60 protein-coding genes (2 of these 60 cut by a window edge) are annotated in these 55929 nt (G+C 62.6%); 21 read left to right on the top strand and 39 right to left on the bottom strand.

All coding sequences use genetic code 11. The features are described 5' to 3' along the window. From HU748_RS08030 to HU748_RS07915, 24 genes are all read right to left on the bottom strand, one after another. Window positions 1–758: the 5' portion of a DNA circularization N-terminal domain-containing protein gene (locus tag HU748_RS08030; protein WP_186719999.1), read on the bottom strand. It extends 631 nt beyond the left edge of the window; 758 of the gene's 1389 nt are visible here — the first part of the coding sequence; it begins with the start codon at window positions 756–758; the stop codon falls past the left edge of the window. Continuing rightward, entirely contained in the window at window positions 755–3220 is a 2466-nt protein-coding gene (locus HU748_RS26375) for a phage tail tape measure protein (protein ID WP_346655458.1), read from the bottom strand. Before HU748_RS26375 ends, HU748_RS08030 begins: the two co-directional genes overlap by 4 nt. Window positions 3221–3349: 129 nt before the next feature. Further along, on the bottom strand, window positions 3350–3649 hold the full coding sequence (locus tag HU748_RS08020) for a phage tail assembly protein (RefSeq protein ID WP_186719998.1): 300 nt from the start codon (window positions 3647–3649) through the stop codon (window positions 3350–3352). Further along, window positions 3649–3996 (bottom strand): phage tail tube protein, encoded by a 348-nt coding sequence (locus HU748_RS08015; protein ID WP_186719997.1) that lies wholly within the window; start codon window positions 3994–3996, stop codon window positions 3649–3651. The genes HU748_RS08020 and HU748_RS08015 overlap by 1 nt, the downstream gene beginning before the upstream one ends. A gap of 57 nt (window positions 3997–4053) precedes the next feature. Beyond that, complete coding sequence (locus tag HU748_RS08010; protein ID WP_186719996.1) at window positions 4054–5550, bottom strand: phage tail sheath subtilisin-like domain-containing protein; 1497 nt, start codon at window positions 5548–5550, stop codon at window positions 4054–4056. Beyond that, a complete protein-coding gene (locus HU748_RS08005; RefSeq protein ID WP_152954965.1) occupies window positions 5547–5732 on the bottom strand; it encodes a DUF2635 domain-containing protein in 186 nt (61 codons plus the stop codon). Before HU748_RS08005 ends, HU748_RS08010 begins: the two co-directional genes overlap by 4 nt. Then, window positions 5729–6328, bottom strand: a complete 600-nt coding sequence (locus HU748_RS08000; RefSeq protein ID WP_186719988.1) for a hypothetical protein — start codon at window positions 6326–6328, stop codon at window positions 5729–5731. The genes HU748_RS08005 and HU748_RS08000 overlap by 4 nt, the downstream gene beginning before the upstream one ends. 8 nt (window positions 6329–6336) lie before the next feature. Further along, complete coding sequence (locus HU748_RS07995) at window positions 6337–6771, bottom strand: hypothetical protein (protein WP_186719986.1); 435 nt, start codon at window positions 6769–6771, stop codon at window positions 6337–6339. Beyond that, on the bottom strand, window positions 6749–7084 hold the full coding sequence (locus HU748_RS26595; RefSeq protein ID WP_272979731.1) for a head-tail adaptor protein: 336 nt from the start codon (window positions 7082–7084) through the stop codon (window positions 6749–6751). Before HU748_RS26595 ends, HU748_RS07995 begins: the two co-directional genes overlap by 23 nt. A gap of 56 nt (window positions 7085–7140) precedes the next feature. Then, window positions 7141–7692: a hypothetical protein gene (locus HU748_RS07985; RefSeq protein ID WP_186719982.1), complete on the bottom strand. Its 552-nt coding sequence runs from the start codon at window positions 7690–7692 to the stop codon at window positions 7141–7143. Window positions 7693–7694: 2 nt separating this feature from the next. Beyond that, window positions 7695–7964, bottom strand: coding sequence for a hypothetical protein (locus HU748_RS07980; RefSeq protein ID WP_186719980.1), 270 nt, complete (start codon window positions 7962–7964; stop codon window positions 7695–7697). Between the two features lie 45 nt (window positions 7965–8009). After that, window positions 8010–9332, bottom strand: a complete 1323-nt coding sequence (locus HU748_RS07975; protein WP_186719978.1) for a phage major capsid protein — start codon at window positions 9330–9332, stop codon at window positions 8010–8012. Window positions 9333–9395: 63 nt separating this feature from the next. Further along, window positions 9396–10343, bottom strand: coding sequence for a S49 family peptidase (locus HU748_RS07970; RefSeq protein WP_202885226.1), 948 nt, complete (start codon window positions 10341–10343; stop codon window positions 9396–9398). After that, complete coding sequence (locus HU748_RS07965; protein ID WP_186719976.1) at window positions 10340–11608, bottom strand: phage portal protein; 1269 nt, start codon at window positions 11606–11608, stop codon at window positions 10340–10342. Before HU748_RS07965 ends, HU748_RS07970 begins: the two co-directional genes overlap by 4 nt. A 2-nt stretch (window positions 11609–11610) precedes the next feature. Then, complete coding sequence (locus HU748_RS07960; protein ID WP_186719974.1) at window positions 11611–11787, bottom strand: hypothetical protein; 177 nt, start codon at window positions 11785–11787, stop codon at window positions 11611–11613. After that, on the bottom strand, window positions 11784–13616 hold the full coding sequence (locus HU748_RS07955) for a terminase TerL endonuclease subunit (RefSeq protein WP_186719972.1): 1833 nt from the start codon (window positions 13614–13616) through the stop codon (window positions 11784–11786). Before HU748_RS07955 ends, HU748_RS07960 begins: the two co-directional genes overlap by 4 nt. Next, entirely contained in the window at window positions 13579–14112 is a 534-nt protein-coding gene (locus tag HU748_RS07950) for a phage terminase small subunit P27 family (protein ID WP_186719970.1), read from the bottom strand. The genes HU748_RS07955 and HU748_RS07950 overlap by 38 nt, the downstream gene beginning before the upstream one ends. A gap of 140 nt (window positions 14113–14252) precedes the next feature. Further along, window positions 14253–14516, bottom strand: coding sequence for an HNH endonuclease (locus HU748_RS07945; RefSeq protein ID WP_238343310.1), 264 nt, complete (start codon window positions 14514–14516; stop codon window positions 14253–14255). A 91-nt stretch (window positions 14517–14607) separates the two neighbouring features. Then, window positions 14608–14949 carry a phage holin family protein gene (locus HU748_RS07940; RefSeq protein ID WP_186719966.1) on the bottom strand — a complete coding sequence of 114 codons (342 nt, stop codon included), beginning with the start codon at window positions 14947–14949 and terminating at the stop codon, window positions 14608–14610. A gap of 205 nt (window positions 14950–15154) precedes the next feature. Beyond that, window positions 15155–15616 carry a hypothetical protein gene (locus tag HU748_RS07935; protein WP_238343309.1) on the bottom strand — a complete coding sequence of 154 codons (462 nt, stop codon included), beginning with the start codon at window positions 15614–15616 and terminating at the stop codon, window positions 15155–15157. Window positions 15617–15944: 328 nt separating this feature from the next. Then, on the bottom strand, window positions 15945–18707 hold the full coding sequence (locus HU748_RS07930; protein WP_186719964.1) for a DUF5906 domain-containing protein: 2763 nt from the start codon (window positions 18705–18707) through the stop codon (window positions 15945–15947). Further along, complete coding sequence (locus HU748_RS07925) at window positions 18704–18907, bottom strand: TraR/DksA C4-type zinc finger protein (protein WP_186719962.1); 204 nt, start codon at window positions 18905–18907, stop codon at window positions 18704–18706. The genes HU748_RS07930 and HU748_RS07925 overlap by 4 nt, the downstream gene beginning before the upstream one ends. Beyond that, window positions 18900–19388 (bottom strand): phage regulatory CII family protein, encoded by a 489-nt coding sequence (locus HU748_RS07920; RefSeq protein WP_186719960.1) that lies wholly within the window; start codon window positions 19386–19388, stop codon window positions 18900–18902. Before HU748_RS07920 ends, HU748_RS07925 begins: the two co-directional genes overlap by 8 nt. 218 nt (window positions 19389–19606) lie before the next feature. Continuing rightward, on the bottom strand, window positions 19607–19825 hold the full coding sequence (locus tag HU748_RS07915; protein ID WP_186719958.1) for a helix-turn-helix domain-containing protein: 219 nt from the start codon (window positions 19823–19825) through the stop codon (window positions 19607–19609). A 116-nt stretch (window positions 19826–19941) separates the two neighbouring features. Between HU748_RS07915 and HU748_RS07910 the strand changes: the two genes are divergently transcribed. The 9 genes from HU748_RS07910 to HU748_RS07870 all read left to right on the top strand — a co-directional run bounded on the left by HU748_RS07910 (window position 19942) and on the right by HU748_RS07870 (window position 25626). Continuing rightward, complete coding sequence (locus HU748_RS07910; RefSeq protein WP_186720083.1) at window positions 19942–20754, top strand: helix-turn-helix transcriptional regulator; 813 nt, start codon at window positions 19942–19944, stop codon at window positions 20752–20754. 301 nt (window positions 20755–21055) lie between these two features. Continuing rightward, on the top strand, window positions 21056–21565 hold the full coding sequence (locus HU748_RS07905) for a hypothetical protein (RefSeq protein ID WP_186719956.1): 510 nt from the start codon (window positions 21056–21058) through the stop codon (window positions 21563–21565). After that, on the top strand, window positions 21562–21801 hold the full coding sequence (locus HU748_RS07900) for a pyocin activator PrtN family protein (protein WP_186719954.1): 240 nt from the start codon (window positions 21562–21564) through the stop codon (window positions 21799–21801). Before HU748_RS07905 ends, HU748_RS07900 begins: the two co-directional genes overlap by 4 nt. Before the next feature lie 91 nt (window positions 21802–21892). Next, on the top strand, window positions 21893–22393 hold the full coding sequence (locus tag HU748_RS07895) for a hypothetical protein (RefSeq protein ID WP_186719952.1): 501 nt from the start codon (window positions 21893–21895) through the stop codon (window positions 22391–22393). Then, window positions 22390–24102, top strand: a complete 1713-nt coding sequence (locus HU748_RS07890) for a DNA cytosine methyltransferase (RefSeq protein ID WP_186719950.1) — start codon at window positions 22390–22392, stop codon at window positions 24100–24102. The genes HU748_RS07895 and HU748_RS07890 overlap by 4 nt, the downstream gene beginning before the upstream one ends. Continuing rightward, window positions 24099–24395: a hypothetical protein gene (locus tag HU748_RS26240; protein ID WP_189657610.1), complete on the top strand. Its 297-nt coding sequence runs from the start codon at window positions 24099–24101 to the stop codon at window positions 24393–24395. The genes HU748_RS07890 and HU748_RS26240 overlap by 4 nt, the downstream gene beginning before the upstream one ends. Next, a complete protein-coding gene (locus HU748_RS07880) occupies window positions 24388–24591 on the top strand; it encodes a hypothetical protein (protein WP_186719948.1) in 204 nt (67 codons plus the stop codon). Before HU748_RS26240 ends, HU748_RS07880 begins: the two co-directional genes overlap by 8 nt. A 178-nt stretch (window positions 24592–24769) precedes the next feature. Then, window positions 24770–25354 (top strand): hypothetical protein, encoded by a 585-nt coding sequence (locus tag HU748_RS07875; protein ID WP_186719946.1) that lies wholly within the window; start codon window positions 24770–24772, stop codon window positions 25352–25354. Beyond that, entirely contained in the window at window positions 25351–25626 is a 276-nt protein-coding gene (locus HU748_RS07870) for a pyocin activator PrtN family protein (protein ID WP_186719944.1), read from the top strand. The genes HU748_RS07875 and HU748_RS07870 overlap by 4 nt, the downstream gene beginning before the upstream one ends. Here the strand turns inward: HU748_RS07870 and HU748_RS07865 are convergent. Next, entirely contained in the window at window positions 25623–26747 is a 1125-nt protein-coding gene (locus HU748_RS07865; protein WP_186719942.1) for a tyrosine-type recombinase/integrase, read from the bottom strand. The two genes, HU748_RS07870 and HU748_RS07865, sit on opposite strands and share 4 nt — an antisense overlap. 134 nt (window positions 26748–26881) lie before the next feature. On the opposite strand from HU748_RS07865, the gene dusA reads away from it, so the two are divergent. From dusA to HU748_RS07850, 3 genes are all read left to right on the top strand, one after another. Beyond that, window positions 26882–27859, top strand: a complete 978-nt coding sequence (dusA, locus tag HU748_RS07860) for a tRNA dihydrouridine(20/20a) synthase DusA (RefSeq protein WP_238343308.1) — start codon at window positions 26882–26884, stop codon at window positions 27857–27859. Window positions 27860–28054: 195 nt separating this feature from the next. Then, window positions 28055–28981 carry a transaldolase gene (tal, locus tag HU748_RS07855; RefSeq protein WP_186666276.1) on the top strand — a complete coding sequence of 309 codons (927 nt, stop codon included), beginning with the start codon at window positions 28055–28057 and terminating at the stop codon, window positions 28979–28981. 202 nt (window positions 28982–29183) lie between these two features. Next, window positions 29184–31076 (top strand): alkaline phosphatase D family protein, encoded by a 1893-nt coding sequence (locus HU748_RS07850; protein ID WP_186719938.1) that lies wholly within the window; start codon window positions 29184–29186, stop codon window positions 31074–31076. A gap of 27 nt (window positions 31077–31103) precedes the next feature. On the opposite strand, the gene rssC is transcribed toward HU748_RS07850, so the two are convergent. The 6 genes from rssC to HU748_RS07820 form a co-directional block, all read right to left on the bottom strand. Continuing rightward, window positions 31104–31586: an anti-sigma factor antagonist RssC gene (gene rssC, locus HU748_RS07845; protein ID WP_054894422.1), complete on the bottom strand. Its 483-nt coding sequence runs from the start codon at window positions 31584–31586 to the stop codon at window positions 31104–31106. Next, complete coding sequence (rssB, locus tag HU748_RS07840) at window positions 31583–32767, bottom strand: two-component system response regulator RssB (protein WP_186666280.1); 1185 nt, start codon at window positions 32765–32767, stop codon at window positions 31583–31585. The genes rssC and rssB overlap by 4 nt, the downstream gene beginning before the upstream one ends. 332 nt (window positions 32768–33099) lie before the next feature. Then, the gene (locus tag HU748_RS07835; protein ID WP_186719936.1) at window positions 33100–33516 is read right to left on the bottom strand and encodes an aldo/keto reductase; all 417 of its coding nucleotides are present in this window, start codon (window positions 33514–33516) and stop codon (window positions 33100–33102) included. 9 nt (window positions 33517–33525) lie between these two features. Beyond that, the gene (locus HU748_RS26590) at window positions 33526–33789 is read right to left on the bottom strand and encodes a LysR substrate-binding domain-containing protein (RefSeq protein ID WP_186719934.1); all 264 of its coding nucleotides are present in this window, start codon (window positions 33787–33789) and stop codon (window positions 33526–33528) included. A gap of 20 nt (window positions 33790–33809) precedes the next feature. Then, window positions 33810–33998 carry a LysR family transcriptional regulator gene (locus HU748_RS26585; RefSeq protein WP_186719932.1) on the bottom strand — a complete coding sequence of 63 codons (189 nt, stop codon included), beginning with the start codon at window positions 33996–33998 and terminating at the stop codon, window positions 33810–33812. 167 nt (window positions 33999–34165) lie between these two features. After that, entirely contained in the window at window positions 34166–34873 is a 708-nt protein-coding gene (locus tag HU748_RS07820; RefSeq protein WP_186666285.1) for a VacJ family lipoprotein, read from the bottom strand. 199 nt (window positions 34874–35072) lie between these two features. On the opposite strand from HU748_RS07820, the gene HU748_RS07815 reads away from it, so the two are divergent. Both HU748_RS07815 and HU748_RS07810 read left to right on the top strand, forming a co-directional pair. After that, window positions 35073–35636, top strand: coding sequence for a phosphonoacetaldehyde phosphonohydrolase-related protein (locus tag HU748_RS07815; RefSeq protein WP_186666286.1), 564 nt, complete (start codon window positions 35073–35075; stop codon window positions 35634–35636). Window positions 35637–35759: 123 nt separating this feature from the next. After that, window positions 35760–36023, top strand: a complete 264-nt coding sequence (locus tag HU748_RS07810; protein ID WP_063545619.1) for a DUF4404 family protein — start codon at window positions 35760–35762, stop codon at window positions 36021–36023. Between the two features lie 82 nt (window positions 36024–36105). Here the strand turns inward: HU748_RS07810 and queF are convergent, their stop codons facing one another. Beyond that, window positions 36106–36936 (bottom strand): NADPH-dependent 7-cyano-7-deazaguanine reductase QueF, encoded by an 831-nt coding sequence (gene queF, locus HU748_RS07805; protein ID WP_186666287.1) that lies wholly within the window; start codon window positions 36934–36936, stop codon window positions 36106–36108. Between the two features lie 67 nt (window positions 36937–37003). After that, window positions 37004–37498 carry a cupredoxin family protein gene (locus tag HU748_RS07800; RefSeq protein WP_186666288.1) on the bottom strand — a complete coding sequence of 165 codons (495 nt, stop codon included), beginning with the start codon at window positions 37496–37498 and terminating at the stop codon, window positions 37004–37006. Between the two features lie 207 nt (window positions 37499–37705). Here HU748_RS07800 and cinR point away from each other — a divergent pair, with 207 nt between their 5' ends. Further along, window positions 37706–38386 (top strand): two-component system response regulator CinR, encoded by a 681-nt coding sequence (gene cinR, locus HU748_RS07795; protein ID WP_186666289.1) that lies wholly within the window; start codon window positions 37706–37708, stop codon window positions 38384–38386. Then, on the top strand, window positions 38383–39720 hold the full coding sequence (locus HU748_RS07790) for a heavy metal sensor histidine kinase (RefSeq protein WP_186720081.1): 1338 nt from the start codon (window positions 38383–38385) through the stop codon (window positions 39718–39720). The genes cinR and HU748_RS07790 overlap by 4 nt, the downstream gene beginning before the upstream one ends. A 23-nt stretch (window positions 39721–39743) precedes the next feature. Here the strand turns inward: HU748_RS07790 and HU748_RS07785 are convergent, their stop codons facing one another. Genes HU748_RS07785 through HU748_RS07775 form a run of 3 tightly spaced genes read right to left on the bottom strand, consistent with a single transcriptional unit; the run spans window position 39744 to window position 42986 of the window. Continuing rightward, window positions 39744–40988 carry a lipoprotein-releasing ABC transporter permease subunit gene (locus HU748_RS07785; RefSeq protein ID WP_186708366.1) on the bottom strand — a complete coding sequence of 415 codons (1245 nt, stop codon included), beginning with the start codon at window positions 40986–40988 and terminating at the stop codon, window positions 39744–39746. Between the two features lie 56 nt (window positions 40989–41044). Further along, window positions 41045–41728, bottom strand: coding sequence for a lipoprotein-releasing ABC transporter ATP-binding protein LolD (lolD, locus tag HU748_RS07780; protein ID WP_186666292.1), 684 nt, complete (start codon window positions 41726–41728; stop codon window positions 41045–41047). A 7-nt stretch (window positions 41729–41735) separates the two neighbouring features. After that, window positions 41736–42986, bottom strand: a complete 1251-nt coding sequence (locus HU748_RS07775; protein WP_065861986.1) for a lipoprotein-releasing ABC transporter permease subunit — start codon at window positions 42984–42986, stop codon at window positions 41736–41738. Between the two features lie 93 nt (window positions 42987–43079). Here HU748_RS07775 and HU748_RS07770 point away from each other — a divergent pair, with 93 nt between their 5' ends. Both HU748_RS07770 and HU748_RS07765 read left to right on the top strand, forming a co-directional pair. Next, entirely contained in the window at window positions 43080–43664 is a 585-nt protein-coding gene (locus HU748_RS07770; RefSeq protein ID WP_186666294.1) for a PilZ domain-containing protein, read from the top strand. Window positions 43665–43695: 31 nt separating this feature from the next. Next, on the top strand, window positions 43696–44412 hold the full coding sequence (locus HU748_RS07765) for a glycerophosphodiester phosphodiesterase (RefSeq protein WP_186719930.1): 717 nt from the start codon (window positions 43696–43698) through the stop codon (window positions 44410–44412). Window positions 44413–44460: 48 nt separating this feature from the next. Here HU748_RS07765 and sthA read toward each other — a convergent pair whose 3' ends face one another. From sthA to HU748_RS07750, 3 genes are all read right to left on the bottom strand, one after another. Next, complete coding sequence (gene sthA / locus HU748_RS07760; RefSeq protein WP_186666298.1) at window positions 44461–45855, bottom strand: Si-specific NAD(P)(+) transhydrogenase; 1395 nt, start codon at window positions 45853–45855, stop codon at window positions 44461–44463. Between the two features lie 202 nt (window positions 45856–46057). Continuing rightward, a complete protein-coding gene (locus HU748_RS07755; protein WP_186719928.1) occupies window positions 46058–47056 on the bottom strand; it encodes an FAD:protein FMN transferase in 999 nt (332 codons plus the stop codon). A gap of 133 nt (window positions 47057–47189) precedes the next feature. Beyond that, window positions 47190–48653, bottom strand: coding sequence for a glyceraldehyde-3-phosphate dehydrogenase (locus HU748_RS07750; protein WP_186666302.1), 1464 nt, complete (start codon window positions 48651–48653; stop codon window positions 47190–47192). Between the two features lie 167 nt (window positions 48654–48820). Here HU748_RS07750 and mfd point away from each other — a divergent pair, with 167 nt between their 5' ends. The 3 genes in view from mfd to HU748_RS07735 are tightly spaced (at most 12 nt apart) and all read left to right on the top strand, a layout consistent with a single transcriptional unit that may run on beyond the window. Beyond that, window positions 48821–52270 (top strand): transcription-repair coupling factor, encoded by a 3450-nt coding sequence (mfd, locus tag HU748_RS07745; protein ID WP_186708372.1) that lies wholly within the window; start codon window positions 48821–48823, stop codon window positions 52268–52270. Between the two features lie 9 nt (window positions 52271–52279). After that, on the top strand, window positions 52280–52855 hold the full coding sequence (locus tag HU748_RS07740) for a CsiV family protein (protein ID WP_186719920.1): 576 nt from the start codon (window positions 52280–52282) through the stop codon (window positions 52853–52855). 12 nt (window positions 52856–52867) lie between these two features. Then, window positions 52868–55929, top strand: the 5' portion of a protein-coding gene (locus HU748_RS07735) for a DEAD/DEAH box helicase (RefSeq protein ID WP_346655460.1). The gene runs 238 nt beyond the window's last position; the window shows 3062 of its 3300 coding nt (coding positions 1–3062); it begins with the start codon at window positions 52868–52870; its stop codon lies off the right edge, out of view.

Genomic DNA, 55929 nt, shown 5'->3' with positions numbered 1-55929 from the left:
GCCACGGTGCTGGCGAACTCCGGGTCGGCTTCAATGCTGGCAGCGCTGGACGATGCCGCGCTGCTCGACGGCCCCCAGCGATAACCGGTCGAACGGCTACCGCCGACGCTGGAAAACTGCCCCCGGATCATCGCCGAAAAGTTGCCCGGGGCATTGATGAGCATGTCGGCCAGCGCTTCTACCGAACTGACCAAACCCGTCAACTGGCGCAGCTCCTGGGCAATGGCCATCTGCACCCCGGCGATACCGTTCTGCAGCATCACCACCGCCAGGCGCGCCCGGTTCACCACCGCCATGGCTTCCTTGTAACGCCGGATCGCCGACTGCAGCAGGGTTTCCGACGACTCTTCCAGTTGCCGCGCCGTGTTCGGCACGCCGGCGGGAAAACCCTTTTCGCCGTCTTCGACGAACACCAGGTCGAAGCGCGCCATGCCTCCTTCGCGGCGCTCATGGCCTACCGAACAACCGGTCGCCGTGACCATCAGTCGGCCATACCAGGGGTGAATCAGCTCCCCGGCGCCGGGCTTGTCCAGCGCATTCAGCAGGTCATCACGCTTGATCAGGAAGTCTTCGCCGATCACGAAGGCCGCCATCTTGATTTCACGGGTTACACGGCCCAGGTCCTCCACCAGCGGTTTGTCCCGCTGGGGGTATTCATGCACCTGGGTGCGCCGACCGACTGGCATGCTGTCGCTGTCGACGTGAAACGGCACCCCTCGAAAGGAGGCCGGGTGTAGCTCATCCCGCCACGTGGTCATCCTGCCCCCCTACCCAATGAGCGATAGCCGACCTGCGGGGTGACCTGCAGGCCGGGCTGATTGGATTCGCCCTGTTCGACGCGCATGCCCTGCGGGGCATTGTCGAAGCGGACCACCATCGACCCTTCCAGCTGGGTCTTGTTGGCCGCTGCCGACTGCTGCACCAGCGAACCCCGCGACGCCGGCAAACCACCCGGCGCCGGGGCAGCCACGGACGTCAGGCCAGGGCGCTGCACAACGGCCGTTTCAGCCTGTTTCAAGGCCTCAGCCTGGGTCAGCCCCTTGGCATAGCTTTCCTTGGCTTGTTCGCCCAGCTGCGAGGCCGTGAGCGCCGGCGCCGATGACACCAGGCGCAGCGGCGGCCGCGCCGGCGCTTGCCCAGGCACACGCAACAGACTGGCTGCGCTGGTGGCCTCGGGCATCAGCTGCACCGGCTCAGCCATCGGCCGCACCAGGGCGCCCGGCACCGGCTGGGCCGCTACGTTGCGCGCCTGCTGCTGCGCCGTCCAGGCGTTGACCTTGTTGGTCGCGGCCTCGATCACCCCGCCTTCGGAACTGAACCCCAGGAATTTCATCATGGGTTCAACAATCGGCCGCAGCTTCTCCCACAGCCCTTTGAAATAGGCCGTGATCGGCTCCCAATGCTTGACCAGCAAGCCCAGCGGCGACCAATCAAACAGGGTCTTGAGGAAGTCGAGGAACGGCACCGACAGCGCCTTGATCGCCTCCCACACGCCTTGGAAAAACCCGCTGATCGGCCCCCAATGGTTGATGATCAAACCGAGCGGGGAATAGTCGAACAGGGTCCGCATGAAGCCCATGAACGGCACCGACAGCGCCTTGATCAGGCCCCACAGGCTGGCAAAGAACCGGCTCAGCGGCTGCCAATTGGCGACGATCTGGCCGAGCGGCGTCCAGGCAAAGGCGGTTTTCATCCACCCCCACACGGCCATCGCCGGGCCTTTGATCTCATCCCACAACGCCACGAAATAGCGGCTCAGCGGCTCCCAGTTGGTCACGATCAAGCCAATCGGCGACCAGGCGAAGGCCGTTTTCATCCAGCCCCACAGGGCCATCGCTGGCCCCTTGATCTTGTCCCACACCGCCTGGAAATACGGCGCCACGGTCGACCAGTTGGCGATCAGCACGCCGGCGGCGATGGCGATGCCGCGCACGATGATCCCGATCGGGCTCATGCTGGCCACCCCGTTCATCATCGCCAGGGCAGCCGTGGCGCCGGCCGTGGCCAGGCGCAGCACGGTGAAGCCCACCGCCGCCCCCAGCACGCCCTTGATCAACCAGGGGTGCGCTGCTGCCAGGGCGCCGACACTGCTGATAATCGGCCCCACGGTAGCCATGAAGTCGTTCAGCGGCGGCAACAACATACTGCCGACCGTGATACCCAGGCGGGTCACGCGGTTCTGCAACAGCTGCATGGCGTTCTGTGTGGTGGCTGCCCGGGCGGCATACTCGCTGTTCATCGAACCGGCGTACTGCGTTTCATCGCCGATCGACTTAAAGTTTTTCTGCAGGGTGGCCAGGCTCGTCAGCAGCGGCGCAATCGCCCCCACCGATTCCTTGCCGAACAAGTTGGTCAGCACCGCCGCCTGCTTGCTCTTCTCGACCTTGGCCAGCGTCTGCAGCACGCGGTTAATCGTGCCTTCGCTGTCGCTCTGCATGCCCTTGGCCAACTCGTTGGCGTCCAGGCGCAGCGCCTTGTACGCCTCCTTTTGCGACTTGGTGGCCGCTGTGCCGGCGGTCAGGGTCAGCATGAAGTTCTTGATGCCGGTGGCCGCCACGTCCTGGGCGATACCCACGCCGGCCAGGGTCGAACCCATGGCGGCCAGCTGGGCCGCGCTGACACCGGCCACCTCACCCAGCGGGCCGATGGCCGTCAGAATGTTGGAAATCTGCCCGGTGCTCGCGGCGCCGGTGTTGCCCAGGTAGTTGATCTGATCAGCGAGGGTCACCACCTCGGCCTGATTCATTTTGAAGGCCGTGCGCCACTTGGCCATCATCGAACCGGACTCTTCGGCCGTCTGGTCGAAGGCCACGCCCATTTTCACCGCGTCCTCGGCAAAGCGGTTCAGCTCTTCCCGAGCAATACCCGATTGGCCGCCTGCCGCGACAATCTGCGCGATGCCCTCAGCCGCCATCGGCAGCCGTTCGGACAGGCCCAGCACGTCGTCGCTCATCGCCTTGAACTGCGCCGGCGTGTCGAAGTTGACCACCTTTTTCACGTCGGCCATGGCACTCTCGAAGCCCATAGCCGCCTTCACACCCATGACAAACGGCGCCGCAATGGCACCGCCCTGCAGGGCCTCGCCAAAGGTGATCTTGCCCAGGCCCGAGCTGTTCAACTGCTTGCGCAGCATCGCCGCGTTCTTGCGCACGCCACTGAGCACCGGCGACAGCTTGTCGACGCCGGTGATCAGGGCCTTTAGCTGGAATTTATCCGCCACTGCCACCCCCAGTCAGCGCGTTGATGCGCCACGCGTTTTCCTCGCTCTCGAACAGCGTGTCGAGGGTCCAGCCCAGCACCTCGCCCGGGGTGGCTTTCCACCACCAAGCGAGGTCATAGGCCAGCTCGGTTAGGCTGCCGACTGATCCGAATCGCGGGGCATGAAAAAACCCACGATGAGCCAGGCCACGTTGTTCAAGTCGGGCAACGCCAACTGGTTCACCGAACTGGCAGGGATGGCTGCGCACACGGCGATGTACTTGGCCGCCACTTCTACGTCGAGGATCGGATAACCGCTCTCGCCGATGTTGTAGGGCAGCGCCTTGATGGCCCGGCATTCCTGCACGGTGGGGCGACGCAGGGTCAGTTCTTTGACCTCTTCGTTATGGGCCTGGATCGGTTCGGCGAGGGTATGGGTTACGGTGCTCATTACTGCCAGTCTCCTTGGATGCCTTCGAATTTGAGCGAGACCTTGGCGTCGTCACCGGTCACTTTGGCTTCATCGACCAGATACGCGCCGCTCAGCACGTACACGGAGCCATCGGCCAGTTCGGCCGTTACGGTCATGGCAATACCGGCGGCCAGCTTGGCCCGGGGGAAGTTGGCGGTTTTCACCGCGTCAACGACGACGTAGGGGATCAGGTCTTCTTCTTTGAAGTAGCCCCGCGTGACGGTCTCCCGCTTCACGTCCGACAGCGGGCATTCCACACCGCCGGTGATGACCAACTGATCGCCGTCGACCTTGATGTAGCAGGTGCCTGCGACTTTCTGACCCATAAAGGGATCTCCCATAAAAAAGCCCGCACAAGGCGGGCCGGGGTTGAACGATGCGGATTAAGTCGCTTCGGGGTACTGCAGGCGGAACTGGTACAGCAGCGCGAACACGCGCAGCTGATTCACCAGGTCCGGCGGGAACAGCACGCTGAGCCGGTTGGGGTTGTTGGCGTCGCGCTCGACGATCAGGTACTGATTGAACATCTCGGCATTCTCGACAATGCCGTCACGCTCAAGCGCGCCGTAGGCCGCGATCAGTTCACCGCGAATCACCTTCGGCGTGACGATCGCCTGGCCGGGGCCAAAGCGGGTGCCGTCGTTGGCCAGCTTGTGGCGGCCGTACTTGCTGGTGATGATGCTGCGCAGGTAACGGATCACATACGCCGACTGGTGCAGCGTCTCGCTGTCCAGGTACGAATCATCGGCCTGCCCGTAGGCGTTGCGCTGATACGTGGTAATGGCGCGCTCGATGCGGTAGCTGCCACCGTTGTAGGCGGCGGTGGCCACTCCACTGGTCAGCAGCGACTGCCGTTCGGTCAGGGTGAAACGATCACTCGCGGCGGCCGGATCGATGCCCACCAGCACGCCGGTTTGCGTCGGCCGCGCCGGGTCTGCACTGATGAACACGGCGGTGCGCGCCGCCCAGGCGGCCGTCACCTCCCACGCTGGCTGCGGCACGCCCCGTTCGAAGCCATGGACGGTGACATGCGGGTCATTGCGCAGGCGCCCAGCTGCGACCAGCTCACCGAGGGTGCCGCGCTTGGCGCTGTAGACATGGCCGTACAGCTGCTTAGCCCAGGACCAGCGACCGGCGCTGTCGTCCATGGTCTCTTTCCAGGCGTCCAGGGTGTCGGCGTCGGTCCACGGCTGGGCGATGAATTCGAACTCTTCGTCGCCCAGCGCAGCCAGCGCGGCAGCGGCGTCAGGGCTGCCGACACCGCCGGTCATGCCCGTGGTGACGATGGTCAAACCCGCCGGGGTAACCTCGCTGTTCACGCGGCCCAGGCGATTGAGCTGCAGCTGAATATCGTTGCCCAGCTCGCCCTTGAACTTGGCTTTCAGGCTGACCACACCGGCGGCCACCGTCGCGGTCACCGGCAGGTCGATCGCCTCATTGATGGCCGCCGACAGCGCGGTGGCCACCGCATCGGCCGAAGCACCCGCCACGGCCAGGGCGCGCACGCGCTGACCCGCGATGTACAGATTGACCAGGCCGGCCGACTCGACCGACCCCGTTACGGTAACGGTGCCAGCTGCGGCCACGCCGGTGGCAACCTTGAGCGGCAGGCACCACACCTCGCCGGCGACGTCGATGGCGCGCCAACGGGCGTGCATGCTGGCCAGCATCGAACCGGCGCCGCCAATGTCCTTGGCCTCGCTGGTCCGCGACACCAAGGTCAGGCGGCCAATCTCGGCGCCGTCGGCGTCATCGTTGACCTGGCCAATGAGCAGCCGGCGCAAGCTCGATGCGCCGCTGTTGGCCATGGAATTGTCGACTTCGGCATAGAACAGCGGTACGCGAATGTCGCTGGGGATGTTGCTGAAACTTACGCTCATTCCGCCGTGCTCCCCTTGGGTTTGCTACTAGCTTTCTGCTCGACGGCATCACCGTCGCTGATGCGGCGTTCCCAGTACGCATTACGCGGCACCGGGGCGCCACCGGCGGGCAGCAGCTCGCGGGGGTTGTGCGGCATCGGGCACTCGCGCCCGGGTGCCGGCTTGAGGTTGATGGTCTTCATGGGGTCAGGTTCTCCCGGGTGGTGAACTCGACTCGCCCGTCTGGGCCTGGGGCCGTGACGTTGGAGTCTTTCAGGGGGTTGATGAAGTCGAAACGGGTGTCGATTCCGTCCAGCGCCGGCAATCCGGCCAACTGCCATTCCTGCCAGGTCTGCGGCTTGCCCTGGCCGGTCTGCTCCCAGCGACCCAGCTGCAGGTCGGCATAGAAGCGGTAGCGGTAAACCACCCGCTCGCGGTCGAGCAGCAACAGCTGGCCACCGTCGTACAGCAGCGGACCCGACTCGGCGTCAGGCACGAAGCCCACCAGGGCGCGCCACAGCTGGGCGCGCACGTCGTGCAGCACGTCGACCACCGACTGCCCGCGCTCATCCACCGTTGGCAGCACCACGCACACGTCGATCGCGTCGCGCACGTCCTGGGTGATGACGTTCTGCGCGGCGGGCTCGTCGGCCGAGTCGCCCACCGCGATCACGTAGGCCGCCGGCACTTCCAACTTCGCGCTTTCGGCGGTCGGGTCCCAATCCAAGCCGCCGGCCACGCGTTCTTCGAAGCCAGGCGCATAGGCGCGCAGCTGCTCGATCACAGGCGTGATTTTCATGTGGGATCTCAGTTGAGCAGCGCGGCGGCGAAGGCCTGCTGCAGGATGCGTTGCACGTCGGCGCGGCTGTCGGTCAGCGCGTCGGTCATGTAGTTGTCGCGGGGCTTGATGCGCCATCCACCGCCCTGCTTGCGGCGCACGCCGTAATGCAGGTACGCCGGGTAGAACGCCCGCATGCTCGCGGTCTTGTTCGGGGCAATCCGCACCAGAAAGCCCGAGCGCGACAGCTTGAAGCCGATCGAATCGGTGGTGGCACCCGACCGGTTGATCGGGTAGCCCTCCTGGCCGCCACCCAGCGCCAGGTTCATCTGCGCCCGGCCGGTGATCAGCTGGCCCACCTTGCGCATGCCGGCGCGGATCTTTCGCTTGTTGAAGGCCTCTTGGTCGAACTTGTCGAAGCCGTCAACGTGCAGGTAGCCGTCAATCGAAACGGAGTTGGCCACGGCCACCTCCCGCCTGAGCAGGCTGGGCTCCCAGCTCTTCCACCTCCACCACCGACCAGATCTGCTCGCCCGCAAGCTCCGTGGGGCGCTTCACCCGATAAACCCGCCCACGGCCAACGAACTCACAGTCCGAAGCCAAGCCGTCAATGAAGCGACAGTACAAGCGGTGCGTAACACCGGTGTTGGTTTGCTGCGCTGCGGCATAGGTTGCAGTGCCCAAGGGCTCAACCTTGACCCAGCGCCAACACACATGCGCCAGGTCAGACTCAAGCCCGGGTCCAACCGGTTTATCGGACCTTCTTCGCACCTCCATGCGATGCTTCAGCTCACCCGAGGCGGGTGCCCGTGTGCTCACTCGCAATGCCATGGCTAGAACCTCGGCGGGACGGTGATATCCGCCAACAGGTGGTCGACAAAGCTCGCCGGCACTTCGGCCAAGGATTGCCCCACAACCAAAAGCCCCCGATGGGTGAATGCCGTTTCCGCCGCCATCAGTAGCCAGCTGAGCACACCGGGATAGGCTTCCAGGTCCGCCCCGGCCCGGTAACGGATACGCAACCGGCCAGCAGGCCTGCCGCCCGGGAAAAGCAGATAGCTCTCCTTTCCACCCTGGCTAAGCTCTACCGGGCCATCGTAAGGGCTCACCTGACCTGCCTCTCCCAGCACCACCACGGACTCGACGGCAACCACCTGGCCAACGTCCAGCGAATGGCCCGACGGATACATCGCCGGCCATTCCTCCTCGTAGATCGCTTCACGAATGGCCGCCCCCGTTTTCGATTCGCCCTGTGCGGTGACGCCAGGGATGATGATCAGGTCGATCAGCTCGGGCTGCAGGTCTTCTGGCTCAGCCCGGCACTGAAATGCCACCTGTTCCAACGTCAGCACGGGCGCCCCCGTGTAGGCGATACGGCGCGCCATGATCAGGGTTTCTCTTCGTCGTCATCCGGATCAGTGGTGGTCGAATCCGAATTCGGTGATGGCTCCGTCGAAGGGCCGGGCTGGACTGGCTCTTTCGCCGCCGGAGCGGGCTTGCTCTTACCACCACTGGACTTGCCAGCTTTCTTGGGGTCGTGCAGCTCAGCACGGCCGCCTTCGATCAGCGACTGCGCAACATTTTCCTCGAAGCCCGCTACTTCGCCCTTGCTGTAACCGCGCCAGGAACCGGTGAACACAACAATTATCTTTGCCATAACTTCCATCCAGTCGAGCGGCCCCGGCCAATCCGGGGCCAGGGATTACATGCCTGCGCCCCACTTCACGCCGACCGCCACAATGATGCTTTCGACGTGACGCGGGCCGAAGTCGTGTTTCGCGATGACACGCAGCAAGGTCTGGTCACGCTGGAAGGCGCTGACCATGTTGCCCTCGGCATCCTTGTAGGAAGCTTCGTTGCTGAAGCTCAGGGTCAGGTCCATGTCTTCGCCGATCATGCAGTCGGCGAAGTTCACAAAGTAGATCTCGGTCTCATTGCCGTCGGCGCCGAGGTTGACCGGAATCTGGTTGCTCAAACCGACTGGGTAGCCTTTCAGGAGACCCTGATCGATTTCTGGATAAGCCTTGTTGCCGTTGCCGTCACGCAGCGCCTGCAGCCAACGCAACACACGCGGCGCCATCAGCCAGCCGCACGACTTCATCATCACGTTCGCGGTTTCGAGGCGCAGCATCATGCCGCCCAGGAACAGGTCGATCTTTTCCAGCGTCAGGCCATCGACCGCGGGCGCTGGCAAGACGTTGAACGGCAGCGCCCAGTAGCGCATCCCCTTGGGCAGCGAGCCAGAGCCATCAGCGCGGATAAAGTGCAGATCCTCCGACAGGCCCATGCTCACGGTCAGGTCACTGAGCACCAGGCCATCGACCCGAGGGTTAACCCCGCTCATGGCCAACAGGTCATTGGAAATCGGCACGATAGCGGCGGCCTTTTTCGCCGACAGCTTGGTGTCGGCGAACGCCATGCCGGTGATCGGGATATCGGTATCGCTGCCGATGTACGTCACCACGGTGTTGCCGGTGATACGCGGCTGGGTCAGGTTGCCGTTGTTCAGCGGCAAGCTGGTGACGCCCATCTTGCGGACAATGGACACCGGCCGAAGCGACTCGATGACCTCGGTAGCGAAGTTCTGCGGCACCAGCACACCGCCGGCACCCGGGGTTACGACGCTCAACGCCATGTGGACATCAGCGGGGAAACCGCCGTCCTTCGCCATCTGGGCGGCTGTCTGCTGGTTGCCGTGGGCAGACGCCAACAAACGAGCCATCTGCGCCATGCCGGTACCAGGCTTGGCCTTTTCGCTGAATGGGCCGGAAATGTTGCTGCCCGGCGGGCCAGTGACGCCTTGAGCCGACTCGGTGACCGGTACCGCGCTGGCTGCAGCCAGCTGTTCAGCCGACTCGGCCCGCTTGATCTTGGCCGTCAGGTCATTGATCTGCGTTTCCAGGCTGGTGAATTGCTGCAACTGCTCGGCGGTCAAGCTACCGCCACCTGCCTCGATTTGGGCAAGGGCCTGTACCTGGGCGACCAGGCCGGCGCGCTCGTTACGCATTTGAAGTACAAGGGACATGCTGCCTCCTGGGCATAAAAAAACCCGCACTAGGCGGGTCGAGATACAGTTGATACGGCGGGATCAGGCGAGCGACTGCATCGCTAACGCTGCTGCTCGCACGCTGATTCGGCTCGTCTGGCGTGTTGCACGGTTCTGCGCAACGGCACGCGACAGCTCGTCAACGGTGTGTTGCGGGTTCTGCAGGCGATCCGCCAGCCCCGCATTGATGGCGGTCTGTCCGCGATACAGAGCGGCCTCGGTGCCAATCACTTTGGCGACCGGCAGGCCACGGTAGTCGGCAACAGCACTGACAAACATCTGGTAGCTCTCCTGCACTAGCTCGTTGAGGAACTTCATCGATTGCTCGGTGATGGGTTCATGCGGGGAAAGATCGTTTTTGTGTGCCCCGGCGTACACCGTAGTCACCTTCACGCCCATCCCCTCCTCCATCTTTGAGCGATCCATATGGCTAGCAATCACCCCGATCGAGCCGACACCGCTGGTGCGACTCACCACGATCTCGCTGCACGCCGAGCCGATCAGGTAGCCGCCGCTGTACGCCATGAAGTTCACCAAGCCGGTGATAGGCTTCTGCGCGGTCATCGCCCGGATATCCTCGGCCAGCTCGAAGGCGCCCACGGCAGAGCCACCAGGACTGTCGATATCCAGCACGATGTGTTCGACCAATGGGTCAGCTACTGCGCGCTGCAGCTGGGAGCGCAGCCCTTCGTAACTGGTCATGGTTTCGCACGCGTTGAGGTGACTGCCGCGACTGACCAGCACACCGCTGACCGGGATGACCTCAATCCCGGTCTGGGCAATGGCATTGCGCCGCTGCTCGTCTGCGTAGGCCACCCGGTCGATCGGATCATCATCCTTCCAGAGCTGGGCCGAGCTGCCTCCAAGGTTGATGATGTTGAGGCTCATGGTCTGATTGGCCCAACGCACGCCCAGGTCGAGCATGTCTGGCGTGACCAGCAGGGGTTGATTGAACAGCAGGCTGGAGGCCCGCAGATAGCGCTTACTCATTGGGCGAGGATCCTCCCGATCTCGGCGTGCTGCAGCTCCAGATGGGCGCGCACGGTGGGGTTGTTCAGGTCGGGCTGCTTGCCAGCGTCAACCATATTGAGGGGCTGCAGGTAGATATCACCGCCCTGCACGGGCGGCATGTTCTCCAGCCGCCGGATGTCGTTCACGCTCAGCCAACCCCACTGGCGACCGATAGCGTAAGCCTCATAGCGGCTTTTCTGGTCACCGCGCAGCAGCCCGGACAGGTTGAACTCAATGAAGTATTCCCGGCGATCCTTCGGCAGCAGGAAGTCGCGCATCATCGCTTGTTCATGGCGCTTCACCCAGGGCAGTAAGGCGAACACCACGAACTGGATCATCAACTGCTCCAGAGTGTTGTAGTTCGACTTCTCCAGGTCGTTCACCATGGGCAGGGGAATCTTGTAGATACGCGCAATGTCCAGGCCGGTCAGCTTCATGATGCCGACGATTTCAGCGTCAACGTTGGTCATCGACACCGGCTTGAAGGTCATGCCTTCCTGTAGCAGGGCGACTTTCTTGGCGTTGTCCATACCGCCAAACTTCTGCCCCCACTGATCGACGATCTTGTCGATGGTGCCCTGATCCTTGATCGCGGGTGCCTCACGGGGTCGCTCGATCACGCCGGACACGGCCACGCCGTTGGCAAAGCTTTTGCCGGTGTACTGGCGTACCGCCTGAGTCAGCCCAATCGCGTCAGCATGCAACTCAATGGGTGACAGCCCAACATAAGGGTTCGTACCGAACCAGCGAACGTGATGCACCATCCGCATGGGCACCGACTCGCTGGTACCAATCCGGTAGTAAGGCAGCAGGTCGGCGCCCTTAAGCACCTGGACCTGCTCGTTCTTTAGTGACCACAGCGCCGTGACGTTGCCGTCTTCGCGCCGGTCGATGAAGCTGAAGGCGTTACCCCGCAGGCCGGCCGCACCCTGGTGCCGCTCCATGTATTCACAGGGTGTCTGGAACGGGTTGGGCTGATAGCGCAGCACGTCGTATAACGGGTGATTGATCGCCGCATCCCGCTGCCCCTTATCCTTGCGCTGGAACAGTTCCAGAGGCAGCTGCGCCACCGTTTCGGCCAGCAAGGTGACGCAGTTTTGCAGGATGGGCAGGGCAAGCGCAGACTCTGGCGTTACCGCTACACCAGCCGAGCTTCGACCGCCACCGAGCAGACCGCGCCAGAAGCCGCTGTCCGGATTGGTTAACGTGCCCGCGCCCGAAGCGAGCAAGCTGGAAAAGAACATGGTCAGCCTCCTTCCCTTGCCACCTGGTGCGCCGCTGCCTGATCGGCCAACTTAGCCCAGACCAACAACCCTACCCCCGCGACGATGAATGCGGCAGGTCGATGCACCATCCAGACACCCGCGACCAGCAGCGCGAAGCCCAGCAGGCCCGCCACCCAGGATGCAATTACCAACTTCATATACCTACCCCTTCGTCGTAAACCGACGTGCCTGATGCTTCGGAAATGTCGCTGCTGATGCCAACCGCCATCACAGCAGCGACAATGCCGTCGATACGGCCCGTGGCTTTGGATTTGTCGACCTTCCGATTGTTGGCTGGGTCGAAGACGATCACCGCGTTGCCTGCGTTCCAGGTCATCACGGGGTTGTCGTCGTGCAGCAGGGTCTCGACCACCTCTGAAACCGTGGTGACCTCCGACACAACCTCGAAATCCTCGGGGTCCAGCTCGATCACCTCAGATGGCTCGGCCTTGCGGCCCAACAAGCGCCGCTCGAACTCATCCACCGCCGGCCCCATGTCCTTAAAACCTTGGCCAAAAGGCTTGAGCTCGGGCAGCGTGATGCCGTTGTCGGTCATCAGCTGCAGTAGGTCCTCGATCCGCCATCGATCGTAGGCAATTCGCCGCACGTCGAAGAAATCGCAGATCGTCTGTAGCCGCCTGAGCACGTGCAGCTTGCTGATGGCCCGACCCGGCGTCGTTTCAAGGTGGCGCTCTTTGATCCACTGCAGGTACGGAACACGGTCGCGTTTCTCCCGCCCCACCAGGTCCTCGTCGGGGATCCAGAAATACGACAGAGAGCGCCAATGAGGGTCGTAAGGCGTTGGGCTGAACATCAGCACGAACGCCGTCAGGTCCGTGGTGCTGGATAAGTCGAGCCCGCCGACGCATGGCCTGTTGCGTAGAACTCGCATCGGCACCCGCTCGGCCGCACCGCTCCAGATTTCCCACGACAGCCACGGCGATGTCGCCTGTGTCCATTCGCAGAAATTCAGGCGCCTGACCACAGCCTCCTTGGCTGGCAACCCCTTAGCCTCGGCCACCTGCTCACGCAGATACTTACGACCAGGAATGCCATCGGTTTGCCCCTCAAGGATGTAGTCCAGCGACGGGTTCACCTTCGGCCAGCACGCTTCGTCCTTGAAAGGGTCGTCTCCCTTATCGAGCGAGCAGATGAAGGCAAAGAACGCGTCGTTATGCTCTTTTCCTTCACAGATTCGCACGCCAAGGTCGTGATACTGGCCACACACCGAGCCCTTATCGGAACCACTGTTGGTGATCATCACGATCAATGCCCGGCGCCGGAACTTGGTACCGGCTCGCATCATGTTCACGGCACTGGCGGTCTTGTGCTCATGCAGCTCATCGATCAACGCCACATGGGGCCGGGGGCCGGACTGGCCGTCGTCGGAGCTGATCGGGCGGAAAAAACTGTTGGTCGCGGGATAGAAAAGGTTCCAGACCTTCTCATCACGCCCGGACTGGACAAGACGCCCGGCAAGATGCGGCGCCATGTTGACCATCGCTACCGCATCGCGGAACAGGATCTGCGCCTGGTCCTTTTTCGTGGCCGCTGCATACACCTCCGCTCGTTGCTCGCCATCAGCAACCAAGCCATAAAGGCCGATCCCGCCAACCAGCGGCGACTTGCCCGAACCCTTGCCGGTTTCGATGTACGCCTGGCGAAACCGGCGGTAGCCATCATCGGTGTACCAGCCAAACAGGCTGCCGACGATGAACGCTTGCCACGGTGCGAGGCGAAAGGGCAGCCCCTCAAAGTCGCCACCGTTCAATCGAAGCACGTCTTCGAAAAAACCTATGGCGCGTAAGGCAGCTTCGGCATTCCAGATCAGCCCGCGCTCATGCCCGCTGTCCAGGTCCAACAGATGACGCCGCGCAGCGTTGCGAACATCCGGACCGGCGACGATTGAACCAGCCAGCACCTGGTCCGCAAACGCCTTTACCCGGCAGTCAGCTGAAATACTTTGAGGCAGCGTCTCGTTCTGCATTCGGGAACAAATCTCCTTGTGCCGCCGGTGCGGCTCTCATGTTCCGGCGCGCCAGGGGAGATAACCCGAACTGAGCACCGGCCGCGTTGGCCCGCTTCTCAGCGTCGTTGGCCAACTGGCGCAGCACATGGGTCTGCTGCGCGCCGGTCTTGAAGGTCTGCACCTCACCGCCTAGGCCGTCTAGCGACTGGGCATTACGCTCAGCGATCAAACGCTGGAAGCGAAGCCAATCGCCGTAGGCCTGGCAGTACGTTGCAAGCGCCAACTGGTCGAGGCGTGACACCCAACCCAGTGCAAGTAGCGCCTCAGTGATGCGTGTCCACTCGGCGGCCGCGTCGCCCGTGAGGAAGTCCGGCATAGGCGGCACGCCGACCGGCACCGCAGGGTCTTTGATTTCGTTCATCAGCTGCGCGGGTGAAAGCTTGCTGCGGTTGCCGTTGAGCAGATGCACCGATGCGGGCAGCCCAGGCCGCCCGGAGTTACCGTTTCCGGCCATGGAAACCTCCAAAATCTGATACCCCCCTCCTCCATTTTTCCCGGTTTTGCACACGGAGGTGGGCATGCGGTCAACGAGAGGGCGAGCAAAAAGTTTTTTACCCCCCCTACCCCGGCAGACCAGGGCGGGCGGGGCTCGGATCAACGACGGTTCCAGTGGTGGTTGGGGTCGAGCGGCATGCCCGACGCGCTGCAGCCAGCCACCCGGCCGCTGCGCTCCAGCCTCTGCTTCACCGAGTCATGGCACAGCTTGCACAGTGGCTGCCAGTTGTCCTGATCCCAGAACAACTTCCACGCAGCCTTGATCTTGTCAGGGTCACCGGATTCCTTTGCTTCCTGCAGGCGGGGCGCGACCTTGTGGTCTACCACCGTGGCAGCCACCGGCCGGAAGGCCGTCGAACACATTGAGCAGAACGGGTTGGCCCCGAGAAACACTTCCCGAGCCAACCGCCAGCGGTGACCGTAGCCGCGCGACGCGCTACTGCCCCGCCGTTCGTTACCCTTCACGGCTGACCGGCGGCACTTCGCAAACGCCCAGCCGCTTCGCTGCCCAACGTTCGTACAGGCTGATAGCGACATCGGCACCTGCCATCGCTGTAAGACACCCGAATGCTGCAGCCGCCCAGAGCGATGCGCCCATCGAGTACAGCAGCATGATGGTGGAGAGGCCGCAGACAATGCAGGCACCCGAGCGCAATACGATGCGACGGACCAGCGCCCAACCTCGGACGCCCGCTTTGTCAGCCCTCCACATCTCACCCGACACACCGCCAACCAGGGACAGAATGATCACCATCCAGATTGGCATCTCGACTAATGCTTGTTGCTCGCTGTTCATGCAGGCCTCATTGGCAAAAGCACGGCGCCGGAAAAAGAAAACCCCGCCAGATGGCAGGGTTCTCGATGCACCGACAGGTCGGAGCGGGTTGCACAGCACAGTGCTTATGGGGGAAGCGCCTAAGCGCACTTTTTACATCGTGGAGCCTTTTTACCGAGGAACTGCAAAACCGAAAAGAGGCTGTTTTCGGTACTCCGCTTCGGCGCTACTTCGGCGCAACTTCGGCGCACGCTCGGCGCATTCCAACCCGACGAACGGTAGTGCTCCGATTCAGCCCGGAGCGGGCGACGATGATCCTGGCCACCTGCAGATGCAGCGCATCCAGCCAGTTCCAGTAGGTGCGCTCTGCATCCTCCGCTAAGCCGACAGCCCTCATTTGCTCACGGATCGTCGCCTCGTACAGGTAGCGGAAGGTAGCCAGGCGAGCCAGGGTCTGGCCTCGAACATCGCGACGCTCCAACTCCGCAACCGCTGCCTCAACCTCGGCAGCGGCTCGATCCATGCCCAAGCCGTTGACCGGGATCCTTGAGCCCGATGCGCCGCCGCGAGGCGCTGCGCCCTTCCATTCCATGATGGTACCCAATTGGCTGCCCAGCCCTGACACCAACCCACACCGCGCACGCTGCTCGCCCCAGTGGCGCATGAGGTCATCAATATCCTTCTTCATCAGCAGAATCCCCCGGAAAACAGAACCCAACACACATTCAAGCAACCCAACACAAACCCAACACAGATAAAACCCAATAAATTCAATGCTTTATTAGTAATTGTGTTGAGTGTGTTGGGTTTGTTGGGTTTTTGAGTCTTCGCATAGGATTTTTTCTTGATCTGCTGAGGCATTAGAAAAAGTTCACCCGCACGCGCGCGCGCGCGCAAACCCAACACACCCAACACAGGCGCACGGGAAGCCTTGAACTTAGGGGGTTCTATGCGTGTTGAGTTGCTCAAACCGACCCAACACAAACCCAACACACCCAACACGGGAGCCCTTGGTTTCATGCAGCGACCCCCTTCACGTGTTCCCATGCGTCGACGTTCCACCCTGCAAGTTTCGCCTTGCTGCGCCAGGTGATAACGGCCTGCCCCAGCTCGGCCGCATTGAACGATGGGGGCAGGGAAGCCTCGGGATCATCAGGGAAGAAGAACGCCGCAAATCGGCGATTACTCCCCTCTGTCCATGGGATCGAGCGCGTCTTGTCGACTGTCGCACTGAGCATCAGCGAGAACTTCGTCTGGCTCATGGCATGCTCCTTGTTACGGGAGCACCACTCAATGAACAACGCATATAGGTCGGTCGCGAGACAGCAACCCCATAGACCTCGGCCAAGCTCTCCAGTTTGCCAGAGATGAAGAAAAGTTTGCCACGCAGTTCTGCTAAGCGCGACCAAGCGCTGGCGAGCCTCAGTCTTGGGGGGGCGAGTTCGTTGGTTGAAATCGCCGAGGTCGACCGCAAGCAGCCAGCCGTATAGCGCTGCCACCCCACCGCTGCTCAGCTCCCGACCGATAGCCTTCTGGCGATCTACCGGCAATGTTTGCATGGGCCACATCACAAGCATCCGGCGATCATCTTCGCTGATAGGCCACGGCATGATTTCGTTACTCAGGAAGACAGCATTCATGTGGTTTGCTTCTTCCCAACCGTTGATGAACTTCGACTCCATCCGCACGGTCTTGCCAGTGATCATGTGCTTGATTTTGCCGACCTGGTTGTAGCGCTGGTCTCGACTGACAACCTCCTCGAACACAGCCCACAGCTTCCGGCTCTGCCAGGCGTTGAAGCTACCCTCCAACTGCGTCTGCCCAACAGTTGCAGCGTACTGGCCGTACAACTGGCCGAAAATGTCAGCGAACAATAAGCTCTTGCCCGAGCCCTCCATGATGGAATGCATCAGCACCGCCGTGTCCATCTTGGCTCCCATGTTCTGTAGCGGGTATGCCAACCATTTCGTCAGCCAGCCCAGTGCTTCCTCGTCATGGTTGCAGAGGAACGAAATCAACCAACGCAGGTTCTCGCAGGCAGCGTCATCACGCACAGGCGCCAGGGGCAGCCCCTCGAATGTGTTGATGTAAAGATTGGGATCCTTGGTCATGGTGGGGTCGAATACGATGTGATCGACATCCACGACCCGGCGATCTTGGCTATTGAGCCACCACTTGTACTCTTCTCCCATGGCCATTTTTACGGCCCCTTCAGCGATACGACGCTTCTTCTCCCTGTCCCACACGTCCTTGGTACCGTCGATGTACACGTACCGCTCAATGGGATCGAGCTTCAGGGCACCACCTTTCTTGGCAGACATACGCCGGGCCTGATCAAGCTCCTGTGCCTGCTCTGTCGCGATCAGCTTCTTGTCAGTCCGTTCCATCCACTCATTCGCGAGTGGCTTGCCGACCAGGGCCTCGAAGCCTGACCGCTTCATCGACCGCCCTTTGTCCAAGTCCCACACGCTTGTAGTGCCTTCGACCAAGGCGAAGCGACGCATCGCCCCACCAATATCCAAGGCGACACCCCCTGCCCCCCCAGTTGCCGATGAGCCGGCCGGGCTGGTGGCATCGACGTCCGATGGGGAGTGGGGAAGGCCTTCGACATCGCTGTCGGCGACGGTAGGCTGATCGGCCTGCTCGATCATCGATGGGGGTCGGGGAAGTTCGCCCAATGGCGGCGGTGCCGGCGAACGGGATTTCGCGGCGATGCCGAGGATACGAGCGGCCGCCTTGGTCGCAGCCTTCTGATCACCGTTGTGCACCAGGATGCAGAACACATCGAACGCATCGTTCTTGTGTCCGTTCGCCAAAGGATCGGAGCTGTGGTGGGAGAACAGCTTGTCGTCGATGATGCTGACACCTGCCAAGCCACTGGTGCTCTGCGGGCAGAGCCACTTGTCGCCTCGACGCTCGTAGCCATGGGCCTCAATCAGCGTAGCGATGTCGTGGGCCTGGTTAAACAGCGCGATCACTTCTGGTAGATCACGCCCACTGCGCCCAACTGCTGGGCGCGGCCGTACAGGTTCAGATCTTGGCGCCGGCGATGCTTTGGGCAGCCAAGGACAAACAGCCTCAGCCTTGGGCTTAAACTCGTCCCAACTCTGCCAGATAGCGAGTAACTGAGGGGGCAGCTCTGGCAGACCTTCCGCAGATGGCGGTGTACGCCAAGTGTAAGGCAGGCCAGTACCCGGGTGGATAGAGGGCGGCAGCACGTCTTGCACCAGACCGGCACGGAGCTCGAAGACGGGGATCTTCTTGAACGGCTCAGCGGCCACCTTCAACGCAGCCTCCCGGTCAGTGTCCCCTGCGTCTCTGGCAGCCTTGACCTGCGCCATGAGCGCCTTGTGGATCGAGCCATCTGGATCCGCCTGGCTTGGCCAGGTCAGTGGGTGCCAGCTCAGATCAACTCCATCGGGAACCCGGAACATTATGCGGAAGCGTGCAGGGTTGCCCACCGAGGTCGGGTAGGCATCTGCCAGCGCGTCCAAGTCCATCCCAAGCAACTCGCTCAGGATCTGCCGGGTGCATTGAACTTCATCAACGTCCAGCGAGCAGACACCACTCGGCCCGAGCACTACCCCAAGGTTGTGACTCGGACGCTTCTTCCAGAATGACTCAGCATCAGCAGCGACCGTGAAGTAGCCTCCGGGCTTGTTCCAGCCGTTACCCTTCGGCCCCTTCTCACCTGGCTCGATGGGAACCAGAGCCAGATTGAAGGTTTCAATGTACCGGCGCGCCCAATCAGCTGTTGTAGGAGTTGGGCGCTCACTCATCGACGACGCTCCCGCAGCTCCTGGCAATCGACGCAGGTTTCGCAACCAGCAACCGACTGTTGACGCGCCAACGGGATTGGATCTTCGCAGTCCATGCAGATCCCTGCACTTGGCTTTTCAGGAAGCCGAGTGAGGCGTTGCAATGACAGTTGGAGAAAGTATTCGGCCTGGTCATTAGCGAAATCGACTGCATCAGCCATGGTTCTGGTCCTCCATCGACTGACGCGCGCCCGAAGTGATAGCCAGTACCTGGCGAATCACATCAAGCCCGCAAGCCTCAAGCTTCTGCACCTCGTGCAACTCCCAGACATTGTCAGCAGCACCTTCATGCATGCTGCTCACGAACTCAGCCGCTTCCTTCAGCAGGAGGCCAACCGCCTTGAGCTGTTCATTGGTTGCAGGGACTGGGCAAGGGCGATACCAAACAACACCAGCGGCCCGCCCCAAGGCATCAAGCACCCGGCGGTCGGCCGTCCACTGCAGAACCTCTTCAAGTTCATCGGGGCTGAGCCAGCGGCGCTCTTCGTCATGCTTCAGCTTTTTCTGCAGGGCATCGAGATCCATGCCCATTTCAAATGCCAGGCGGGTGATCCCACCTTTGTAATCGCGACCGGCGCGGTAGAGCGCCTGCTTGAGGGATAGTGCCGGCCCTGCGTCCGGCAGAGTGTCGATGCGACTCATAAACCGTTAAACCTCGATTAACGGTGTAGTCACAGGCGTGAGTAAGTCCTATCCTGTGAAAACAACCGATGTGCTGTGCTTTGCGTGCTGTGCGGGCATTTCACGCGGTTCTAGTCATCCGGCGAATCTTGTGGTGAGAGGCAACCGGATGGCGGGCTACACGGCGCTCTGCACCGTCAACGTTGAGCTGGGGGATTCTTGTGGTGAGAGGCCCCAGCTCAACGATCCTTCCTTTCTTCGGAGTTCCGCCGCTTGCCGATCAGGCGGATCTCAATGAACTCGTACCCACCTTTTCCGTCAGAGCGAACCCGGATGTCGCGTTGGGAGTTGAGCATTTGCGAGACAGCGCTTTGTGAAACTCCGAGCAATTCAGCCAGTTGAGGCTGCGTCCTACCCTCCGCAAATTCGCGCAGAGGCACTCCTATCTTGCGTTCCATCCCTAAATCCTCAATGAGGTCTGGTAACGGATATTAGCGTGACTTCTTTTTATGAGCAACGAAAAAAGACGCCCTACTGTTTTGAAAGTAACAGCCACGCTTATACAGTTGAAGGCATGAGAGATGACACACCACAGGGCGGCCAAGCCCAAGCGCCTCACGAGGCAGATGAAGACGTTCGCAGGGAAGAGGCGGCGCGTCTGAAGAGGATTTACCAGGAACGGAAGCGCTCAGACCCAAGCCTTAATCAGGAGCGCATAGCCGACCTGTGCGGGTGGGCGGGCCAAAGCGTTGTGAGTCAGTACATGAACGGTAAGATCGGATTGAACATATCCGCCTTGCTCAAGTTCGCTGGCGTTCTCCGCTTCGATCCACGAGAGGTAAGCCCCCGACTAACGCAGGGACTGCACTACAGCATCGATCATCTCCGACCAAACCAAGACAGCCCGGTCGAGATCGTGCTTGACCCGATTGAGACCTGGGACGACGAAACCCCTCTTGACTCAGACGAGGTCGAAATCCCGTTCTTCAAAGAGGTGGAAATCTCCGCCGGTACCGGATCTGCAGTGATGCTGGAAACAAATGGCAGGAAGCTCCGCTTTGGCAAGAGAACACTGCAGCGCAAGAACGTGAATCCCGACAGCGCCGGCTGCGTCCCCGTTAAAGGCAACAGCATGGAACCAGTGCTACCTGACGGAAGTACCGTAGGGGTGAACACTGACGCTAAAACCGTGGTCGACGGGAAAATGTATGCCCTCGACCATGACGGTTTGCTTCGCGTCAAGCTGCTGTACAGACTGCCAGGCGGCGGCCTCAGACTACGAAGCTACAACACTGCCGAGTACCCGGACGAGCACTACGACGCCACCTACACCAACGACCACATCAGGATTATTGGCCAAGTATTCTGGTACTCCGTACTGCTTTAATCCCTCCCCTGCACGTTCGATCAAAGACCGCCTTTCGCGGTCTTTTTTTTTGGCCAATCAGCCCAACTCATCCAAAAAAGATTGACAGCTAATATTAGCCAGACTAATTTCCATGCCCGTAGCGCCTCTCACCACAGGAAAAAGCTATGGCACACTCACCGACGACCCCTTGCAAGGTCTACTTGCACCCTACCACCTGCACTCGCCCGGCCATTGTTGAAGCATTTCAGCGCTCAACGGGCCTGCAACTGATTGTTTCCCCCGCCGGAAACGTTCGCGCCGTACCCAATGGGGGTGCGGCATGACCGAATTCACCATCAACCTGCGACGTGTGATGCTGCTCGAACGCATCTTGGAGAACGGCGGCAATACCACATGCCCTCTGCGACGCCCCGAAACCTCTGTCGACGCCCACATCCAGGTGGAGAACGATAGTCGCGATCATCACCTGCACGTGCGCTTTGGCCCTTACACCGGCTCGATCACACTCCGCCGCGAAGACTCGACAAAGTACATGTCGCTGCGCGATTTTCTGCAGGACGTGGCCAATGGCCGAACTGAATCAGGCCAACAGACCCAGCGCGCCATCGCCTTGATGGAGGCGCTTGATTGCGTGAGCGACGTTCTCCCCGAAGGCCTGCGCGCTTACATAACCCCCACCACCAATCAAGAGCTCCCCTTCGGCACCGTTGTCACCAACGACCTGGGCGAAATCCGCGCCACAGCCTACGGCAGCTGCAAGCACGCCCTCGCGGAAGCTGTGCGCGCCAAGCTCGGCCAACTCCCCGAGGGGCATGGGGAGCGCGCATGACCGACACGCTTGGCCAGCTGCGCAACGAATGGACGACTCCCTGCCCGACGCTAACTGCCGTGCGGGAGCGCTACTTCCCGCACATCAGGACAGATCGCCGATTCAAGGAACTGATTAACGCAGGAACGATTGGGCTAAAGCCTACAAAGCTGCACAACTCAGCCCGAGCGCAGTACGTGATCTACCTGCATGACCTTGCCGACTATCTCGACACCCAAGCGAAGAAGACGGCGTAACGGAGGCAGCCCCGGCCATCAGGGGCGACCCATCCAGCACCAGGCCACCACCACATCACCGGCCCGGTGCTGGGCACTAGGAGCACAGCACATGCAACCGCACCAACAAGTTCTCGCCATGGGCATCCTTTGGCTGATCTCACTGATCGCCCTGACTTTCATCATTCCCAAAGCGCGCCACCGCGCCTTCAACCGCGGCCTTGAAGTGGGCAAGCATCTGCATAAAGCAGACCTCAAACTGCAGATCAAAGGCCTCAGGGACGATCTGGACGAGGCTCGGATCAATACTGAGGCCGAACAACGCAAGCACCACGTGGTCGTGGCAGCTCTCAAACGCACGATCAACGAGCTAGAAGAACGGATCATGTCCTATAACGGGCTTGCCGTGACCAGGTCCGACTACGACATGCTGATCAATGCCAGCGAGACACTGGTCCTGGCTAAGAAAACGTGGAAGGCCGCCCAAGGCACAGAGCCATGGTGCATTCGGGCAATGCAACAGCAGCAGGATATCCAAGCGCTCGCAATGCGCATCCACACGCAACTACGCTCGACTCCTGCCCGCTCCGCAACAGCGGGGGCTGCAGCATGACAGCTGTCCAGCAGATCAACGTTGCAACCGCGCAGCACGCACTCCCATTCCAGCGCGAGTTATATGTAGACCTGTTCGCAGGGGCAGGCGGAGCCAGCAGCGGCGGCGCCCGCGTCTATCGCGACCCTGACGTGGCCATAAACCACAACCCCATCGCCATCGCCGTGCATCGGGCCAACCACCGCAAGACTCGGCACTACATCTGCGATATCTACGAGGTCGACCCACTGGAAGCCACTGGCGGCCAGCCAGTGGGCATCCTGTGGGCATCCCCGGACTGCCGACACTTCTCCAAGGCCAAAGGTGGAGCCCCACGCAGCAAGAGCGTTCGCTCCCTGCCATGGGTCGTGGTCCGCTGGGTCTTCGCTACCAGACCACGCCTGTTTCTCATGGAGAACGTCGAAGAGTTCCAGGCTTGGGGGCCGCTGGACGATGCAGGCAAGCCGATCAAGGCCGAAATGGGGCGCACCTTCAAGGCATTCGTCGCCTGCCTCACCACCGGCCTGCCTGCCGATCACCCCGACATGGCCGAGATCGTGGACTGCATCGGCCAATGGGTACCAATGGACGCGCTGGTGCGCGGCCTAGGCTGTAATGTGGAATGGCGTGAGCGCCGCGCCTCGAACGCCGGCTCCCCAACTATCCGCAAGCGCCTTTTCCTCATCGGCCGCACGGATGGCCGCCCGATCGTATGGACGAAGCCGAAGCGACACGAGAACCCAAAACCAGGCCAATTGCCTTGGCGCACCGCCGCCGAGTGCATTGACTTTTCCGACCTGGGCAAGAGCCTGTTCGCACGTAAACGTCCGCTGGTGGACAACACCTGCCGGCGCGTGGCTAAGGGTTTCTGGCGCCACACCGTCATGGCCGAGCAGCCCTTTTTGCTCCAGCTGGACGAGCACCAGCTGGCCGCCGCAAGCCTCACCGAGTTCGCCAACGCGAGCACGCAGCGCACGTTCAGCGCAGACGAGCCGCTGCGCACTCAGGTGGCACAGATCAAAGGTGGCCATTTCGCCCTGGCCGCCGCCCACCTGACCCACCTCACCTATCATGGGGACAGGTCGGGCCACCCCGTAAACGCGCTGACCACCGGCAGCGGCCACCACGCGGTTGCTGCATGCCACTTCGAGCAGGCCAACGGCGGTTTCTACAAGGGCGACGGGCGAGCAGCCAAGGTGCCGCTGAGCACAATTCTCGGGCGCGGCACCAACCAACGCCTGGCCAGCGCGTACCTGGTGAAGTACTACGGCACCGGCGGGCAGTGGCAAGACATGGGCGAACCGATGCACACCCTGCCGACCAAGGAACGCATGGCTCTGGTCACCGTTGTCCAGGTGCCCGCCGCGATCCTACCGCCCGAACTGCTGGTGAAGGCCCGCAAGTGTGCCGAGTTCCTGCACAAGTACCTGCCGGAACACTTCCCTGAGCCGGTCGACCTGGTGCTGCTGGGCGAGCACGCCCTGGTCGACTTTACCCTCCGCATGCTCAAGGCCCCAGAACTGAAGCTCGCCCAAGGCTTCAGCCCCGACTACATCCTTGATCGCGGCCTGTTCGAGAACAAAGAAACCGGCCTGCTGGAGTGGCGCCCGATCAAGAACACCGACCAGATCCGCCTGATCGGCAACAGCGTCTGCCCTGACGAAGCGGAAGACTTGATTGCCGCCAACGCGAAAGACCTGATCGACCTGTACCAGCAGGAGGCCGCATGAGCACGTACCGCCATGATTGGTACATGAGCGAGGGCGACGACGGCGGCCTGTATCACTGCAGGAAGTGCAGGCGCACCCACGAAGGTACTGTCCCTGAAGCCCAAGGCTGCCCAGTGTCCAACGCCGAACACAATGCCGTCGCTTGGCTCGGCCAGGCCGGGCTGTACCGCACTCGGTTTGACGCCGTGCGCAACTGCGAGCAGTCCGTCACGCCAGTATCCGCTAACGAACTGTTCGAACTAGCTAGCAAGCAGGTGCACCGCCAGCTCAACGAGGGCCGTCAACATGCCTAACCCAACACGCAGCTGGCAGCTGATCAGCCTTGCGCTCGCCGTTGCGCTGATCGCCACGCTGATCAAGCTGTATCGCAGCAGCGCCGCCCACCCCACTGCTACGCCCACGTTACCGACTGTAAACAGTGCCACGAACCTTGAGCACCTGGCCCTGAGCCCGAACGCTCGCCGAGTCCACGAGAGGTATTCGCTGTGATTGACACATCGACATACACCCCAACCACTCGCACCTCCAAGGGCATGCAGCCGATGCTTCGGCCCGCCATGTCGTTCATCTGCGATATCTGCGGCAAGGCTCGCGTGAAGGGCAATCACGACCAATGCTCCAAGACCCGTCAAGCCGCTGGCTTCATCATCATGCGAGGGCGCAAATCATGAACACCGATCCACGAGACGTGTTCGTCAGCCTCAATCCCCTTGGCTTGGGCGAGCGCGAACTGGAGAAGGACAAGACTGGCTTCGCCGACGCGCGCACGCATAACGACTACCTGGTGTTCCTGGCTGGCTACAAAGCAGGCGCGGTGGACGGTGAGCAACGCGAGTTCCGGCGCCACCTCCCTATAAACGCCGAGGGCTGCAAGCCCGAAAGCATCATCATGCTCTCCGGCATGCCCCCCACCGGTGCTGCTGTTAAACGCGATCTCAACAAGGCGGAGGGCGGCACGCCCGACAGCAACATACACTCCGACAGTACTCCCACCTCGAACGCCCTTTGCGAGGCCAAGGCGGCAGATAACGAATTGCTGATGGCACAGGTCGGCTTGCTGGCGGCAGTGAGACGCATCTATCCGACTGGCAGCCGGCTACTGATCCAAGCCAGCGGGAACAAGATTGAAGTTGAGGTGACAGGCCACTGCGCAGCCTGGTGGTCTCGCCCCGGCTACATCTATGGGAAGAATCGCAAGACCAATAAACCCCGCACCTTCCATCACAGCGCTGTTATGGAGGTGCTGCCATGAACACAGCATTCATGCTGATGGCGCAATACAACGGACTCGCTATCATCCCAATCGAACAGGTGTGCACCGACTACTTCACGCACCTGACCCCCGACATGTTCCAGCGGAAAGTGCTCGCTGGTCAGATTCAGTTGCCCATCACCAGACTTGAAGCGAGCCAGAAAAGTGCGAAGGGCATACACCTGGCCGACCTTGCAATGTACTTGGATCAACAACGAGATGCTGCGCGCAAAGAATGCGCGCAACTGAACAGAACCTACCGAGCCAGTTAACTATCAACCCGGGCGCCGAGTTTAACCGGCGCCTGGATAATCTGATCCAACCACTTCCAACCCGTGTACCGATCCCCTCGCCCACGCAAGTGTGTATAGCGCCGCAATGAGTTCCAATCGCGGTGCCCGGATACACTCGAAACCCTTGGGATATCCCAATCCATTTCAAACAACCGGCTCACCCCTTCGTGTCGCAAGTCATGGAAGTGCAGATCCTCGATGCCGGTAATCTTGCATGCCTTGGACCAGGCGGTGCCGACTGAGTCTGTGTTGTACGGAAAGATCTCAGCGCACTCTCGCGGCATGCTCTGCACAATAATCCAGGCCTCATCTGGCAGATAACACCAGACATCATTACCAATCTTCTGACCCGGATTTTTCATATCACGCACTTTCACAGCCTGCTGATGCTCGTCCAAATCTTCCCAACGGATGCGTGTGATCTCATCCATCCTGCGCGTGGAGTAGATCGCAAACGCCACGACCTTAGGCATGTGGATGACGCTGGGTCGCCGCTCCAGCATCTCGAAGAAATGCTTCATCACCTTATCTAACTCTTCCAATACCGGCCGTCGATCCCTTTCCCGGCTCCGCATGTTGTAGCCGAACTTCTTCAGTACAAGACGAGCATCAGCCATCGCTTGCGGATCGATCTCATAACCCCATGCCGCCCTGGCCAGCGACAACACCGCCCCCAGGTGCGCCATGTCATTGCCGGCCGTCTGTGGCTTGATGCCACCACCTTCAGGACTCATGCGCCACAGCGCGTAGTCCACCAGGACCTGCTGGGTGATGTCGGAATCCACTTTCTCACCCAGGTAGCTGTCCTTGATGGCATTCAACGTGCGCCGCTTCGTCTCGCCCAGCGGCCGGGCTTTCTCCGCCTCGACCAGGTAGCGGTCGATCATCTGCTTGACCGTATGCCCTACCCGGCTGGCCCGCTCGATTGCACCAGGTTCTGCCAACTCGGTTTCCCGTCGCTTCGCCCAGGCCACCGCCGCCTGTTTGCGGGCGAACGTCTGACTCTCTTGGTAGACTGTCACCTTGTCGCGGTTGATGCGAATCTGAGCTGTGTAGCTGGTGGTGCCGTCGGCCTTCTTGCGGGGTCTGATCGTTGCCATGAGAATTGGTACACGTCCTGATTCGGTTGGTACATTGTACCAAGCGCTTGGTAAAAATGCCCCAAAACCCCCGAAAATCGGTACAGAACACGTTGAACGAAATGACTGCAAAATCAGGCTCAAAGCCAGAAACCATGCACCCTGAGCCCTCCCGCCGCTTCAGCGTTGCGCCGATGATGGACTGGACCGACCGCCACTGTCGGTACTTCCTGCGCCTGCTCTCCCAACGCGCCCTGCTCTACACCGAAATGGTCACCACCGGCGCCCTGCTCCACGGCGATGCGGAGCGTTTCCTGCGTCATGACGAGTCCGAGCACCCGCTGGCCCTGCAGTTGGGCGGCAGCAACCCGGCTGAACTCGCCGCCTGTGCTCGCCTGGCCCAGGAAGCGGGTTACGACGAGGTCAACCTCAATGTCGGCTGCCCCAGCGACCGGGTGCAGAACAACATGATCGGGGCCTGCCTGATGGGCCATCCGGCGCTGGTGGCCGACTGCGTCAAGGCGATGATCGATGCGGTCGAGATTCCGGTGACGGTCAAGCACCGCATCGGCATCAATGGCCGCGACAGCTATGCCGAGCTGTGCGACTTTGTCGGCCAGGTGCGCGACGCCGGCTGTCGCAGCTTTACCGTGCATGCGCGGATCGCGATCCTCGAGGGCCTGTCACCAAAGGAGAACCGCGAGGTGCCGCCGCTGCGCTACGAGGTGGCGGCGCAGTTGAAACAGGACTTCCCGGACCTTGAGCTGGTGCTCAACGGCGGGATCAAGACCCTCGACGAATGCCGCACCCACCTGCAGACCTTCGACGGCGTGATGCTGGGGCGCGAGGCTTACCACAACCCGTACCTGCTGGCCGAGGTGGATCAACAACTGTTCGCCAGCGACGCGCCTGTCGTGACGCGCAGCGAGGCGATGGCGCGGCTGATGCCGTATCTGGTGGCGCATGTGGAGAGTGGCGGGGCCATTCATCACATCACCCGGCACATCCTCGGCCTGGGCCAGGGCTTCCCGGGGGCGCGCCGGTTCCGCCAGTTGCTGTCGGCAGACATTCACAAGGCGGCCGAGCCGCTGAAGGTGGTCGAGCAGGCGGCAGAGTTGCTGGTCGGACGCTAGGGAACCCTGGGCGGGGGTTGGACTCGAAGGGGGATTCGACGCCCCCATCCTGGGGCTGCCATGTGGCCAGCGCGGGGCCAGCCCGCGCCCGCATGACGCAGGATTGCCTTAGCCTGTGTTTGGCCTTGAGTGGCCGTCAGGGCTCGGGTAATGTCAAGACACTCACAGGACAGAGCATCAGGACAGAGCACGCCCATGACCTCAAAGCTGGAACAACTCAAGCAGTTCACCACCGTGGTCGCCGACACCGGGGACCTGGATGCCATCACCCGTCTCAAGCCGGTCGATGCCACCACCAACCCTTCGCTGCTGCTCAAGGCCGCGGCCATCTCGGGTTACGCCGACCTGCTCAAACAGGTCAAGGCCGACGCCAAAGGCAACGTCGACCTGGCCTGCGACAAGTTCGCGGTAGCCGTGGGCGCGGGCATTCTCAAGGTCATCCCCGGCCGTATCTCCACCGAGGTCGATGCACGCCTGTCGTTCGATGAGCCGGCGTTGCTGAACAAGGCTCGCCAGTTGATCGACCTGTACGAAGCTGCCGGCATTTCCAAGGATCGCGTACTGATCAAGCTGGCCTCCACCTGGGAAGGCATCCGCGCCGCCGAGAAGCTGGAAAAGGAAGGCATCCAGACCAACCTCACGCTGCTGTTCTCCTTCGCCCAGGCCCAGGCCTGTGCCGACGCCGGGGTGTTCCTGATCTCGCCGTTCGTGGGCCGGATCTACGACTGGTACAAGAAGAGCACCGGCAAGGAGTACGTCGGCGCCGAGGATCCAGGCGTGCAGTCGGTGACACGCATCTACGACTACTACAAGACCAACGGCTACGACACCGTGGTCATGGGCGCAAGCTTCCGTAACGTCGGGCAGATCGAGCAACTGGCCGGGTGCGATCGCCTGACCATCAGCCCTGAACTGCTGCAGCAGTTGAGCGACGACCAAGGCGAGCTGCCGCGCATCCTCACACCACGCAATGCTGGCGAAGCCAAGCAGGTGCTGAACGAGAGCCAGTTCCGCTGGGCGATGAACGAAGATGCCATGGCCACCGAGAAGCTGGCCGAAGGCATTCGCCAGTTTGCGCGCGACCAGGAGAAGCTCGAGGCGTTGATGGCCGACAAAGGCTGATACATATCCGAGTTGTGGAACGGGCGGGAAGTACTGAGTATTTCCCGCCCGTTTGCGTTTGTGTATTCGAAAAAGAGGCTGCCGGCCTATCGCGGGACAAGCCCGCTCCCACAGAAGCATGTTCCCTGCCATGGGATAGGTGCCGCTGTGGGAGCGGGCTTGTCCCGCGATGGGACCGGCAGCCTCCCAACAGATGGAAGCAATGACCACCACCCTCCCCCTCGTCCTCGCCGGCCCCGTGCTGCGCCGCCTGGAACCGCAACGCCTGGCCATCTGGCTGGTCGGCTCGCGCCCGCTGAACCCTCGATTCGTGCTGGACGGCGCGCAGGTCAGTACCCACCTGGAGTGTCGGGTCGTTCCGATCGGCCAGCATGCCTTCGTCCATCTGCTGGAAGTGCACATCGACCAGGCACTGCCCGAGGACGTCGCGCTGGGCTACGACCTGCACCTGGACAATGGCCAGGGCATCGCCGACTGGGCACCGCACCTGCTCTACCCAGGTGCCTGCCGCCCGAGCTTCGTTCTGCGCAAACGTATCGATCCGTTGCTGCACGGCTCGTGCCGCAAACCCCATCACCCCGCCGCCGACGGCCTGCTCTGCGCCGACCGCCTGCTGCTCGACAATCCCCCTCCCGAACAACGCCCGGCACTGCTGATGATGACCGGCGACCAGGTCTATGCAGACGATGTCGCCGGCCCCACGCTCAAGGCCATCCACGGGTTGATCGAACGCCTGAAGCTATTCGACGAACCCCTCGACGGCGCGCTGGTCGACAGCAGCCAGGCGCTCTATCGTCACCCCGCCTGCTACTACCATCGCGCCGACCTGCTGCCCGCCCAGCAGGGCAATGAGCCGCTGCGCCAACGCTTCTTCCGGGGCAAGCGCAAGCCGATCTTCTCGTCGAGCAATGCCGACAACCACCTGGTGACCTTTGCCGAGGTCATGGCCATGTACCTGCTGGTCTGGTCGCCCACGCCCTGGACACTGGTGGAGCTGGAGGCGCCCGAGGGGCTCACTGCCGCGCGCCAGCAGCGCTATCAGAACGAACTGCCGCTGATCGAGGCCTTCCGCGACGGTCTGGGTCAAGTGGCGCGCGCCATGGCCCACCTGCCCTGCCTGATGATCTTCGACGACCACGACATCACCGATGACTGGAACCTGTCGGCGCAATGGGAACAGACCGCCTATGGCCACCCCTTCTCACGCCGGATCATCGGCAACGCCCTGCTCGGCTACCTGCTGTGCCAAGGCTGGGGCAATGACCCCGAGGGCTGTACGACGCTGGTCGAAGGGTTGCAGGCCCTGACTGCAAATGCACCGCAGGGCGCATTGGACGGTGAGGCCCTGGATACACTGATCGGCGACCTGCTGCGTTTCCAGGGCTGGCAGTACGACCTGCCCAGCAACCCACCGTTGCGCGTGCTGGACACCCGCACCCGGCGCTGGCGCAGCGAAAGCAAGCTGGGCAAACCGTCCGGGCTGCTCGACTGGGAGGCGCTGTGCGAACTGCAGCAGGCCCTGCTCGATCATCCATCGGCAATCATCGTGTCACCGGCGCCGATTTTCGGGGTCAAGCTGATCGAGACGGTGCAGCGGGTGTTCACTGCGCTGGGCTACCCGCTGCTGGTGGACGCCGAGAACTGGATGGCCCATCGCGGCTCCGCGCAGGTGATCCTGAATATCTTCCGTCATTCCCGCACGCCAGGGCACTACGTGATCCTGTCCGGGGATGTGCATTATTCATTCGTCTACGAGGTGCTGATCCGCCACCGCCAACGCAGCCCACACTTGTGGCAGGTCACCAGCAGCGGGATCAAGAACACCTTTCCAGTGCGCCTGCTGGATGTGCTCGACCGCCTGAACCGCTGGCTGTACTCACCACGCTCGCCACTCAACTGGTTCACAAAGCGTCGATCGATGGAGGTGGTGCCACGCGTGCCAAGCCGAAGCAAGGCCGGGGAGCGGCTGTGGAATGGCGCGGGCCTGGGGCAGGTATTCTTCGACGAGCAGGGGCGGCCGGTGCGGGTTGTCCAGCTGAGTGCCGAAGGAGGTGAAGCGACGGAGTTCGTGCACAGCCATGAGGTGGAGCGCTAGCGGATACAGGGCGCCGTTGGCGCCGAGTCAGGAACGCTCCAGCGCACTCACCAGGTCACGAAACGCTTCGCGGTTGGAATCGTTCAGCCCCATGAGGATCTTGTGCGCTTCCAGCACCTTGGAGCGCACCACTTCTTCGTTCTGATCCTGCGATGGCAAGTCGCTCAGGCAATCCGGGCATGGCAGCGGACGGTCGACGATGTTGAATACCTGGTCGAACCCCATCGACTGCAGCAACCGGGAAATGTCCGGATTGGTGGTGACCACGGTCGGCAGCAGGCCGACCTTCTGCCGCGACAGGATCGACAGCTTTGCCAGCAGGCCCAGGGTGGTGCTGTCGATGCTCTCGGTTTCGGTCAGGTCGATGACGATGGCCGAGAAGTTCAGTGCGGTGAAGATCTTCTCGATCGTCGCATCCAGCGCCGAACACAGGGTCAGGCGCACTTCACCGACGAATTTCAGTACGAAGGTACCGCTCTGCTCGGCGAACTGGATTCTACCGGTACTCATTGAAGGTTCCTGCTCAACACCAATAGGGCGATATCATCCGGCATCTCCCCAAGCGTAGCCAATCCGAATCGTTGGCGCAGCCCGTCCAGGCTGCCCCCCGCGGTCTTGACGATTTCCGGCAAGGCCGCTTCCTTATCTTTGAGTGTATCCCCGGGCAAAAGGTCCAGAATGCCGTCGGACATGAGCGTGAGGCTGAAGCGCGGCGGCAGCTCGAGCACATGGTCCTGGTAGGTGGCTTCATCGAACAGCCCCACCGGCAGGCCACGGCCTTCCAGGTAGCGGGCCTGGCCCGGGGTGTAGAGCACCGGCAGCGGCAGATGGCCGCCGACGCTGTAGGTCATCAGGCCGGTCTCCTCGTCGATCACCCCGCCGACCATGGTCACATGCTTGCCCAGCTTGCAGTTGATCAGGCCACGATTGATGTGCGCCAACACCTGCGACGGCTTGAACTCGCGCATCTTGCCGTTGCGCTTGAATTCGAACAGCAGGCGGGTGGTCATGAACTTGAGCAGCACGGTGACGAATGCCGAGGACGCCCCATGGCCGGATACGTCGGCCAGGTAGAAGGCGATGCGGCGCTCGTCGACGCGGAAATAATCGGTGAAATCGCCGGAGAGGTAGAGCGAGGGAATGATCTGGTGGTCGAACGACAGGTCGCCCGCGGTCCACGGCTTTTCCGGCAGCATGTTCATCTGCACCTGGCGGCCGGCGGTCTGGTCTTCCTGCAACAGGTGCAGACTGGCCTCCAGCTCCCGGTTGGCAGCTTCGAGCTTGTCGCGGTAGCGCTGGTTTTCGAGCACCAGGCGCGAACGGTCGAGCGCACGGCGCACCGAGTGCTCGAGCACGGCAAGGTCTTCCAACGGCTTGATCAGGTAGTCGGCCGCGCCCAGGCGCAAGGCCTCGACCGCATCGCTCATGACGCCGGCACCGGACACCACGATCACGGGCAACTGCGGAGCGTGCTCGGTGATCCGGCGGATCAGTTCGAGGCCGCCCATCTGCGGCATGCGCAGATCGCAGATCACGAGGTCGGGCTGGTGTTCTTCGAAGACCTGGAGCCCCTGCTGGCCATTACCGGCCTGGAGGACGCTGAAGCCACTGTCTTCCAGATAGGCGGCGAGGCTTGCACGAACCACGTCGTCGTCATCGATGATCAGCAGCGTTGCACTGGTTTTCTGCATGTGGGCGAACGGCGCCGATTGGTTGGCGTAGCGGGCATCGGCAAGGGCGACGGACGGCTACTGGAATACTCTGTGACCACTTCTCTTTGAGGTGTAGGACAAGAAAACCTGTCCAGCAAATCGCAGTGGTGCCCTGTAAGGCGCAGACGGTACTCCCATCCGCGGGGCGTTTCAAGCATACGAGGGTCGAGTTCGCTGTGCTAATCACCAGCGGTTATTTGGCGGGGCCGTTTGGCGTACGGTTGGGCATAGAAAAGCCCTTGAGCGGCCAGACAATTACAGGATGTAAATGCCTGGAGCCACTCGAGGGCAAGTCTTGAAAGGATCAGGGTTCAGCGACGACCGATGTTCGACGACACACTCCACAGGTCGACACCACCATCGGTGGCATGACGGTCGATGGCAGCCAGCTCGTCGGCGGTGAACTGCAGATTGCCCACCGCATCGAGGGAGTCGTCGAGTTGCGCCAGTGTGCGAGCGCCGATCAGCGTCGAGGACACCCGCGAGTCACGCAGCACCCAGGCAATCGCCATCTGCGCCAGGGTCTGGCCGCGGGCCTGGGCGATGTCATTGAGGCTGCGGATGCGCGCCAGGTTGTCATCGCCGAGCATGCGCGAGGGCAGCGAACCGCCACGGGTGGCGCGCGATTCACTCGGCACGCCCTGCAGATACTTGTCGGTGAGCATGCCCTGGGCCAACGGCGAGAAGGCGATGCAACCCACGCCCAGATCGTCGAGCGTGCCGAGCAACCCCTGCGATCATGTCCTGGGCACGGTTGCACCGAAGCGGATACCGGCATCGAAGCCTTCGGCAACGATGTCGAGCATGCGGTCGTCCATCACCAGGTCGAGGTGCACCTGGGGAAAGCGCGACAAAAACTGATCAAGCACCGGCAGGATCAGCAGGCGCCCGGCGTCATGGGGAATGTTCAGACGCAGGCGGCCGACTGGCGCCTTGCGGTAGTCTTCGAGGGTATTGAGGCCGTGGCCGATGGCCTCGAAGCCTTGGGCCAGGGACTGCATGAGATCGCTGCCGGCGGCCGTCAGTGCCACCGAAGGTTGGTACGATTGAGCAGGCGGACTTCGAGGCAATCTTCGAGCTTCTTCATCGTGTGGCTCAACGCCGAGGCGGTCAGCCCGAGTTCGTTGGCGGCATCGACGAAACTGCCGCGGCGAGCAATGGTGAAGAACACGTTCAGGTCCGCCAGATCGGAGCGCTTGAATGCCGCCATGGGGCCAGCCACCCTTGAGAATGAGAACGACCGCCATTGTGCCGCCAATCGGAGAGAAGCTGAACGCACCAGGCGTGAAAAGGATTCAGTGCCCCAATGCCCCATTCTCACATTGCGCCAAAATGAAGAAGGCGACCCTTGCGGTCGCCTTCTTCTGTTCGCCTGACTCAGAAGTCGTCTTCGACTTCGCCGTCCTTGACCTTGAACTCGCGGTTCTGCAGGTAGGCGTTGCGGATGAAAATGTACTTGTCGCCCTGCATCAGCTTCTCTGCCGACAGCAGGCTGGCGCGGGTATCGATCACGTTCAGGGCGAAGATCGAGTTGCGGGTCGGTACATGATCGATATAGCGGTAGGGTTCGGTGAAGGAGTCCGGGTACTTGGACAGGCCGTCACGCACCGTGCTTGGCCCAAGCAGCGGAATGACCACGTATGGCCCGCTGGGCACGCCCCAGTAGCCAAGGGTCTGGCCGAAATCTTCGTCGTTGCGCTGCAGTCCCATGCGGGTGCCGACGTCGATGAAGCCACCCAGGCCGAATGTGGTGTTGACGATCAGCCGCGCCGTGTCGATGCCTGCGGCGCGAGGCTTGAGCTGCAGGACATTGTTGACCAGGTTGCCGACGTCGCCCAGGTTCAGGAAGACATTGTGAATGCCGTCCTCGAGGAACTGCGGGGTGACGGCCTGATAGCCCTGGGCCAACGGCTTGAGGGCGTAGGTATCAATGGTGTCGTTGAACCTGAAGATCGGTCGATTGACCACTTCCCAAGGATCTTCCTCGGTCGCCGCCTGGGTGGCGGCCACAGGCGCCAGCAACAGGCTGGCACAGACACAGGCCTGGGTGATTCGCTCGATCACACCGGCACCGATCCTCTGCATAGATGTTTCTCCATCGGATTTCACGGTGGCAGCCGCCTGAAGGCGGTGCTGGATAGTGCGCCAGTATAAAGGCAATCTGGCAGGCAGCCAGCATTACACACCTTTGTTCAACATTTTGTGAACAAGAGTTTCATCTTCCAACTGTCATCCGACCGTCATGAAGGGTGTTTAGCCTGCGGTGTATTTCAGGGATGTTGCCATGCACGAAGCACCTGCCCTCACTGCTGTGCTGTTCGGCCTGCGCGGCTGCCTGGTCCAGACCGCGAACGGCAGCCCCCTGCCCGCCCCTGGCGCCCTGGACACCCTAGAACAGCTGCGGCGCCAGCAAGTACCCTGCATCTGGCTGGACGATCTGCACAACCATCAAGGCGAGCGTCTGGCCAGCGTGCTCCCGGACTGGCTGCCCGGCCAGGTCGCCAACGGTTCGCCATGGCCTTCACCGAATGCCTGCTGGCATGCCTTGATGTCATTGAACAGTGATCGCCTCGACGGCTGCGTACTGGTCAGTGGCGAGCCGCGCCTGTTGCAGTCGGGCCTGAACGCCGGATTGTGGACGGTCGGCCTCGCCGCCTGCAGCCCGTCGTGCGACCAGGCATCGAATCTGTGGCAAGCCATGAGCGTACAGGAGCAGGAGTTGGCCCGCGGCAAAGCCACCCTCGAGCTGTTCGGCCTGGGCGTGCATTCGGTGATCGACCACCTGGAATCACTGGAAACCTGCCTCGCGGACATCGCTCAGCGGCGGCGCAAGGGTGAAAAACCCTGACACAGCGTCGTTGATGCCGGTCATGCAAAGCGCCGGCAAGTGGATTACGCTTGAAGTCAGGCCAGAACCTTTGCCGCTTCGCCGAGGTCCATGGCTTGCCAAGTCATTGATGGAGAACAGCCAATGCCCGCCCGCGAATTGCAAGAGCGCCTCAACAGCCTGCGCGAGCAACTGGATCGAAACGTACCGCTGTCGGAAGAAGAACTCGCCAGCCTGCATGAAGAAGCGCGACAGATCGAAGCGCAACTGAAGCTCGAAGAGGCCACGCCAGACAACAACCTGGTCGATGGCGTGAACCTGGCCATCGAGCGCTTCGAAGCCGATCACCCGGACCTCACGGCGACGCTGCGCAGCATTGCCAACTCGCTGCACAGCATGGGGATCTGATTTCACCACCCGGCGCCGCCCTGCAGTCAGCGCAAGCTCTGCAGGAGCGGCCTCGCGCTGGTTGGGGCGCCAAGCATTGACCTTACTGCCGCACCAACCGCCCGTTGCGCGCACTGATCGGCCCGTTGCTGCGGTACGGGTTGATGTCCAACCCACCCCGGCGCACATAACGCGCATACACCGTCAGATGCTCAGGCTTCAGCAGGCGCAACAGGTCCAGGTAGATCCGCTCGACGCACTGCTCATGGAAGTCGGCATGCTGGCGGAAGCTCACCAGATAGGTCAGCAGGCTGGCATGATCCAGCGCGCTGCCCTTGTACTCGACCACCACACTCCCCCAGTCAGGCTGGCCGGTGACTGGGCAGTTGGACTTGAGCAGGTGGCTGTGCAGCGTTTCTTCGACGATACGCTCCGAGTTGCAGCTCAGCAGCTCAGGCTGGGGTTGCTCGTAGTTGCTGATGCTCACATCCAGCGCATCGATGCACTGGCCCGGCAAGGCCACCACCCCCTGCTGCTCGACTTCACCCAGCGTTCGAACCTGAACACTCACAGGCTTGCCTGCCGCAGCGGACAGGTCCTTCTCCAGGCATGCCTGCAGCTCGCCGATCGATGCGAACACCGTCTGGTTCAACGAGTTGAGGTAGAGCTTGAACGACTTGGACTCGATGATGTTCGGCGAGTCGGCCGGGATGGCGAACTCGCCGATGGCCACCACCGGTTTGCCGGAGGGCAGCAACCACGACAGTTCGAAGCAGTTCCAGTAGTCCACGCCCTGCCACGGCAGGGTCTGTGCGGTCACACCCAGCTCGGCCCATTTGGCCGTGCGTGGGATCGGAAACAGCAGCGACGGAGTGTAGGTGGCGATGTATTCGCTGGACTTGCCCAGCGGGGAGTGTTCGGCGGCGGGATGCATGTATATGACCTGAAAGCGCGGGAATGGCGCCATTCTACCGGTTTTGCAGCCCGCCTTGGGGATGAAGTCACTCGATGGTCAACTGACCGACCATGCCCGCCTGATAGTGGCCCGGCACATTGCAGGCGAACTCGATGGGTGCCGACTTGCGGAAGGTCCAGGTCAGCTCGGCGCGCTGCCCGGGCTGGACCAGCACAGTGTTGCCCTGATCATGCCCGTTGCCGCCATGGCCCATCTGGCTGTGGTCCATCCCGGCCATGTTGCCATGGTCCATGCCCGCCATGGCCGCCATCTCCTTCTGGTGCTCGACGTGCATGGCCTTGTCACCCAGGTTGAACTCATGAGCCAGCTTGCCTTCGTTGATCACCACGAAGCGCACCGTCTCGCCGGCTTTGACCTGCAGGCTCTTGGGCTCGAAGGCGATATCCTTGAGCACCACATCGACGGTACGGGTGGCCTTGGAGGCCGGAGCCGGCTCGCCGAAGCCGAAGGTCTTGGCGCCATCGGCGAAGACCGGCAGGCTGACCACGGCGAGGGTAGCGGCGAGAATCAAATGTTTCATGGCAACTCCGGTTTGTGCGCTAGAGATGGACCCACTCTAGGGCCATAGGACTGGCGGCTGGCTGACAGGCAGATTACAAGTTTGTCAGCTTGGGCGCGCTTGCCGATCGTCACGTATCATTTGAGCCAATGCTGCGGCACGACACTCCGGGCTGTTCTATGAAAACTGGAGTGCTCGTGCGTTTACCTTTTTGACAGTGGACAGTGCATGAAACTGCTGATCGTCGAAGACCAGGCCAAGACCGGCCAATACCTGCGCCAGGGCCTGAGCGAAGCCGGTTTTGCCACGGAGCTGGCCGGCGACGGCGAAACGGGTCAATTCCTCGCGCTCACCGGCGACCATGACCTGCTGATCCTGGATGTCATGCTGCCGGGCCGGGATGGCTGGCAGATCCTCCAGGCTGTGCGCCAGGCCGGGCTGGACACGCCGGTATTGTTCCTGACAGCGCGTGACGCTGTCGAAGACCGCGTCCATGGCCTGGAGCTGGGTGCCGACGATTATCTGGTCAAACCCTTTGCCTTCTCCGAACTGCTGGCCCGGGTACGTAGCCTGCTGCGCCGCGGTGCCAGCCCCTCCCAGGACACCACCCTGGCCCTGGCCGACCTGCGCCTGGACCTGATCCGTCGCCGCGCCGAGCGCGCCGGCAGCCGCATCGACCTGACCGCCAAGGAATTCGCCCTGCTCGAGTTGCTGCTGCGGCGCCAGGGCGAGGTGCTGCCCAAATCGCTGATCGCTTCGCAGGTGTGGGACATGAATTTCGACAGCGACACCAATGTGATCGAGGTCGCGATCCGTCGCCTGCGCCTGAAGATCGACGACAACCACGCCAACAAGCTGATCCATACCGTGCGCGGCATGGGCTACGTGCTCGAGGAGCGCCACGACTGATGCCCCGACTCTCCCTCGGCGGGCGCCTGGCCCTGCTGTTCGCCGCCTGCACCGCCGCCGTTTCGCTGAGCGCCGGGTTGCTGTTCAGCCATGCCAGTGAGCGCCACTTCGTCGAGCTCGACCAGCAGTTGCTCAGCGCTCGCCTCTCGCAATTGCGTGCGCACCTGGCCGATGTCGACTCCCGCGCAGCCTTGGACGACCACCTGCCGGCGCTGCGCAGCGAGCTCAGCCACCAGTCGGACCTGGCCCTGCGCATTCGCGGCAACGACGGTACGCTGTGGTTCGACAGCCGCGCAGGCTTGCCGCAGGAGCCCCGCCAGCCGGGCCTGGCCACCCTGCACAGTGACGGCATGGACTACCGCAGCCTGTGCCAGGCCTTGCCAAACGCCCAGGTCACCTTGTTTCTCGACATCACCCACCATCAGCACTTTCTGCAACGCATGCAGCAGCTGATCTGGCTGACCGTCGGGCTCTGCGCGCTGGCCACAGCCCTCCTCGGCGCCTGGGCTGCACGCCGAGGCTTGCGACCGTTGCGCCAGATGGGCGCGGTGGCCGCCAGCGTCAATGCGCGCTCGCTGACCACGCGCCTGCCAGTGGCGCAACTGCCTGAAGAACTCGCCGAGCTCGGCCAGACCGTCAACGCCATGCTGCAACGCCTGGATGATGCCTTTCAGCGCCTCTCGGCGTTTTCCGCCGACATCGCCCATGAGCTGCGCACGCCGCTGTCAAATCTGCTGACCCACACCCAGGTCACCCTCACCCGCCCCCGCAGCCTGGAGGAATACCGCGAAGCCCTTCACGGCAACCTCGAAGAACTGCAGCACATGGCGCAGATGGTCAACGACATGCTGTTCCTGGCCAAGGCCGACCACGGTCTGCTGATGCCCAGCCGACAGGCCCTGGACCTGGCGACCGAGACCGACGCACTGCTGGAGTACTACGCGCCACTGGCCGAGGATGCCGGCATCACCCTGCTGCGCCGCGGCGAAGCGCAAACAGCGGGCGACCGGCACATGCTGCGCCGAGCCCTGTCCAACCTGCTGGACAACGCGCTGCGCTTCACCCCGCCTGGTGGGACCATCGAGGTGACGCTGTCACCGGGATTGCACATAGAGATCGCCAATACCGGCCCCGCGATAGCAGCGCAGGCGCTGCCGCGCCTGTTCGACCGCTTCTATCGGGAGGAACCGATGCGCCATGAAGGAAGCAGCGAGCATGCGGGGCTGGGACTTGCGATCACCCGATCCATCGTACTGGCCCATGGCGGGGGGATTCAGGCTCGCTGTGAAGGGGGATGGACGCGCTTCGTGATCGACCTGCCCCAGACAGGCTGAGGCAGGCTGGCGTGGGCCACACGTCACTCGTAGCGCAATGCCATTGCAGGCTCGATCTGCGACGCGCGATAGGCCGGATACAACGTGGCCAGGAAGCTCATCACCAAGCCCGCGATACAAATGATCGCGACATCGCCCCACTGCAACTGCGACGGCAGGCTGCTGATGAAGTACATGTCGGAGGTGAAGATATGCTGGCCGCTGGTGCGTTCCAGCCAACCGACGATGGCGCTGACGTTGAGCGCACCGATCACGCCCAACACCCCGCCGATCAGGGTGCCGACGATACCGATCAGGCTGCCCTGGACCATGAAGGTGCCCATGATCTGCGCCGGCGTCGCCCCGATGGTGCGCAGAATCGCGATGTCGGCGCCCTTGTCGTTCACCACCATCACCAGGGTGGCGATGATGTTGAACGCTGCCACGGCAATGATCATCAGCAGCAGCAGTCCGATCATGGTCTTTTCCATCTTCATCGCACTGAACAGGCTGCCCTGGGTGTGCGACCAGTCATCGGCGCGGTAGGCATCGCCCAGGCCCGAAGCGATCGCCTTGGACACCTGCGGTGCAGCGTACAGATCGTGCAGCTTCAGGCGTACGCCCTGCACCTGGCCCGGCGCCCAGCGTTGCATCTCGCCGGCGTCGGCCATATGGATGTAGGCCTGCGAACCATCCAGCTCGGCACCGACCTTGAAGATGCCGACCACGGTCAGGCGCTGCATGCGCGGGGTGATACCACCAGGCGCACTGCTCACCTCCGGGACGATCAGGGTGACCTTGTCGCCGGTGTTCAGACGAAAGCGACGGGCCGTCAGTTCCCCGAGCACCACGCCATACTCACCCGGCTGCAGGGCTTGCAAGGCCCCCTGGACGATATGCTGGCCGACGATGGAGACCTTGCCCTCCTGCGCCGGGTCGATACCGCTGACCTGGATCGGCTGCATCGCGCCCTTGTAGGAGAGCATGCCTTCCATTTCCGTCAGAGGCGCCGCGGCGATAACCGCCGGGTTCTTCAGCGCGGTTTCGGCAACACTTTGCCAGTTATCCAGCGGCTGTACGCCAAGGATGCTGGCATGGGGCACCAGCCCCAGCACGCGCGAGCTCATCTCACGCTGGAAACCGTTCATCACCGACAACACCACGATCATCGCCAGCACGCCCAGGGAAAGGCCGATCATCGAGGTCATGGAGATGAACGAGATGAAGTGATTGCGGCGCTTGGCACGGGTGTAGCGGGCACCGATGAACAAGGGCAAGGGTCTGAACATGTACGCGAACACCCAGTTGAACAGTAGATTGGGGCCGCGCAGGCGGCCCCATGCAATCAGATCGAGACCAGACGACCGTCTTCCAGGCTCAGCACACGGTCCATCTTGCGTGCCAGGCTCAGGTCGTGGGTCACCACCAGGAACGCCGTGCGCGACGCCGTCGACAGTTCCTGCATCAGTTCCTGGATCCCCAGGGCGGTGTGGTGGTCGAGGTTGCCGGTGGGTTCGTCGAGCATCACCAGGCCCGGCTGGTTGACCAGCGCACGGGCAATCGCCACGCGCTGGCGCTCACCGCCGGACAGCTCGGCAGGTTTGTGATTCAGTCGATGGCCAAGGCCTACACGCTTGAGCAGCGCCTCAGCCCGCTGACGTGCTTCCGGGATGGGTGTACGACCGATCAGCAGCGGCATGCAGACATTTTCCAGTGCCGTGAATTCTGCCAGCAGGTGGTGGAACTGATAGACGAAACCCAGGGCGCGGTTGCGCAGCAAGCCGCGATCACGCTCGCCAAGCGCCGAAAGTTCTTCCCCGGCCAGCCAGACGCTGCCTTGGGTTGGCGTATCGAGGCCGCCCAGCAGGTTGAGCAGCGTGCTCTTGCCAGAGCCGGAGCTACCGACGATGGCCACCCGCTCACCCGGGTGCAGTTCCAGGCTCAGGCCCGACAACACCTGCACCGACTCCGGGCCCTCGTCATAGGACTTGCCCAGGTTGCGGCAACTCAGTACGGCTTTATCACTCATGCGCGACTCACTCATAACGTAGCGCCTCTGCAGGCTGGGTGCGCGCTGCACGCCAGGCCGGATACAGGGTGGCGAGGAAACTCAGGACCAGCGCCGCACCGCAGACCATCCACACGTCCTGGGCGATGATCTGCGACGGCAGGTAATCGATGAAGTACACATCGGCATTGAGGAACTTGTGCCCGATCAGGGTCTCGACGCCAGCGATCGCCGCACTGACGTTGAGCGCGGCGATAATCCCGACCACCGCGCCGATCAGCGTGCCGACCACGCCGATCACCGTGCCCTGGACCATGAAGATCGCCATGATCTGCCGGGGCGTGGCGCCAAGCGTACGCAGGATGGCAATGTCGCCACGCTTGTCATTGACCACCATCACCAGGGTGGAAATGATGTTGAACGCCGCCACCGCGACGATCAGCAGCAGGAGCAGGCCGATGATCGACTTCTCCATGCGAATCGCCTGGTACAGGTTGCCCTGGGTGCGGGTCCAGTCGCGGGCGTAGTACTGGTGCTCGCCCAACTGCTGGACGATGCTCCAGGCCTCGCGCGGCGCCTTGAACAGGTCATCGAACTTCAGGCGCAGGCCTTGCACCTGGTCGGCCTTCCAGCGGTGCAGGCGCGAAAGGTCGGAGAGGTTGGTCAGCCCCAGGTAGCCGTCGATCTCGCCGGCGCCGACATGGAAGGTGCCGACCACGGTAAAGCGCTTCATGCGCGGGAACATCCCGGCCGGGGTGATGCTCACCTCGGGCGCGACGAACGTGACCTTGTCGCCGACCTTCACACCCAGCTTGGTGGCGGCCTTGTCACCGATGAGGATGCCCCATTCGCCGGGCGCCAACTGGTCGAGGCTGCCCTGCTGCAGGAAGTTGTCGATGATCGACACCTCACGCTCGCGATCCGGCTGGATGCCGTTGAGCAGCATCTTCTGCACCTTGCCGTCATGGGTGAGCAGCCCCTGCATCTGCGTGAAGGGCGCGACCGCCTGCACGTGCGGATTCTGCTTTACTTGTTGAGCAAGGGCCTGCCAGTCGCCGATGGGCTGGTCGCCCTCGATGGTGGCGTGGGGAACCATGCCAAGGACGCGGGTGCGCATCTCGTGATCGAAGCCATTCATCACCGACAGCACCACGATCATCACTACCACGCCCAGGGCAAGGCCGATCATCGAGGTCAGGGAAATGAACGAGACGAAATGGTTGCGTCGCTTGGCACGGGTGTAGCGCGTACCGATGAATACGAAGAGAGGTCTGAACATGTCGGGGCTTGTTCGGATGAAAGGGAACGTCCTGGTGGCGAGGCGCCTACGGCGGCTTTACACTCGGACCACCGCCGCAACCATGGGTTCGCCATGACGACATTAGACGAAGAAGATCGCCGGGAATACTACCGCATCGAAGACAGGATCGCACTGGAAATCAGCCCCCTGAGTGCAGCCGAAGCCCTTGAGCCAGAACTGTTGCAGGATGATTCACCACTGTTCAACCTGCTCAGCGAGCTGCACCTGTCGGACTTCGAATCCCAGCACCTGTTGCGCCAGCTCAGCGACAAGGACCGTACCCTGGCTGCCTTCCTGCGCGCCCAGAACAAACGCCTCGACCTGCTCAGCGCGGTAGTCGCGCACACGCTGATCGGCGAGATCGGCCAGCCGCAGCGGGTGATCATCTCCGAAGGCGGTGTCGAGTTCGCCCAGGCGCAGCAGATCGCGCCCGGCACCCGGGTCAAGGTGAAGATGGTGCTGATGCCACGCGCCCACGGCCTGTTGCTGCGTGGCCGCGTCACCCACTGCGACCCGCGCCCCGAAGGCGATTTCGAGGTTGGCACCGAGTTCATCGACATGACCGATGCCCAGCGCCAGCTCCTGGCCCGCTACATCCTGCAGCGCCAGCAACAGCAGCGGCGTCAGCAGATCGAACAGAACAATCCGCAATCCTGAGCCTTTTCCCTTTTGACCTGAAGGAACGAACGTGACCCTGATCTACGGCCATCGCGGCGCCAAGGGCGAAGCGCCCGAGAATACCCTGACCAGCTTCCGCCAGTGCCTGTCGCACGGCGTCGACCGTTGCGAGCTGGACCTGCACCTGTCGGCCGACAACGAGCTGATGGTGATCCATGACCCGACCCTCAAGCGCACCACTGGGCGACGCGGCAAGGTCGTCGAACACTCGGCAGCGGACCTGGTCACCTACGACGCACGCAAGGGCGGCCCCGGACATGTGCAGCCCTGTCCTATTCCGCGCCTTGAAGAGCTGTTCGAGAAATGCGCCTTTGCCCACTGGCAGCTGGAGGTCAAGAGTGCTTCGCGCACCCGCGCGGCAAGCACGGTGCTGGCGATTCGCGAACTGGCCCAACAGTATGGCCTGCTCGACAAGGTGACCATCACCTCGAGCTCACGGGAAGTGCTGGGGGCAGCGCAGGAACTGGTGCCCGACATCGCGCGCGGGCTGGTTGCCGAGTACGCCTGGCTCGACCCGCTGAAAGTCGCACAGAACTATGGCTGCGAGATGCTCGCGCTGAACTGGACACTGTGCACCCCCGAACGCCTGGCCAAGGCACAGAAGCAGGGTTTGCATGTGTCGGTGTGGACGGTCAACGAGCCGGCGCTGATGCGCCGACTCGCCGATTTTGGCGTGGACAGCCTGATTACAGACTTTCCCGGTTTGGCCAAGACCACCCTCGGGTAGGGCTGAAATCGGTCTCCCCGACCGGCTCAGGCCACCGGCCGGAGCCGCTCAAAAAAGCCGGTTCAGACCGTCGTAGGCAGCTACCCGATAGGCTTCGGCCATGGTCGGGTAGTTGAAGGTGGTGTTGACGAAGTACTTGAGATTGTTCAGCTCACCCGGCTGGTTCATGATCGCCTGGCCGATGTGGACAATCTCCGAAGCCTGGTAACCGAAGCAGTGCACGCCAAGGATTTCCAGGGTTTCGCGGTGGAACAGGATCTTCAGCATGCCCTGCGGCTCGCCGGCGATCTGCGCACGCGCCATGCTCTTGAAGAACGCCTTGCCCACTTCGTATGGCACCTTGGCCTGGGTCAGCTCCTGCTCGTTCTTGCCGATCGAGCTGATCTCCGGAATGGTATAGATACCGGTCGGCACGTCGTTGACGAAGCGCCAGCTGCCGTTGTCGACGATGCTACCTGCCGCCGAACGCCCTTGGTCGTGGGCGGCACTGGCCAGGCTCGGCCAACCGATCACGTCACCGGCACCGTAGATGTTCGGCACACTGGTGCGGTAGTTCTCGTCGACCTCGATCTGGCCGCGGCTGTTCACCTTGATGCCGATGTTCTCAAGGCCCAGCTTGTCAGTGTTGCCGGTACGGCCGTTGCACCACAGCAAGGCGTCGGCCTTGATCTTCTTGCCCGATTTCAGGTGCAGGATCACCCCGTTGTCCAGGCCCTCGACACGCTCGTACTCCTCGTTATGGCGTACGGTGATGTTGTTGTTGCTGAAGTGGTAGCTCAGCGCCTGGGAGATTTCCGAATCCAGGAAGCTCAGCAGTTGGCCACGGTTGTCGACCAGCTCGACCAGCACACCCAGGCCACTGAAGATCGAGGCGTATTCGCAACCGATCACCCCGGCACCATAGACGATCAGCTTGCGCGGCGTGTGGCTCAGGCTGAGGATGGTGTCGCTGTCATAGACGCGAGGGTGGTGGAAGTCGATGTCGGCCGGGCGATAAGGGCGCGAGCCGGTGGCGATGATGATGTGCTTGGCGTTGAGCTTCTCGACCACGCCGTTGGGGCAGACCACTTCGACGGTCTGCTCGTCGGCGAAGCTGCCAGTGCCGACGAACACGTCGACGCGGTTGCGCGCGTAGTAGCCGGTGCGCGAGGCAACCTGCTTGGAAATCACCTTCTCGGCGCTCTTGAGCACGTCGGGGAAGGAGAACCAGCGCGGCTCACCAATAGCGCGGAACATCGGGTTGGTGTTGAACTGCATGATCTGCCGCACCGAGTGACGCAGTGCCTTGGACGGGATGGTGCCCAGGTGGGTGCAGTTGCCGCCGACCTGGCGACGGCTGTCGACCATTGCGACCTTGCGCCCCGCTTTGGCGGCGTTCATTGCCGCGCCTTCTCCGGCCGGGCCGGAACCCAGCACCACTACGTCGTAGTTGTAGACAGCCATGCGTACTCCTTCAGAACTGGCCCGCCGGCCGGCTGGCCGCGGGGCTCATCATGCCGCCGGGGCGCCATGAAAAAATTCGGGTGCAGTCTAATCAAGCGTGAACGCCGCGCACATTAACCCTTGGTCGCGTCGTAGGCCATCTTTGCCTGCACTACATGTCATTTCGCCGTTTCCGTGGCCGCGATCATCCGTGCCCTGCCTTTCACCCGCCTTTCAACACCCGCTGGAAACCTGGCGTGGAACGGGAGACGAAACCACCTTCGACCCGGGTCACCAATACGGCAGCGATGCCGTGGGCCACAGCAAAATCCCAGCCGCGCTCGGGCCCGAGAATCAACAGCAGCGTCGAGTAACCGTCGGCGATCAGCGCCGAGCGGTCCAGCACGGTGACCGCAGCCAGATCGTGCACCACCGGACGCCCCAGGCGGGCATCGAAGGTGTGCGAATAGCGCCGGCCATTGTCCTCGAAATAGTTGCGGTAGTCACCCGAGGTCGACACCGACAGGCCATCGATGGCTATCACCTGGCGAGCGATCTGGCGATCCTCGCGCGGCAGTTCCAGTGCAATGCGCCAAGGGCTGCCATCGGGCTTGCGGCCTGCGGCCTGCAACTCGCCGGTGGCTTCGGCGACAAAGCTGTCGATACCCATCGCCCGCAGGCGCTCGGCGATCAGGTCGACGGCGTGACCGGCAGCGATGCTGTTGAAGTCCAACTCCAGCGCAACGTCCTTGCACAGACGCTCGCCGTCGATGTGCAGGTGACGATAACCTACGCGCTGATGGGCCAAAGCCAGGGCCTGGGGATCGGGCACCTGCTCCTGGCGGGCCTGCGGGCCGAAACCCCACAAGTTGAGCAGTGGCTCGACACTGAGGTCGAACGCCCCCTCGCTCACATCGGCCAGGTGCTGGCCGAAGGTGACCAGCTCGAGCATGCCCTGCGGGATGGTCAGACATTGATTGGCCGGCAATTGGTTGAAACGGCTGACAACGGAGTCGTCACGGTAGGTGGAGTAATACGCGTCGATGCCATGCAGGATGGTTTCGACTGCCTCGCGCACCTGGCTCGGCGCCGGGCCGCCGGGGCTGCGAACATACTGGATGCTGTAGCTGCTACCCATGGTCGGACCGCCCAGGCGCTCCAGCGTGGGTTGCTGGTCGCAGGCCGATAGCAGCATCAGGATAAGCAGGAAGGCTTTGCGCAAGATTCAGATTCTCGGTTGCCTGTGCCGCTTCTGTGGCGGGACGAACGTTTACCTTTGCCGGGCCGGCACAGACACAACATAAAAAAAAACGGGAACCCGAAGGTTCCCGTTTTTTCATGGCCTTACAAGCCTATCAGCGTGGAAACGCTGGCGGGTTCACACCGGCCATTTCTTCCATCACGCGAACGACCTGGCAGCTGTAACCGAATTCGTTGTCGTACCAGACGTACAGGACAACACGGTTATCGTTGCAGATGGTCGCTTCGGCATCGACCACACCGGCGTGGCGCGAGCCGACGAAGTCGGTCGAAACCACTTCCTGGGAGCTGACGTAGTCGATCTGCTTGTGCAGTTCCGAGTGCATGGCGGTCTGGCGCAGGTACTCGTTGAGCTCTTCGCGGTTGGTGGCCTTTTCCAGGTTCAGGTTCAGGATGGCCATCGACACGTTCGGTGTCGGTACGCGAATGGCGTTGCCGGTCAACTTGCCCTTGAGCACTGGCAGTGCCTTGGCTGCGGCAGTGGCGGCGCCGGTTTCGGTGATGACCATGTTCAGCGGCGCGGCACGACCGCGACGGCTGCCCTTGTGGAAATTGTCGATCAGGTTCTGGTCGTTGGTGAACGAGTGAACGGTCTCGACGTGGCCGTTGACGATGCCGTACTGGTCGTTGATGGCCTTGAGCACCGGCACGATGGCGTTGGTGGTGCAGGACGCCGCGGAGATGATCTTGTCATCGGCGGCGATATCGCCATGGTTGATGCCGTGCACGATGTTCTTCAGCGCACCCTTGCCAGGAGCGGTGAGGATCACACGGGCAGCGCCCGGGCAGGCCAGGTGCTGGCCCAGGCCGTCGGCATCACGCCAGACGCCGGTGTTGTCGACGATCAGTGCGTTTTCGATGCCGTACTGGGTGTAGTCGACTTCGCTCGGGCTCTTGGCGTAGATGACCTGGATCAGGTTGCCGTTGGCGGTGATGGTGTTGTTGGCTTCATCGATGGTGATGGTGCCATCGAACGGGCCATGGACCGAATCGCGGCGCAGCAGGCTGGCACGCTTGACCAGGTCGTTCTCGGCGCCCTTGCGCACGACGATGGCACGCAGGCGCAGGCCGTCGCCGCCACCGGTCTTCTCGATCAGGATGCGCGCCAGCAGGCGGCCGATGCGGCCGAAGCCGTACAGGACGACGTCGGTGCCCTTGCGCGCCGAAGCGTTCTGCTGGCCAACCACATCAGCCAGCTCTTCACGGACGAACTGCTCGGCAGTGCGACCGTTGCCTTCCTGCTTGAACTTGTTGGCCAGCTTGCCCAGGTCGACCGAGGCGGCGCCCAGTTTCAGCTCGCTCATGGCTTTGAGCAGGGGGAATGTCTCGTGTACGGACAGTTCGGTCTCGTCGGTCTGACGGTGACGTGCAAAGCGATGCGCTTTGAGGATCGAGATAACCGAACGGTTGATCAGGCTGCGGCCATAGATCGAGCTCACCACATTGTTGTTGCGGTAGAGCTGACCGATAAGCGGGATCATCGCTTCAGCCAGGGCTTCACGATCGATCCACTCACCAAGACACTGGTCGGGCTTCTGAGTCACGGGAACCTTCCACATGTAGGGACAGAAAAAAGGGGCTACATTATGACGCCCCGATGCGTATCGGGCAATGAGCGCCTGTCGCTACCCGCAAAGCCAGCCGCCATGGCCTTTCGAGCCTGACAGCGAGCAGCGTCGCCGGTACAATTGACCTCTTTGCCGCAACGCTTGGAGTCGGATCTTCCGTGTCAGTTCTGCGCCTTCCGCAACTGTCGGCCACGGCCGGCAAACAAACCTGGGGCAACCTGCCCGGTGCCGCCCTCAGTCTCGCCATCGCCGAGGCCGCCAGCAGCGCCGGGCGCTTTACCCTGCTGCTGACTGCCGACAGCCAGGCCGCCGACCGCCTGGAACAGGAGCTGCGTTTCTTCGCCCCGCAGCTCCCGGTGCTGCCGTTCCCCGACTGGGAAACCCTGCCCTACGATCTGTTCTCGCCGCACCAGGACATCATCTCCCAGCGCATTGCCAGCCTCTACCGACTGCCAGAGCTGGACCACGGCATTCTCGTGGTGCCGATCACCACCGCCCTGCACCGCCTGGCCCCGACCCGTTTCCTGCTGGGCAGCAGCCTGGTGCTGGACGTGGGCCAGAAGATCGACGTCGAGCAGATGCGCACCCGCCTGGAAGCCAGCGGCTACCGCTGCGTCGACACGGTCTACGAGCATGGTGAATTTGCCGTGCGCGGCGCGCTGATCGACCTGTTCCCCATGGGCAGCAAGGCGCCGTATCGCATCGACTTGTTCGACGACGAGATCGAGACCCTGCGCACCTTCGACCCGGAGACCCAGCGCTCGGTCGACAAGGTCGACTCGATCCGCCTGCTGCCGGCCCGCGAATTCCCTATGCACAAGGATGAGGTGACACGCTTCAAGGCCCGTTTCCGAGAGCGCTTCGACGTCGACTTCCGGCGCAGTGCGATCTTCCAGGACCTGACCAGCGGCATCATCCCGGCCGGCATCGAATACTATCTGCCACTGTTCTTCGAAGAGACCGCGACACTCTTCGACTACCTGCCGGCAGACACCCAGGTATTCTCCCTGCCCGGTGTCGAGCAGGCCGCCGAACACTTCTGGAACGACGTACGCGGGCGCTACGAAGAGCGCCGCGGCGACCTCAGCCGCCCCTTGCTGCCACCGGCCGAGCTGTTCATGCCGGTCGAGGACTGCTTCGCCCGCCTCAAGCAATGGCCGCGCGTGGTGGTCAGCGCCGACGAACTCGAGCCAGGCGCTGGCCGCGAGCGCTTCCCGGCCCGCGCCCTGCCCAACCTTGCCATCGAGGCCAAGGCCAACCAGCCGCTGGCTGAGTTGTCGAACTTCCTCGACCAGTTCCCCGGCCGCGTGCTGTTCACCGCCGAATCGGCAGGCCGCCGTGAGGTACTGCTGGAGCTGCTCGAACGCCTGAAGCTGCGCCCGCACACCGTCGAGGGCTGGGACGATTTCATCACTGGCAGCGAGCGCCTGGCGATCACCATCGCCCCGCTCGATGAAGGCCTGCTGCTGGATGACCCGAGCCTGGCCCTTGTGGCTGAAAGCCCGTTGTTCGGCCAGCGCGTGATGCAGCGCCGACGTCGCGACAAGCGCGGCGAAGCGGCCAACGACGCAGTGATCAAGAACCTCACCGAGCTGCGCGAAGGCGCCCCTGTGGTGCACATCGATCACGGCGTGGGCCGCTACCTGGGCCTGGCCACCCTGGAAATCGACGGCCAGGCCGCCGAGTTCCTCACCCTGGAATACGCCGAGGGCGCCAAGCTCTATGTGCCGGTGGCCAACCTGCACCTGATCGCCCGCTATACCGGCAGCGACGACGCCCTGGCGCCGCTGCACCGACTTGGCTCCGAAGCCTGGCAGAAGGCCAAGCGCAAGGCCGCCGAACAGGTGCGCGACGTGGCCGCCGAGCTGCTCGACATCTATGCCCGCCGTGCTGCGCGCAAGGGCTACGCCTTCGCCGACCCGGCCGCCGACTACGCCACCTTCAGCGCCGGCTTCCCGTTCGAGGAGACGCCCGACCAGCAGGCCGCCATCGAGGCCGTGCGCCTCGACATGCTTGCGGCCAAGCCCATGGACCGACTGGTCTGTGGCGATGTCGGCTTCGGCAAGACTGAAGTGGCCATGCGCGCAGCCTTCATCGCGGTGCACAGCGGTCGCCAGGTCGCGGTCCTGGTCCCCACCACCCTGCTCGCCCAGCAGCACTACAACAGCTTCCGCGATCGCTTTGCCGACTGGCCGGTGACGGTCGAAGTGATGAGCCGCTTCAAGTCCGCCAAGGAAGTGGCCGCCGCCGCCGCAGACCTTGCCGAAGGCAAGATCGACATCCTCATCGGCACCCACAAGCTGCTGCAGGACGACGTACGCTTCAAGGACCTGGGCCTGGCGATCATCGACGAAGAGCACCGTTTCGGCGTACGCCAGAAAGAACAGCTCAAGGCGCTGCGCAGCGAGGTGGACATCCTCACCCTCACCGCCACGCCAATCCCGCGCACCCTGAACATGGCCGTGGCCGGCATGCGCGACCTGTCGATCATCGCCACTCCGCCGGCGCGACGCCTGTCGGTGCGCACCTTCGTCATGGAGCAGAACAAGAGCACGGTCAAGGAAGCGCTGCTGCGTGAGTTGTTGCGTGGCGGTCAGGTCTATTACCTGCACAACGATGTGAAGACCATCGAGAAATGCGCCGCCGACCTCGCCGAACTGGTGCCCGAGGCCCGCATCGGCATTGGCCACGGGCAGATGCGCGAGCGCGAACTCGAACAGGTGATGAGCGATTTCTACCACAAGCGCTTCAACGTGCTGATCGCCTCGACCATCATCGAGACCGGCATCGACGTCCCTAGCGCCAACACCATCGTCATCGAACGTGCCGACAAGTTCGGCCTGGCCCAGTTGCACCAGCTGCGCGGCCGGGTCGGACGCAGCCACCACCAGGCCTACGCCTACCTGCTCACCCCGCCCCGCCAACAGATCAGCGGCGATGCCGAAAAGCGCCTGGAGGCGATCGCCAACACCCAGGACCTGGGCGCAGGCTTCGTGCTGGCCACCAACGACCTGGAGATCCGCGGCGCCGGCGAGTTGCTCGGCGAAGGCCAGAGCGGGCAGATCCAGGCAGTGGGTTTCACTCTCTACATGGAAATGCTCGAACGTGCGGTCAAGGCGATCCGCAAGGGCACCCAACCCAATCTCGAGCAACCACTGGGCGGCGGCCCGGAGATCAACCTGCGCTTGCCGGCGCTGATCCCCGAAGACTACCTGCCCGATGTGCACGCCCGCCTGATCCTGTACAAGCGCATCGCCTCGGCGGCCGACGAAGAAGGGCTCAAGGACCTGCAAGTGGAGATGATCGACCGCTTCGGCCTGCTGCCCGAGCCGACCAAGAACCTCATGCGCCTGACGCTGCTCAAGCTGCAGGCCGAGAAGCTTGGCATCAAGAAGGTCGATGCCGGCCCCAATGGCGGCAAGCTTGAGTTCGAGGCCGAAACACCGGTCGATCCGCTGACCCTGATCAAACTGATCCAGGGCCAGCCCAAGCGCTATAAGTTCGAAGGCGCGACCCAGTTCCGCTTCCTGGTGCCAATGGAACGCCCGGAAGAACGCTTCAATACCCTGGAGGCGCTGTTCGAGCGCCTGGCCCCACAGTCAAATTAAGGAAGCTCCATGCGCGCCATTCGTTGCCTGACCTTGTTGCTGACGCTCATCGCGCCAGTAACGGCCTTCGCCGAAGGCCCTTATCAGGTGGAAATCCTCCTCCTGCGGCAGAACGCCGTGCCTGCCGTGACCAGCCCGTTCGCCCCCGAAAACTGGAGCGCCGGCGCGCCGCGCCTGGCCAAGGACGCCGAGCGCCCGCTGGCACTGGCTGACGAAGCCACCCGCCTGCAAGCCACTGCCGACTACACTGTGCTGCTGCACAAGGCCTGGCAGCAGCAGGTGGGCAGCGAGCCCAGCCGCATTGCCGTGGGCGCAGGCGACGAGCAGTTCGGGCACTTCCCCATCGAGGGCAACCTGAGCATCGCCGAGGGCCGCTTCACGCGCATCGAGGCCAACTTCTGGGTCAACGAACTGGACGGCAACGGCAGCGTGCTGCGCAGCGAGCAATTCAAGCAAAGCAACAGCAATGTGAAGAACGGCCAGCTGACCTTCCTCGACGGCGGGCACCTGGCGCTGTTGATCAAGGTTGCACCGTCCGGGATGCGCAAGCTGCCGACACTGGATCCGGAAATGATGGAGCAGTGACACGTGAGTGACGTGCAGAAGCAGGTTGCGGAAAATCCAAGCTGGAAGCGCGAATTCGACGCCGGTGCCCTGCAGCGTGGTGAACGCTATGCCGAGCAAGGCAGGGTAGAGATCCTCTCCCACGGCGATGCGCGCATCGAGGCAACCTGCAGCGGCAGCGGCGACAGCCGTTATCGTCAACGGATCATCATCACCTTCACCTCCGCCGGACACTGCCATGTTCGCGGTCAGTGCACCTGCCCGGTCGGCGAGAACTGCAAGCACTGCGCCGCCGTGCTCTACACGCTCGCCCACCGCCATACGGCACAACCGGCGGCCAGCGATCACCTGCCCCATCACCTGCAACACTGGCTGCAGGGCCTTGAGCAACGCCCCAGCACCCACCAGCCTGGCGAAGACAAACGCGGACGCATGGTCTGCTACCAGCTCATGCTGCTGGGCGATCAGGGCTGCGCCCTGCGCGTTCGCAAGGGCACTCGCAGCGATGACGGCATACGCTACAGCCGGGTGCACTCGCTGTACGAACTGCTCTACGAGCCGCCCAAGTTCGTCAAGGAAGAAGATCTGCGCATCCTGCGCCAGTTGTCGGCACAGAACGCACCCTACGGCCAGGAGCGCGGCTACGTGCTCAAGGGCCAGGAAGGCGGCGAGCTACTGCAACGGGTGCTGGAAACCGGACGCCTGATGTTCATGGAAGAATTGCCGCTGCTGCGCCGCGGCCAGGAACGCCAGGCGGAATTTCGCTGGGTGCGCCTGGACAGCGGCGAATACCGCGGCATGTGGTACAGCGCCGACAAACCGCTGCTTTGCGTCTTGCCGCTGGTGCCGTTGTTTTACTTCGATGTCATGACCAGAGAAGTCGGTACCGTCGCCCACAGTCTCGACCCGCACACCGCCATCCAGCTCTCGCTCGCACCCGATGTACCGGAACACCTGATCGTGCCACTCAGCCACAAACTCAACGCCCTGAACCACCGACTGCCAACCCCGACAACGGTGAAGCAGGAACTGCTCGACAACATCGAGCCCATCCCCCACCTGACCCTTGGCAGCCTCGAATTCAGCGCCTACATGCCCAAGACCGGACGCATGCAGCGCCAGATGCAACACCGCGCCGCGCTCTCGTTCGACTACGACGGGTTGCGCACCAGCGGCCCCGACGACAAGCCGCTGAGCCGCCTGGTAGACAGCACCAGCCAACGCATTCGCCGCCAGCCGCAGCATGAAAAACGCCTGCGCGACACCCTGCGCAAGCTCGGTTTCAAGCCTGCCACGCGCCAGAGCAAGGCCCTGCCCGACAGCGCCGGCGAGATGTTCCAACTGCCCGACGACGAAACCTGGCTGCGTTTTGCCCGCGAAGAGCTGCTGCGACTACGCGAGGCAGGCTGGAAGGTGGATGTCCACCGCGACTTCGCCTTCAACCTCCACGACGTGGAAGACTGGTACGCCAACATTCAGGAAGCCCCCGGCCACGAATGGTTCGACCTGGAACTGGGCATCGTCGTCGACGGCCAGCGCCACAGCCTGCTGCCGATTGTCCTGCAGTTGCTGCGCAGCAGCCCCGAACTGCTGCGCCCCAGCGAACTTGCGCGGCGCGGCGACGATGAACACCTGTTGATCGACCTCAACCGCGGCCGCCTGGACAGTCCGGCCATGCGTGTCGCCTTGCCCTACGGGCGGATCAAGGCAGTCATGGGCACCCTCGGCGAGCTGTACCTGCACGAGGATGCCACCGGCCCGACGCTGCGCATGGAACGCGCCGATGCCGCACGCCTTAACGATATCGAGCACCTGCCCCTGCAATGGGAAGGTGGCGAACAACTGCGTGACCTGGGTCGGCGCCTGCGCGATGCGCGCGACTTGGAGGTCGAGCCACCCAAGGGCCTGGCCGCGACCTTGCGCCCCTACCAGCAGCAGGGCCTGAACTGGCTGCAGGCCCTGCGCGAGATGGGCACCGGCGGCATCCTCGGCGACGACATGGGCCTGGGCAAGACCCTGCAGACCCTTGCCCACCTGCTGCTGGAAAAAGAAGCCGGGCGCCTGGCCCATCCCGCCCTGGCAGTGATGCCCACCAGCCTTGTGCCCAACTGGCTGGACGAAGCCCAGCGCTTCGCACCCGACCTGCGTGTCCTGGCCCTGCACGGCCCGGGCCGCACCCGGTTCTTCGGCGCACTGCACGAGTACGACCTGATCCTGACCACCTATGCCCTGCTGCCACGCGACCTCGAGCAACTGCAGGCCCAAGCCTGGCACGTGCTGGTGCTGGACGAAGCACAGAACATCAAGAGCAGCACCAGCAAGGCCGCCCAGGCCGCCCGGGAGCTGCAGGCCAACCAGCGCCTGTGCCTGACCGGCACGCCCATGGAGAACAACCTGGGTGAGCTATGGTCGATTTTCCACTTCCTGATGCCCGGCTGGCTGGGCGATCAGAAACGTTTCAACCAGGATTACCGCACCCCCATCGAACGTCATGGCGACCGCGAGCGCCTGGCCCACCTGGCCAGCAGGGTCCGCCCTTTCCTGCTGCGCCGCAGCAAGGAGCAGGTGGCCCGCGAGCTGCCGGCCAAGAGCGAGATGGTTCACTGGGTGGACCTCAGCGATGCACAGCGTGACACCTACGAAACCGTGCGCGTGGCGATGGACAAGAAGGTGCGCGATGAAATCGCCCGTAACGGCGCCTCACGCAGCCAGATCGTCATCCTCGACGCCCTGCTCAAGCTTCGCCAGGTGTGCTGCGACCTGCGCCTGGTCAAGGGCGTGGAAGCCAAGGGCAATCAAGCCGACAAGGGCAAGCTGGGCAGCTTGATGGAAATGCTCGAGGAACTGCTCAGTGAAGGCCGCCGAGTGTTGCTGTTCTCCCAGTTCACCTCGATGCTCGCACTGATCGAACAGGAGCTGGAAAAGCGCGACATTCGCTACAGCCTGCTGACCGGAGACACCCGCGACCGCCGCGCGCCGGTTCAACAGTTCCAGAGCGGCGACAGTGAAGTGTTCCTGATCAGCCTCAAGGCCGGCGGTACTGGCCTGAACCTGACCGCTGCCGACACGGTGATTCACTACGATCCCTGGTGGAA

The organism is Pseudomonas sp. RW3S2 (assembly GCF_014268955.1).
Classification (GTDB): domain Bacteria; phylum Pseudomonadota; class Gammaproteobacteria; order Pseudomonadales; family Pseudomonadaceae; genus Aquipseudomonas; species Aquipseudomonas wayambapalatensis.
This window is presented reverse-complemented; position numbering and strand designations above follow the sequence as displayed.

Excerpts from the sequence above, each read along its gene's own strand:
- HU748_RS08020 (WP_186719998.1), bottom strand. The coding sequence starts at position 3,649 with ATGAGCACCGTAACCCATACCCTCGCCGAACCGATCCAGGCCCATAAC.
- HU748_RS08015 (WP_186719997.1), bottom strand. The coding sequence starts at position 3,996 with ATGGGTCAGAAAGTCGCAGGCACCTGCTACATCAAGGTCGACGGCGAT.
- HU748_RS08010 (WP_186719996.1), bottom strand. The coding sequence starts at position 5,550 with ATGAGCGTAAGTTTCAGCAACATCCCCAGCGACATTCGCGTACCGCTG.
- HU748_RS08005 (WP_152954965.1), bottom strand. The coding sequence starts at position 5,732 with ATGAAGACCATCAACCTCAAGCCGGCACCCGGGCGCGAGTGCCCGATG.
- HU748_RS08000 (WP_186719988.1), bottom strand. The coding sequence starts at position 6,328 with ATGAAAATCACGCCTGTGATCGAGCAGCTGCGCGCCTATGCGCCTGGC.
- HU748_RS26595 (WP_272979731.1), bottom strand. The coding sequence starts at position 7,084 with ATGGAGGTGCGAAGAAGGTCCGATAAACCGGTTGGACCCGGGCTTGAG.
- HU748_RS07985 (WP_186719982.1), bottom strand. The coding sequence starts at position 7,692 with ATGGCGCGCCGTATCGCCTACACGGGGGCGCCCGTGCTGACGTTGGAA.
- HU748_RS07980 (WP_186719980.1), bottom strand. The coding sequence starts at position 7,964 with ATGGCAAAGATAATTGTTGTGTTCACCGGTTCCTGGCGCGGTTACAGC.
- HU748_RS07975 (WP_186719978.1), bottom strand. The coding sequence starts at position 9,332 with ATGTCCCTTGTACTTCAAATGCGTAACGAGCGCGCCGGCCTGGTCGCC.
- HU748_RS07970 (WP_202885226.1), bottom strand. The coding sequence starts at position 10,343 with ATGAGTAAGCGCTATCTGCGGGCCTCCAGCCTGCTGTTCAATCAACCC.
- HU748_RS07965 (WP_186719976.1), bottom strand. The coding sequence starts at position 11,608 with ATGTTCTTTTCCAGCTTGCTCGCTTCGGGCGCGGGCACGTTAACCAAT.
- HU748_RS07960 (WP_186719974.1), bottom strand. The coding sequence starts at position 11,787 with ATGAAGTTGGTAATTGCATCCTGGGTGGCGGGCCTGCTGGGCTTCGCG.
- HU748_RS07955 (WP_186719972.1), bottom strand. The coding sequence starts at position 13,616 with ATGCAGAACGAGACGCTGCCTCAAAGTATTTCAGCTGACTGCCGGGTA.
- HU748_RS07950 (WP_186719970.1), bottom strand. The coding sequence starts at position 14,112 with ATGGCCGGAAACGGTAACTCCGGGCGGCCTGGGCTGCCCGCATCGGTG.
- HU748_RS07945 (WP_238343310.1), bottom strand. The coding sequence starts at position 14,516 with ATGTGTTCGACGGCCTTCCGGCCGGTGGCTGCCACGGTGGTAGACCAC.
- HU748_RS07940 (WP_186719966.1), bottom strand. The coding sequence starts at position 14,949 with ATGAACAGCGAGCAACAAGCATTAGTCGAGATGCCAATCTGGATGGTG.
- HU748_RS07935 (WP_238343309.1), bottom strand. The coding sequence starts at position 15,616 with ATGAAGAAGGATATTGATGACCTCATGCGCCACTGGGGCGAGCAGCGT.
- HU748_RS07930 (WP_186719964.1), bottom strand. The coding sequence starts at position 18,707 with ATGAGTGAGCGCCCAACTCCTACAACAGCTGATTGGGCGCGCCGGTAC.
- HU748_RS07925 (WP_186719962.1), bottom strand. The coding sequence starts at position 18,907 with ATGGCTGATGCAGTCGATTTCGCTAATGACCAGGCCGAATACTTTCTC.
- HU748_RS07920 (WP_186719960.1), bottom strand. The coding sequence starts at position 19,388 with ATGAGTCGCATCGACACTCTGCCGGACGCAGGGCCGGCACTATCCCTC.
- HU748_RS07915 (WP_186719958.1), bottom strand. The coding sequence starts at position 19,825 with ATGGAACGCAAGATAGGAGTGCCTCTGCGCGAATTTGCGGAGGGTAGG.
- HU748_RS07910 (WP_186720083.1), top strand. The coding sequence starts at position 19,942 with ATGAGAGATGACACACCACAGGGCGGCCAAGCCCAAGCGCCTCACGAG.
- HU748_RS07905 (WP_186719956.1), top strand. The coding sequence starts at position 21,056 with ATGACCGAATTCACCATCAACCTGCGACGTGTGATGCTGCTCGAACGC.
- HU748_RS07900 (WP_186719954.1), top strand. The coding sequence starts at position 21,562 with ATGACCGACACGCTTGGCCAGCTGCGCAACGAATGGACGACTCCCTGC.
- HU748_RS07895 (WP_186719952.1), top strand. The coding sequence starts at position 21,893 with ATGCAACCGCACCAACAAGTTCTCGCCATGGGCATCCTTTGGCTGATC.
- HU748_RS07890 (WP_186719950.1), top strand. The coding sequence starts at position 22,390 with ATGACAGCTGTCCAGCAGATCAACGTTGCAACCGCGCAGCACGCACTC.
- HU748_RS26240 (WP_189657610.1), top strand. The coding sequence starts at position 24,099 with ATGAGCACGTACCGCCATGATTGGTACATGAGCGAGGGCGACGACGGC.
- HU748_RS07880 (WP_186719948.1), top strand. The coding sequence starts at position 24,388 with ATGCCTAACCCAACACGCAGCTGGCAGCTGATCAGCCTTGCGCTCGCC.
- HU748_RS07875 (WP_186719946.1), top strand. The coding sequence starts at position 24,770 with ATGAACACCGATCCACGAGACGTGTTCGTCAGCCTCAATCCCCTTGGC.
- HU748_RS07870 (WP_186719944.1), top strand. The coding sequence starts at position 25,351 with ATGAACACAGCATTCATGCTGATGGCGCAATACAACGGACTCGCTATC.
- HU748_RS07865 (WP_186719942.1), bottom strand. The coding sequence starts at position 26,747 with ATGGCAACGATCAGACCCCGCAAGAAGGCCGACGGCACCACCAGCTAC.
- dusA (WP_238343308.1), top strand. The coding sequence starts at position 26,882 with ATGCACCCTGAGCCCTCCCGCCGCTTCAGCGTTGCGCCGATGATGGAC.
- tal (WP_186666276.1), top strand. The coding sequence starts at position 28,055 with ATGACCTCAAAGCTGGAACAACTCAAGCAGTTCACCACCGTGGTCGCC.
- HU748_RS07850 (WP_186719938.1), top strand. The coding sequence starts at position 29,184 with ATGACCACCACCCTCCCCCTCGTCCTCGCCGGCCCCGTGCTGCGCCGC.
- rssC (WP_054894422.1), bottom strand. The coding sequence starts at position 31,586 with ATGAGTACCGGTAGAATCCAGTTCGCCGAGCAGAGCGGTACCTTCGTA.
- rssB (WP_186666280.1), bottom strand. The coding sequence starts at position 32,767 with ATGCAGAAAACCAGTGCAACGCTGCTGATCATCGATGACGACGACGTG.
- HU748_RS26590 (WP_186719934.1), bottom strand. The coding sequence starts at position 33,789 with ATGCAGTCCCTGGCCCAAGGCTTCGAGGCCATCGGCCACGGCCTCAAT.
- HU748_RS26585 (WP_186719932.1), bottom strand. The coding sequence starts at position 33,998 with ATGGCGGCATTCAAGCGCTCCGATCTGGCGGACCTGAACGTGTTCTTC.
- HU748_RS07820 (WP_186666285.1), bottom strand. The coding sequence starts at position 34,873 with ATGCAGAGGATCGGTGCCGGTGTGATCGAGCGAATCACCCAGGCCTGT.
- HU748_RS07815 (WP_186666286.1), top strand. The coding sequence starts at position 35,073 with ATGCACGAAGCACCTGCCCTCACTGCTGTGCTGTTCGGCCTGCGCGGC.
- HU748_RS07810 (WP_063545619.1), top strand. The coding sequence starts at position 35,760 with ATGCCCGCCCGCGAATTGCAAGAGCGCCTCAACAGCCTGCGCGAGCAA.
- queF (WP_186666287.1), bottom strand. The coding sequence starts at position 36,936 with ATGCATCCCGCCGCCGAACACTCCCCGCTGGGCAAGTCCAGCGAATAC.
- HU748_RS07800 (WP_186666288.1), bottom strand. The coding sequence starts at position 37,498 with ATGAAACATTTGATTCTCGCCGCTACCCTCGCCGTGGTCAGCCTGCCG.
- cinR (WP_186666289.1), top strand. The coding sequence starts at position 37,706 with ATGAAACTGCTGATCGTCGAAGACCAGGCCAAGACCGGCCAATACCTG.
- HU748_RS07785 (WP_186708366.1), bottom strand. The coding sequence starts at position 40,988 with ATGTTCAGACCCTTGCCCTTGTTCATCGGTGCCCGCTACACCCGTGCC.
- lolD (WP_186666292.1), bottom strand. The coding sequence starts at position 41,728 with ATGAGTGATAAAGCCGTACTGAGTTGCCGCAACCTGGGCAAGTCCTAT.
- HU748_RS07775 (WP_065861986.1), bottom strand. The coding sequence starts at position 42,986 with ATGTTCAGACCTCTCTTCGTATTCATCGGTACGCGCTACACCCGTGCC.
- HU748_RS07770 (WP_186666294.1), top strand. The coding sequence starts at position 43,080 with ATGACGACATTAGACGAAGAAGATCGCCGGGAATACTACCGCATCGAA.
- sthA (WP_186666298.1), bottom strand. The coding sequence starts at position 45,855 with ATGGCTGTCTACAACTACGACGTAGTGGTGCTGGGTTCCGGCCCGGCC.
- HU748_RS07750 (WP_186666302.1), bottom strand. The coding sequence starts at position 48,653 with ATGTGGAAGGTTCCCGTGACTCAGAAGCCCGACCAGTGTCTTGGTGAG.
- HU748_RS07740 (WP_186719920.1), top strand. The coding sequence starts at position 52,280 with ATGCGCGCCATTCGTTGCCTGACCTTGTTGCTGACGCTCATCGCGCCA.